The following is a 41,010-nucleotide window of genomic DNA, read 5'->3' on the forward strand; positions in this document are numbered from 1 at the left end:
CATGATGCTCACCGTGTAACGGCAGAGGGCATCGAAGTAAATTTAACACCAAAAGAGTATGAACTACTGTATTTCCTAGCAAAATCTCCAGACAAAGTATTTGACCGTGAACAATTACTTAAAGAAGTTTGGCATTATGATTTCTTTGGGGACCTACGTACAGTTGATACACATGTAAAACGTTTACGTGAAAAGCTCAATCGTGTATCAGAAAACGCTGCGAAAATGATTGTCACAGTTTGGGGCGTTGGTTACAAATTTGAGGTTGTCAATGAATAGAATATGGAATAGTGTTGTCGGGAAGCTATGGGTAACCATATTGCTTCTCGTTTCATTTGTATTATTTGTTTTCACGGTTTTAATGCTTGAATTTCTTCAAAACTATCATATGCAGCAAGCAGAGATTTCACTTCGTCAAACTGCTGCAACAGTCGCGAGTATAGTGGATGATAATGAAACAGCTGAAACGACTTCGGAATTATTAACAGATATTTTACCAGATAGCACGAATGCACTCATTGCAATCAATCATGTCGAAGTATCATTTGCTATGCAAGAGGGCGTCAACAAAAAAGAAATTCAAGATACGATATTAGCCAACAAAACTTTCCATGAAATTTTTCAATCAGATGAACCTGTCATTAAGGAAATGATGATGCCATCCTCAACAGACAAAGATAAAATGGAGTCGTATGTCGTGCTCGGCTTCCCTCTAAATGTGGAAAATGAAGTACACGGTGCAGTCTTTATTTATCAAAGTCCGGATGCACTACATAAAACATCGAAAGAGACGACGAAAATTGTCTTTTTAGCGGCATTTATAGCCTTTGTCTTAACGACATTCTTTGCATTTTTCCTATCTTCACGTATTACTTCGCCATTGCGTAAAATGCGTGAATTGGCCTTTGAAATCTCCAAAGGAAACTTCGAAGCGAAAATGCCTACCACACAAAATGATGAAATTGGTCAGCTCGCCGTTGCTTTTAACCAAATGGGCCGCCAGTTGAAACACAATTTAGAGGTCATCAATCAAGAAAATGAACAATTGTCCAATATCCTGACTTCGATGACGGATGCCGTTATTACGTTTAATCGTGATCGTACAATATTACTGAGCAATCCACCTGCTGAGCGTTTAATGCAAAAATGGTTTATCAATAAGGGTTCACAAAGTGCAAAGCCTATTCCACCTGAATTGTATCATATGCTCGATCATGTACTGATGTTTGAAGATAAGCTTGAAGAGGAAATTGAAATGGATGGGAATTATTACACGTTTACGATTAGCCCGCTCTATAGTGGGGAATTGATACGTGGGGCGGTGGCAGTTATTCGTGATATGACAGAGCAGCATCGTCTAGAAAAGCTGCGATCAGATTTTATTGCCAATGTGTCACATGAGTTACGCACGCCGATTGCGATGCTTCAGGGCTACTCTGAAGCCTTAATGGATGATTTTATTCAAGATCAAGAAGAACGCAATGAAATGACAAAGATTATTTACGATGAATCAAAGCGGATGGGACGTCTAGTTACAGACTTATTGGACCTTGCGCGTATGGAATCTGGACATATGGCGCTCTACAAAGATGAGCTACCCATCAACTCGACATTTGAGCGTATAACGCAAAAATTTGCGCAAGTCGCAAAGGAAAAGCATGTTCAACTAATTTTTGATAGTGAATTTAATGATGATGCCATTATTAGCATAGATGAAGACCGCATTGAGCAAGTGTTAACCAACTTAGTTGATAATGCACTGCGTCATACGGATGAGGGCTCAGTAACAGTGAAAGTGGAGAAGGAGCCAACCTTTGCCAAGATTTCTGTCCAGGATACAGGACATGGTATTCCTCAGGATGACTTACCGTATGTCTTTGAACGTTTCTATAAGGCAGATAAGGCACGTACACGTTCTAAAGGTGGAACAGGACTTGGACTCGCTATTGCTAGAAATATTGTCAAGGCACATTCAGGAACTATTATGGTTGATAGTGTATTAAAAGAAGGTACGACTTTCACGTTTTATTTACCATTCGATTAACTTTTCATTGTGGAATGGGTTAACATCGAAACGGCACATAGATTTGTGCGCAATGGCAGCTACTAATAGTTTATTATAGTGAAAAAACAAAATGGCAATATAGAGATAGATGAAGTGTAACTTCTGTGAAAGTTAGACGACAAATACTATAAGAACGGGGGTGGAGTGCTTTGAATGACTCCGTGTTCCATCGACTATACGATGTATACCATCAAGACGTGTTCCAGTTCCTTATTTATTTAGTGAAAAACCGTACACTTGCTGAAGATTTAGCGCATGAGGTGTACGTTCGTGTGCTGCGCTCATATGACAATTTTGCAGGGAATAGTAGTGAGAAAACATGGCTATTTGCTATTGCAAAAAACGTCGCTATCGACCATTTTAGAAAGCAGGCAGTACGGCAAAAACATTCACTTGATTTTTTTGACTGGGAAACGGAACAGCTACATTCAACCACACCATCACCGGAAGAAATGCTACAGGCCAGTGATGAATTTTTGCAGGTAGAGTCAGCACTTGAAAACTGTACGGGCGATCAAAAAATGGTCATTATTATGCGCTTCTTTCAAGACTTATCCATTGCTGAAACAGCGCAAATATTAGATTGGACAGAAGCAAAGGTAAAAACGACCCAGCATCGTGCTATTAAGTTTTTAAGACAACAGTTACAACCGGTTAGTGAACAGGAGGCGAAACGGCAATGACTCATAAACAGTTTGACGATGACCAACTTGACAATGTATTGAACAATGCCCCTAAGCTTTCTGACCACCGTTCGAAAGACGAAGTGTTGAAACGTTTGCTGGCAGATGCACGCTTGCAGGATAATATCCATCTTCAAGAAGCCGTGCAAGAACCAATTGAGACTCAAATAACAACGCAAGGGCCAAATCAACAGCATGAACCTACACAAGCTGCGAGCAATGATTTGCCCATTAAAAAACGTAAAAATAGAAAAATGCCTATATTTATGAGTGTTGCGGCTGTTTTTGTCCTGACTTTAATAGCGGGGTCCGTGTTTGTTAACAATAATGAATCGACTAATAATCAGGCAACTCCTGATAGTGCAGCTTTTTCTACATTGCAAGCTGACCAAGCTACAAAAGATGTTGAAAGTAACGACAATGTAATGGATTCCAGTATCGTTGCCGAACATACTCGGATGATGTCGCTCCGTACATCCGTTTACGAAGAAGATTTAACAGATGCTGTCGTCTTCCGTATTGGTTTAGCTGGTGGAAAAGCAGCGGAGAGTGTGCCCATGACGTATATTATTCCGAATGAGCGCGTTGCCGCTGATTTTGGCAAGGAAAAGCCAACATCTTTACAAATGTATGAAAAATACGCACCACAAATTGATGAGGAAGCAAACGGCTTTAAAAACTACCATCCTTACAAGGGTGAGTTAAAAGAACAAGGTGATACGCTTGTGCATGTATTACCAGAAAAAAATGATTACGATGTCGCTTCTGCATCGGTAAGTAAATATTTAAGGTCTTTGAAGGATACATTCTCAGATTCTGATTATAAGGAAATTGCTTTTGAAAATGCAGATGGCACGGCATATGAGTTCTCGCAAGCTGGTGAATCGAGTGAGCCAATGACATTGACGCAAAAAGAGCATTATAATTATTATTTATATACGGAAACAAACGGAACGCAATATTTAGCGCCAGACTTCCGTAAAACGTATTCAACTGTAACAGAGGCACTCACGGGGATGCGTCAAAAAAACGATGATGTCTATGTGCCAGCAGTACCAGAAAATGTGACTTACACGGTGAAGGAAGAAGCGGATGGTGTCGTCGTAACTTTTGATGCGCCTCTTGATCTAACGACACTGGATGCACTTCGTGCGACGCAGTTAGTTGAGGCGATGATGCTAACTGCTGCGAGCTTCGATAAAAAATTGCGCTTAGATAATGTTGTACAGGATAGTTGGGAGGGATTTGATTTAACAAAGTACTTACCAATGCCTGTCGGAGCAAATAAACAGTATATGCAGTAATGACTGAACAGCTATCCAAGAATGGGTAGCTGTTTTTTATGCCAAAGGATAAAATATTGAAAACGGTGGGGTGGGAAAACACAAGATGTTAGCCTATCGACAACGCACTGCCTTAATACATACAAACTTAATCGGATTTTTTAAGCAGAAGTATTTACTTTTTGTTAATAATTCATTATAGTAAAGCTGTAAGATAAAATAATATTGATTCATCTTCGGGGCAGGGTGAAAATCCCGACCGGCGGTAATAGAATGGTAAATCGCTATTGTAGCATAAAACTACAGTAGCTCGAATGATTTACTCCAACATTCTTCAGCCCGCGACCTGTGCAAATCTTTTTTTGCATGGCTGACTTGGTGTGAATCCAAGGCCGACAGTTATAGTCTGGATGGGAGAAGATGGAGGTACGATCGTCATTCGATGTTGCGAATTTAGCTATATACGAGCGTTTTTTCAGTGTGGGATTCTGTACAAAGGGCGCAAACGAATAGCTAATAATGGCGTTTTTTAACCTTGCCTATTCTCCCTTATGCTAGTTATGCATAGGGGTTTTTTCGTGAACAGGAATTGATAGCATCGTTGCCTTTCTTCTTGCGAGATCGAATCAGCAAAGAGGAGAGAGCTTTACAATGAAGAAAAATGTAAAACTTCAATCGTTTATTACGATTGGTATGCTGAGTAGTATTTCGTTTTTACTAATGCTTTTTAATTTTCCAATTCCACCATTTCCAGCGTTTCTAGAAGTGGATTTCAGTGATATGCCTGCGCTTATTGCAGCGATCACAATGGGACCGGTAGCGGGTATTTTAGTAGAATTATTTAAAAATGTACTAGATTGGATTTTCTCGGGCACACCAACAGGAGTACCGGTTGGTCATCTTGCAAACTTTGCGACAGGCATTCTATTTATATTGCCAGTAACGTTTATCTTTAATCGTTTTAAAACAGTTACAGGTCTTGTCGGAGGTTTAGTTGCTGGAACAATTGTAATGGCAGTAGGGATGAGTCTTCTAAACTATGCCGTATTTTTACCAATGTATACTTACTTCTTAGGCATGGAGCCAGTCGTTGGAGATTCTCTATATACAATGATTGTAGCAGGAATTTTACCGTTTAACATTGTAAAAGGTATTTTATTAACCGCAATTATGGCATTACTATTTACAACAATGCGTAAATGGATTGAACGTCAACGTCAAATGTATTTACCAAAATAATAGATTCAACCTCGAGTATGTAGATGCTCGAGGTTTTTTTATAGGCTATGTGGGCGTGACGGATAGAAGGGAGAAGCGGCGGATAGAAAGTGAAAAGTGACGGATAAAAGGAGAGAAGTGACGGATAAAAGGGCTAAAGTGGCGGATAAAAAGTCCAAAGTGATGGATAGGGCGCTCAATGTAACAGATAAAATGCTCGAAAAGACGGAAAACAGTGCAAAACAATGGATAATTTGCTGACCGACTTTACATTGTCTAGTCGTAAATCTTAATTTCATGTACAATAAGTGTGAGTTTAGAATGTTGAGGAGTTTGAAGAGATGAGTCAAAAGAACGGACAGTGGTCCAGTAAGTTAGGGTTTATTTTAGCATCGGCAGGGGCGGCAATTGGGCTAGGTGCAATCTGGAAGTTGCCGTATGTCACAGGTCAAAGTGGCGGTGGTGCATTTTTCCTTATTTTTGTGCTATTTACATTGTTAATTGGTTTGCCGATGCTTTTATCGGAATATATATTAGGGCGTGGTACACAGTCAGAGGCTGTAACGGCGTATAAAAAAGTGGTACCAAAGAAGCGAGGCTGGGCATGGATTGGCCGTATGGGTGTGCTTGGTTGTTTTCTGCTATTAACTTTTTATAGTGTAGTAGGGGGCTGGATTTTTATTTATAGCGGCCTTGGTGTGTCGGGGGCAGTTATTGAACCTACACTTAATCCGAGTGAGCTATTTGGGAAGATTATTGGTACGCCTTGGATAACATTGCTCGGTTTAGGGTTGTTTACGCTGGTAAATGTACTGGTCATTTCACTCGGTGTGCAAAATGGAATTGAAAAAGCAAATAAGTGGATGATGCCATTATTATTTGTAATGTTTATTGTACTTGTCGTGCGTGCGTTAACGTTAGATGGGGCGATGGAGGGTGTTAAATTCTTCTTGTGGCCGGACTTTTCACATATTACAGGGAAGGCGCTCCTAGAGGCTTTAGGTCAATCATTCTTTGGCTTAGCCGTCGGATTTTCATGTCTTGTGACGTATAGCTCATATTTGAAAAAGGATGTGAGCCTACCCAATTCAGCGGGGTCTGTTGTTATACTGACTGTGCTCGTGTCATTTTTTGCCGGACTCGCGATTTTTCCTGTTGTTTTTGCCTTCGATTTAGAGCCAGCATCAGGACCAGGATTATTATTTATGGTGTTGCCAACAGCCTTTAGTCAAATGCCGTTCGGTGAAGTATTTTTAGCGATATTTTTATTGCTGTTTTTATTTGCTACGCTAACATCGTCCTTTAGTTTATATGAAATAATCGTTGCGGCATTGATTGAAAAATGGCATATGTCACGTACTTCATTGACGTTGTTACTCGGTGTGGTTGTATTTATAGCTGCAATTCCATCAGCTTTATCTTCGAGTCTTTTAGCAGATGTATCGATTTTTGGAAAAACAATTTTTGATGCGACAGACTTTTTAGTATCGAATTTAATGCTGCCATTAGGCAACTTATTAATTGCGATTTTTATTGCCTATGTGGTTGATAAGGAATTTGTGAAAAAAGAATTACTGATGGGCAGTCAAATGGGACAAGGGTATTTTATGACATACCGCTTGCTAATGCTCATTGTCGTTCCGATTGTCATTGTGGTTGTCATGTTAAACATGCTGTTGCAATATTAAATTAAAAATGCAGAGCGTACTCAATAAGTTGAATACGCCCTGCATTTTTGGTTTGAAAAAGATTAATACTCACTTAGCGATAATTCGCCAGACCAGCCTTCTTTAATGATCTGTTTGGCTTCATCCTCGCTTTGTGCAATCGGAAAGATTTTGTCACATTGAGAAATAGCAAATAAGTTACGAATAAAGTCATCAACGACAATGATGGCAATTCTTTTTTCTTTTATCGATACTTTCTTGGCGAAATTGACAATCATGCCAAAGCCTGTACTATCAACATTCGTTACTTTTTGCATATCGATAATGTATCCATGCATTGTTTCTAATTTTAGAGCCTGAAGATCTTTTTTAATATCCTCGATTAGCCCATATTCCAAATCACCAGTAAAGGTAATGACAATATAATTAGCCTTTGTGTTAATATCCATTGAAATTTTCTTTTGAGCCATACTATAGCGCCTCCATCTTTCTTTTCGTGTTTGGTTTTTTTCTTAAGACTAAAATTTGAATTTATTCACTTCATTCTGTAATTGATTGGCGATTGAAGCTAATTCGTCTGAACTTTGAGTGATTTCTGCAACAGTTGCGTATTGTTCTTCCGATGTTGCTGCAATTTCTTCAGTAGCAGCTGCTGAATCTTCAATAATTCGTGATATATCTTGAACAGCTTGCTGGACCCCTAGAGAATTGTCGTTTACTAGAACGAATGCCGCTTTCATTTGCTCAACGCCTTCTTCGGTTTTTACTACCTTTTCAACAATCTCTTTTAAGGCACTTCCCCCTTTATTAATGATCGTCACTTGCTCCTCTACGGCAAGTAAGTTACTTTCCATTGTACGAACAGTCACAGATGTTTCTGCTTGAATATCATTAATTAAGTTCGTTATCTGACCTGAAGCCAAACCAGACTGCTCTGCTAACTGGCGAACCTCTGATGCTACCACTGCAAAGCCTTTCCCTTGCTCGCCTGCTCGTGCTGCTTCAATAGCTGCATTGAGGGCAAGGAGATTTGTTTGCTCGGCAATGCCTGTGATAACTGTGATAATACCGCCAATTTCTTCTGAGCGCTTTCCGAGCTTTTGAATAGAGTCAGTAGCATAAGAGACTGTTTGTGTCACCGCGCTCAAATGTTTGATGGCATCATTGATAGCCTCGTCCCCTTTACGAGCAATATGTGTAGAATCTACTGCGTTATTTAAAGTTTCCTCGGCCTTTTGTAAACTATGAGCTACTTCATCAATCGTTTTTTGCATCATACTGACTATTCTCTCGGCTTGATCGGATTGTGTAGTGGTACCAACTGCTATTTCATTCATAGTTAAGGCAATTTGGCTAGCTGCCTCACTTGTTTGATGTGATGATTCTGCTAATGAGTGAGAAGAGCTTGCTATTTGGTTGGCGCTACCAGCTACAATTGTTATCATTTCGGTTAAGTGGTTTTTCATATCACTGAAGGATTGTGCTAAATCAGTAATTTCATCTTTTCCTTTAGGATTTAATAATTTAACGTTTAAATTTAAATTGGCAAGGTCTTTGGCATTTGCACTAAGTATATTGATAGGTGTAATAATCTGTCGTTGTAAAAACCAGCTAATACATACAATAATTAAAATAGCAATTCCTAATGAAATTACGACATTACTTAATGCTGATTTAGTAGCAATAGTTATATATGGTGCAGTCGGGACAGCTGTTGCCCATACACCAATAACATCCCCTTTGCTATCTAAAATAGGGTCATAGGCTGCTTGATGCAAGCTTCCTAAAACATTCGCTGAGCCAATAAAACGCTTTTTTTGCCCGAGTACAACGCTAGCTACCTCGTCGGAAACTTTTGTATTGAGAGCTCGTTCCCCAGATTCCACAATATTTGTACTAATTCGGGTATCGTTTTGAAAAATAGAGACGACGTTTCCGTTTGTTAGCTCACCAACTATATCAGCAACTTCAAAATTTTCAACCATGCTGACATCACCTTTGTATAATTGATTGTTGACAATTTTCCATTCTCCAGGTATTTTCGCATCTAAAAATTGATAGCTTAATTGAACATCTGATAAAAGTTTTGTATTGGCACTTTCTAATAGATTTTTTTTCGAGCCATAATAATTAATTCCGGCTAGAAGTGAAGTGAGAAGTAAAATGCAAGTGAATGTGAGCAAGGTCATTTTTTTTCGGATTGTCAATTTCATTAGAATTCCTCCTATTTTACATTACGCATGAATTTTCTTTGAAATACCAACTAAAAATTTTGTTTCTGTTACATTTTCAAACCAAATAGCATCGACCATATTTTTTACAAAAAATAAACCTCGTCCCCGATCTGAAGAGGTGAGATCGTGTAAATCAAATTGAAAGACCTTTTCCCAATCATTCTCAGCGATTCCTTTTGCTTCATCCATGACTGTTACCTTGATATCTTCGTCCGTTTGGGTAACGTGTACTTGAATTTTTTCTTGGGCATATGCGTCGTTCATATTCATGGCTTCGACAGCATTAATCACTAATTCATGCACAACAAATCGTAATTCTTTTTGATAAGGAAGATTATAGACATTCATATAATTTTCCATTACTTGATCAACAAATTGGATAGCCTGCATATTAGGTTTTACATTGAGCGTGAATTCCAACTTCAATCACCTACCTTGTAATGTTATCGTTACTGAAACGACTGTTATATCATCGCTATAGTCATTTTCAAATAAATCGTATTTTTGTGAAAATTTTAGTAGGGCATAGGCATTGTCTTGAGATGCATAGGAATGAAAAAAATCAAAATCTACTAATTGCTCTTCGTTGAGTGTAAGTAAACCATCCGTATAAAGAATAATACGATGCCAACCAGATAAAGGGATCGTTTTTTTGTTGACTTGAATAGTCGGAAAAAGACCTAAGATTGGCGTACTAGCTGGCAGGAACACAGTCTCTCCGTACTTGCCAAATAAAAAACCAGATGGGTGAGCCGCGTTGACATAATGAAGAGTGCCGTTTTTTGTATCAATTAGCATGTAAATAGCCGTCATTAAAAAACGGTCCATATCCTCATCTGAAAATAATTCATATATTTGATGGTTGAGTTCGTGAATAACTGCAACAGGATCGATTAATCTAGGTATGATTCCTCTTAGTAACGATTTAATGGACATAGTGACGAGTGAGGCAGCGATTCCATGTCCCATCGCATCATAGAGGAGTACAGCTGTTAAATCGTCGTTGATGTTAAACCAATAATACATGTCACCACCTAATGTATTAGAAGTAACGTATAGTCCATCTATTTGAATTTGTTTGAGATTTAGCGATGGCGACAGTGCATTCTTTTGGAATTTTTTCGCGATAAATAAATCCTTCTGTATACTACTTTCCTGCTGCTTGCGAAGTTTAGCTTCTCCTCGATATTTTAAGGCAACATGAATTCTTGTCTTGAAATGGGTGAAATCAAATGGCTTCAAAATGAAATCGAATATGCCTGCCTCGAAGACCCTGTCGATGGTAATTGCTTTTTCATATGTAGTGGAGAGAAGAATGGGGGCATCAATCCAACGCTGTAATTCTTCAATTTGCTGACAAATTTCCTCGCAATTTTTAAGTGTTAATTTAGTATCCAAGATGATTAAATCGAGTTCTTCTTTCAATTCGTCTAATAAATAATTTGCTGCCGCTTCTGTTGTTGTAAAGCAATGAATATTTTTGATGTCTAAACGATGAAAATACTTTTGCATTCGCAATACATCATTACTTACGTTTCCGATAATTAATACTGACATGCTTCTTTGCTGTCACCGCCTTATGTATCGTTAGTACTAGCTGCACATGAAAAATATACGGCTTTTTTTGTTAGTAATCCTATAAATGAACGAGCAATTTCGAAATTCTAATTCGCTATAAATTTACCAATAAATAAGATATTATACAAGACTATTGTGATATAAAATATGGAATTTTTAGTGTTAGTTTTAGTAGAAGGGAACTGCATATTCTGCTACTTATTTCTTATATATAGTGACTTTATAAGTTCTTATAATAATCTACTTGCGGATTGTGATTTAAAATAAGGGAAAATTACCAATATTTGAGTAGGAGGTAAGAGTCCTGGCAAGTATGTTTTAATTTTAAAATATCAATAATCTATATATCGAAAATAAAGATGATACTATTCGAAAAAATCTATGTAATAAAACATGACATAGGTATTGCTTTTTAATCAACGGTTAGTGTATTTTATAATTAAGTTATAAATATGATGTAAGGAAAAATGACAATCGGAGTGGTGAAGAATGAAACATTATACAAAAGAAGATATTGTCCGCCTGGTGAAAGAAGAGAATGTGAAATTTATTCGCCTACAATTTACTGATATATTGGGAACAATTAAAAACGTTGAAATACCCGTTAGTCAATTAGAGAAGGCGTTGGACAATAAGGTCATGTTCGATGGCTCCTCAATCGAGGGTTTTGTGCGTATCGAGGAATCAGATATGTATTTACGACCAGATTTAGATACTTTCGTAATTTTTCCTTGGACAGCTGAAAAAGGGAAGGTGGCGCGCTTCATTTGTGACATTGCAAGACCGGATGGAACGCCATTTGAGGGGGACCCGCGCTCCAACCTTAAGCGTGTGCTAAAGGAGATGGAGGAATTAGGTTTTACCTCGTTTAATCTAGGGCCGGAGCCAGAGTTTTTCTTATTTAAGCTCGACGAAAAAGGGCATCCAACACTTGAGTTAAATGATAGTGGAGGTTACTTCGATTTAGCACCGACCGATTTAGGCGAGAATTGCCGCCGTGATATTGTCCTAGAATTAGAGGGGATGGGCTTTGAAATTGAAGCATCCCACCATGAGGTTGCACCTGGACAGCACGAAATTGATTTTAAATACGCAAATGCCATCGAAGCTTGTGACAACATTCAAACTTTTAAACTTGTTGTGAAAACGGTGGCAGCTCAGCATGGTCTACACGCAACTTTCATGCCAAAACCATTATTCGGCGTCAACGGTTCAGGTATGCACTTTAACCTCTCACTTTTTGAGGGGGATAAAAATGCTTTCTTCGATGCAAATGCAAACTTGCAATTAAGCCAAACAGCTCGCAGCTTTATGGCAGGAATTATGAAGCATGTGCATGGCTTCACAGCAGTGACCAATCCATTAGTAAATTCCTATAAGCGTTTAGTGCCTGGCTATGAGGCACCTTGCTATGTGGCATGGTCGGCTCAAAACCGCTCACCACTTATTCGAATACCCGCAGCACGTGGCCTCTCAACACGTATTGAGCTACGTTCCGTCGATCCAGCAGCAAACCCGTACTTAGCGATGGCTGTAATTTTAGCCTCTGGACTCGATGGGATTCGGAAAGGCTTAACACCACCGGACGCAGTGGACCGTAATATTTACAAGATGACTCGTGTGGATCGCGAAATGAATGGCATAGATAGCTTGCCGTCCTCACTGGAATATGCACTAATTGAGCTAGAGATGGATCATATCGTACATGAAGCATTGGGAGACCATATTTTTGAGAAGTTTACAGCAGCAAAAGAAATTGAATGGAATAAATACCGCACACGCGTCCACGACTGGGAACGTGATGAATATATGAAGATGTATTAGGGAGGAAGGAGTGTTGGGGATGCAGGGCTCCGGCACTTCTTTATTATTTGCCCATATGACTTAATTTTCTTGTCCACAAATTGTCCACAAGAATTATTTTTATTTTCAGTTTGATAAGAACAATATTAATAACTTGATAAATGAACAAATTGAAAGAGCATGTTGCGAAAAAAATTGCCCAAACATGTGCTCTCTTACTGTTTCATTATTCATTTAAACGGACTCCTTTTGTTTAATCCGCCCATCTAGGGACCAATTCGTCCATATTCTAAGTACATTTTCAAATGGTCCACGGTTAAATCTTTTTAGATAATAAACGCTAAACACGCATTGTAAGCTATAGAGTGTTATGCCGAATAAAATGCCCGAAAATACACCTATTTTTCCATATAGACCAAGTCCGTATCCGTAAAATACAAATGTACAAATAATGGTTTGCAATAAATAATTCGTCATCGATAGTTTCCCAACGCTTTCAAAGCCATGTAAAAGGAATGGTAATAATCGAGTACTGATTAGTAGGGCTGCTAAGCAGATGTAGCCAATTGACAATAATAGAGAGCCACCAATTAGTAACATGCCAGAAAAAATGCTGTCTATAAAACTGACACTTTTACAGATAAGACCGAGTGGAACAAACAATGCTCCAAGCGCATACCATCTTCGTTCTATTTCCATATTTTCGAAGGCGCGTTTTTTCGCAAGCCCCATGCCGAGTAAAAATAGAGAAATAAACATTAACGGTGCTAATATTTGGATTATACCTACATCAACAGGATCATCGAATCCAGGAGGCATGTCATTTAAACGATAATAATAAACGTCCAAGTAACTCCCATCTGCGTAAACAGCATTGGACTCTTCAATATAAGTATCCATTTTTAGCTGCTCTTTCTTCGATAGCTCCACCACAGGAATGAAAAGTAAATTTATAGTGGAAAACACAAAAAATATCCCGCTCCAAATAAATAATGTCTTTGCTTTACGGTTAATAAAAGGAATTAAGAAAAAGATTATAATGCCATAATACGATAAAATATCACCTTCCCAAAAATACCTTGAGTGGAGCCAACCGATTGCAATTAGCCCGATTGCACGACGTACAATTGACCATCGACTCCTATTTTTCTTCTTACGGATAGACTCTATTAATTTTATAAGAGAATAGCCAAATAAAATGGAGAAAATGGGCATAGAAGAGCCTTCAATGAAGACTTTTACAAAGTACAGGGCCCCTGAATCAAGTGTTGATAAATTTTTTAGCTCATCCTTACCGTACATCCCAAACTGAAAAATAAGTAAATTTGCAAGCAAAATCCCAAGTAAACTAAATCCTCGCATACCATCAATAAAAGAAAACTCTCTTTGTCATCATTTGCTTTTATCTCCTCTGTTGGTAAAATTAAACGTACTATAACTTGTAAATCTTACAGAAAAATAACGAATATCTTATAATAATTAAAAGTGAGTGACGAGAGGCAGAATGCAATATTAGTATTGGAAGATGAACGTGCAATTGCAGATGATTATTTTACGAAATTATTTAATCCGTAAGAACTAGTTGTGCTTAAATTCTTTTATTTTATTAAAAATGATCCTGAAAAAAATAAATAAGATTTTGTTTTCCTACATGGCGTTGCAGTGTACTAATGAACGGACAAGATTTTCAAACAGGTGAATAATAAACCTTTACGGAAAATACCGGAGGCAACGACAGATAGGGAAAAACCCTGTTTTGTTGGAGTCTCTTTTTCTATTTCGTTTAAAAGGGGTGAGGCATTTGCAAACGTAACTGGTACATAATGGGATAGGTAAGAACGAACAAGGGTAAGTATCAAAAAGACGACAGCCAACTAGAACTAAACCTATCGAAATGACTACTATTCAACCTTTACCCGTGCTTTGAAAGGAATGTCTCGGCATCAATCGTGTAGTTTAGTAATCCTTCGAAATCATGCAACGTTGGATCGAGATTGTTATATGTAAATTCATAGCTCATCCCAAGCTTCTCAATGATACAGATAGATGCCAAGTTTTCTGAATGAACGACAGCAATTATTCGGGGTAAAGCGATGACTTTAAAAGCATAGTCCATTAAAGCATACGTTGCTTCAGAAGTAATACCTCGCCCTCGATATGCCTCCGAAATACCATAATAAATTTCGACTTCTGTTTGCTTGACATCATCTGGGCCAAGTCCGCAAAAGCCAATTACGGTTTGGCTTTCTTTTTCAACAATGGCTAGATTAAGTTTATGAATGTGAGTTGGCGTGTTTTTTTGATTACAATTAATGGACCATTGAATTATTCGTTGTACTTCTTCTCGACTAGGGATATCCTCGGGAATGAATTGATAAAAGTTTGGCTCAGAAACGACGGCATATAATGCGTCTACATCTGTTAAGGCATATGGACGAATCACGAGCCTTTCAGTTTCGATATGTAAGTTTAAGAACATTTTAAATCTCCTTTTGTTAGTACCTGACATTGAATTTTCACTAATAATATTCAATGTGGTAATTGTTGTAAAATATAGGTTATCACAGGATATTAAACAAAACTAGCATTTTTAGAAAATTTTTGATTAGTTAATATTTATCAAATACCATTGCTTGTTTCATTATTTAAATACTGATAATAAAAATTCTCTATCTTTAGGGAATGAAAACGTTAACTCGGCTAGTTCTTCTTTTGATTTTCAAGCCACGAACATTCACTACATCAGTTTCTTTTTGTAAATCCTCTCTTTTAATGGTAGCTTCTTCTCCTGTTTCTTCAAATATCTCATGAATTCAGTAATCCTTAAAATTCACATGATCTTCTTTACCACCAGATGGTACGACTCATTTCTTTTCTTCTTCAGCAGTACCTTGCAATATCTTTAATAATTTATCCCGCATTAACGGTCAGTAAGACGGCCAAGTGGAAAGATGAGAACGTTTTAACTTAAATACCTTTATTTTTATCAAGATCAACAGTAGAAACTTCTTTCAATTTTACCAGTCCAAAGTTAGCATAAAATGACAGGATAATAAAATCCAGATACTTTAATCTATAAACAAGGAGTGAGGGCATTGAGTTGGATAGAGTCGATTCAAAAAGCAATTAATTATATGGAAGAAAATTTATTGAATGATTTAACAATGGAGCAAATCGCACAAGAGGTAAATTCTTCAGTCTTTCATTTTCAACGGATATTTTCTATTTTAACGGATATGTCGATTGCAGATTATATTAGACGTAGAAGATTAACTTTAGCTGCACAAGAGTTACTGAATACAGAACACAAAATTATCGATCTCGCCTACAAATATGGCTATGACTCTCCTGAGGCTTTTACAAAAGCGTTTCGCAAGCAACATAACGTAACACCTAGCGAAGCAAGAAAACAGCAAGGACCATTACAATCATACAACCGCCTGATAATTCAGGTGAGCTTGAAGGGAGCAGAACCAATGAAGTACAAAATTGTAGAAAAAGAAAAGTTTCAAGTTGTTGGGGTGAAAAGAACGTATAATTGCCAAAATGGGGAGAATACGCAAGGTATTCCGCTGTTCTGGGACGAAATGAACAACAAAGGTATGGACGATGCATTATTTAAATTGAACAATGGGGAAATAAAAGGGGTGCTCGGTGTTTGTGTACCAGATAAGAACTATAAGGAAAACAGCTTAATGGATTATTGGATTGCGACTGATCATACGGGGGATGTACCAGAAGATCTGTTAACAATGGAAGTACCAGCATCAAAATGGGTAGTTTTTGAAGTACATGGCCCAATGCCAACTGCTATGCAAAATACATGGAAGCAAATTTACTCTGAATGGTTCCCATCTAATCCTTATGAGCCTACAGGTTCGGCAGAGCTCGAAGTGTATACCGATGAAGATCCATCTAGTCCAGATTTATATTCAGAAATTTGGATTCCGATTAAATAAAAAAAGTATTTAAACAAGCTAAGGCTCATCAAAAAGTGAAATGACTTTTGATGAGCCTGTTATTATATATTAAACGTACCGCAACTATCTAAAATGACTGAATCAATCACTTCTTAATAAGGAATAGCTATTGATGTCCTGAAAAATCTCGTCAGACTTTTCGTACTGTCGGAGAGTGCCTTCAAATGTGAAACGGAGCTTTTCTAAAACTTTTATAGAATTCACATTTCCTGGCTCTACTTTCGCTTCAATTCTATTTAATGCTAAAGTCGTGAAAGCATAATTAATCAATGCCATAATTCCCTCAGGCGCATAACCTTTCCCCCAATAGGCTTTAGCAATATCATAGCCAATTTCTGCTCTAGCGTTTGCAAAGTCAATGGAATTAAATCCACAAGAACCAATGATTTCATTCGAAGCGGTTTCAATAATAGTGAAGCGAATTGCTTTATGATCCAATGCTAATTCATTTAGTAATTCAATCATCTCTTTTGCTTGTTGCTCATGTGTAAAATTAGAAATATTCATGAATTTCGTAACGTCTGGGTCAGACCAAATTTTAAATAAAGCCTGTGCGTCCGATGCTTCCATTTTTCTTAATAGTAATCTTTTAGTACTTAGTTGTTCTATCAATACTTTTACCTCCAAATTTTTTATTGAGTTGGATGAAAAATATTGCTATCCGCGCATAATTCAGTCCCTTCCAGTTCGTCTGTATTTATTATACAAAAAATAAAGCTTTAAACAATATAAACATTTCCTTAAACAGGATTCACCCTAAATAAATTAAAAGAACTTATTGCGTAATGCAAAAATATTGTAGAACAACCGAGCGTCTCGGCCCATTTGGTGATGAGGGTTGATTTTTGGTAATAAACATTTTTGAAATAATTCATCACAATACTTTGTTCTACCATGTCGTGAATAACATTCATCATGTAACTTACAGCATGCATCAACTGGATTAGTTGGTTCGCCAGGCCCGGAACATCCAGGTCCGCAGTATCTATAGCCAGGATAACAAAAACCTAGTTTGCTACGTCTGTTCATCATTTTTTCCCTCTTTTCTAAAATGTTCTCGATACTATAAAATATGTAGTTACGGCTTTTGAAAAGGGATTAAAAACTAGTAAAAGCTTAAAAAACTGCAGCATGTGACAAAACTACATGTAAAAATTTGTCTATGCCCTTTGGTAGTGACAAAATCCCTATTTAGCAAAAGGTTTTCTGCTAAAGAAAGCGAACAGAATGAAAACAATCTGATATTTGGAATGAATTTGTAAGTCCAATTAAAAAGCGCCTAAGTCCAGTACAATACCGAACTCAGGCCCAATAAGTTGCCAAGGAAATATCCGTTGCCCAATTTTGACTGAACTTTATTTTTCTTGGCTTAGAGTAATGACAATTTATTTACTAGCTAGTTTTGAACAAATTTTTAGCTTCAATCGTGTAGTTTAGTAAGCTATCGAAATCAGGAATCGTTGGATAAGATTGTTATATGTAAATTCATACATCATCCTGAGTTGTTCTTAAATGAGTAGATGCTAGATTTTGTGAATGATTATCCGAAATAAACCAATGTAGTTGTGACAGTTATTGATGACATTCATCTAAGATAAATGGCCTTGTTTTTTACACTTTTGCTTGATTAAAAATATGACGAACATAATCTGGCGCACTTTGTTCAACTTCTTGATCAGACAATTCATTCTCTGCTCCATAAACAGCAAAAGTGGGAAGAAAAGTCGCTCCAGTATATAGTGCTGTGGCTTTAAATGGTACTGTTATTTCTTCTAATGTAAATTTATATTTTCCTTCTTCGTGGAAATCACGCTTTCTTATTCCTGCTGATATAGCTAAGCCGATTTTTCTTTCAACCAGAGCTTTTCCTGTAGAACCATAAGCCCAACCATAGGATAGTACATCGTCAAGCCATTTCTTTAACAAAGGAGGCGTGCTAAACCATTGTAAAGGGAACTGAAAAATTATGGAGTCATGTTCTTCAACTAACTCTTGTTCTCTTGCAACATTTATATTCCCGTCTGGATATTCTTTGTAAATATCATGAACTGTAATTTCCTTATTGTATTTACTTAATTCTTCCACCCACTTTTTATTGATTCGTGAATTTAATAAATTTGGATGGCTAACAATGACAAGTGTTTTCATGAATAAAACACTCCTTTCAAATTTAAAAAGCATGCGGAATGCTTCGAATAATTATGATGGTATACTATACTTTTACGGTTGTTTAGTACCCACTTTAAAGTAACCTAGTTACTATTAAGTAACAATTTATGAAAGCCTTAGATTTGGAGGATTAAAAAAATGAAAAAATACAATTTTTCGATAGAAGCAACGCTGGACATAATTGGTGGTAAATGGAAAATTGTGATTCTGTGTATTCTAATGATGGATCAAAGAAAAAGAACGAGTGAATTAAAAAGAATGATTCCAAAAATCACACAAAAAATGCTCATTCAACAGCTACGGGAACTAGAAAAAGATCATATTATACATAGAAAAGTTTACAATCAAAGCCCTCCAAAAGTTGAATATTCATTAACAGAATATGGTGAAAGTCTAACCCACGTTATTGATCTAATGTGTGATTGGGGTGCAGTTAATATCAAAAAAAGAATAGAAGAGGGGGAAGAAATACATTTATCATTAGAGGAAAATGATTGAATCATGTATTAACTTCATTTGAAATTAAACAACTTTAAAGAGCCTAACTACAATAACATGTAGCAAGGCTCTTATATTTTTATATCAAAATTAAATAAACGTATTATCACTTCACATCTAAGTTTTCTTTTAGATATTGTATAAAAGGGTGTTCAATTGTTTCATTTTTTCTCGTACAAATAAATAAGCTTTGTTTAATATTTATTCCATCAACATAAATCCGAGCCAACTTTTGATTTTCAATGCTACTTGTCACACTAATAGAAGGGGCAAGCATTATGCCATAACCAGCTTCTACAACCTTGATCGATTCATGTAAGCCTTGCATTTGTAAGCCCATTTTAGGTACAGGACAATCATATGTGTAAAATATAGCTTCAAGTAAATCTAAGGTGGCACTACCTTGTTCTCGATAAATTATTTCTTCTTTTGATAAGGTATTCAGCGGTACAGTTTGGTTCGCCAGTTTATGCAATGGATGCACGACAAAATAAAACTCTATTTCTAAGATTTTTTCAAAGTTTAAATTTTCGTGTCCTAGATTGCTTTGAACCAAAAATCCAAAATCAGCTTGATAATTTAGTATTTTTTCTTCTACATACTTCACATTTCCTAATGAAACAAAAAAATTTACGTTAGGTTTCATCAATTTATATTCTGCAATATACGGAGGCAAAACATAATTAATCGGAATATAGGATGAGGCAATTTGTATTTTTTCTTCTTTTGTTATAAATACTTTTATCTTCTCAGCCATCTGTTCTTCTAAATAAAATAAGCGTTGGCCTTGTTCGTAAATATATTGACCTTCTGTTGTAAGTTGTATACCACGCCCTTTATTTTTGATTAATTTTAGATTTAATTCTTTTTCTAAATTACGTATTTGAATTGTGACAGCAGGTTGACTTAAGAGTAGTTCATTTGCAGCTGCCGTAATACTACCTAGTCTAGCTACATTAGTAAAAATTCGTAAAGCATGTAAGTTCATTAAACACCTCTTTTATAAAAAAAATTTATGAATTAGCTAAAAATATTAAATTGTTTTATATGCATTATATCAGTATTTTTAAGGTAGAGGTGATTTTATGGGCGTTTTATTAAGTGAATGGATTTCATTAAATGGATTGCAACTATTTACTATTGGGGTAATTGCCGCAATCATAGGTGTTATGTTTGGTGCAGCTGGATTTATTTTATTACCTGCCATGTTGTTAGTTGGAGTTCCTATTCACACTACTGTTGCAGTCAATAAATTCGCAACAGGTGTATCTGCTTTATCAAATGTTATAACATTTATATTAAAAAGAAATATATCAATTCAAACTGTTATGCCACTTATTATAATTTCCAGTTTTGGAGGCGTAATGGGCGCATTTTTGGCTACTCGCTTATCAGAGCAATTAATGAATGTTGTCGCTTGTGTCATCCTTATTTTTACCTTTTTCATTGTACTTAAAAGCAATAAATTTCTAGCAGCTAATGAAAAAGAATCAGAAGTACAGCAGACATCCTTAACTATTCCATTTCTCATTAGTATGTATGATGGGGGTTTTGGACCAGGATCAGCTTTGATGAATATAACGTATTATTTGAAAAAGCACTATCTCTATATAAAAGCAGTTGAGTTTACATGAATTATTTCATTTTCAAGTTGTTCAGGAGCATTTGTCTTTTACTACTTTCTAGGCATTATGAATTGGGAAATTGCTATACCTGTAACTGTTGGTTCAATCCTTGGATCGTTTATTGGATTAAAAATTTTACCTTATATAAAAGGTAAATGGATTCAAACACTTTTACCTATTATCTTTTTCTTATTAATTGTACAAGTAGTTTCAGATTTGTTATTCTAATAATTTTTTATAGAATGTAGTGTAAACCTTTACCTACTTACTCTCCTAAAAATCAAAATACATGCAAATAATTCAAATCCTTAAGGTTTATGTAAGCTTTAAATTAAACAGCTGTAAGGGTGGAAAGTTAAGATAATCCTAGAGAAATTAAGTATTTAAGATAAGGAGTTTTAAACAATGAATCCATCCGTTACACAAAAAGAAAGAATCGTTTCCTTGGATATTATTAGAGGATTAGCGTTATTTGGCATATTGTTTATAAATATTGCTGCGTATCAAGTAATAATAGAAGGGGGACCAATGCCTGATTATAGTGGATTTAATGGTATTATTGATAGATTAATCGATATCTTCGTCGAGAAAAAATTCTTTTCCATTTTTTCATTTTTATTTGGAGTGGGATTTTATATTTTCGCTTCTCGTGCGGAAAACCGTGGTGATAAACCGCGATTACGTTTTGCAAGACGTTTATTCGCTCTATTACTTATTGGTATCGTTCACGTTTTTGTTTTTTGGGGGTCAATTCTTGCAATATATGCAGTGATAGGCTTTTTCCTTATACCATTTTATGGCGCAAAAGTTTCAACGATAAGTAAATGGTTGTTTAGCATTATTACTGTCCATGTTATCGCTATACTCATGCAGATTTTTATGCCGAACACAGGCGTATTATTGAATGTTAGTGGTCTATTTGGAAATGATACAGTTGCCATTTTTATTATGTTTTTATCAGGTTTTTTAGTAGCAAAAGCAGGTTGGGTTAGCCACGTAAGTGAATTTTCAAAACAAATAAAATGGATACAACGCGTTACATGCCCATTATTCATTGGTTTCTCCATATGGATTTGGTTTGCAGCACAAGGGAATGACCAAAATCTTCATTTAATTTTAGGGTTAGGGCTAATACCAACAACTTATTTTTATTTAACTAGTTTATTTTTATTGTTAGAAAATAAGAAAATGGCAAAGCTTCTTCAGCCTATCGGTCGTGTTGGCCAAATGGCATTTACAAATTATTGGGCTCAGAGTTTTATCGGTGTAGCAATCATATCATTGATGGGACTTGAAGTTGTTTCACCTAATAACATCGTAATCATTGCAATATTAACTTTCTTAATTCAAATTATCTATAGTGTCATTTGGTTTAAGTTCTTTAAAATGGGTCCATTAGAGAAGGTATGGAGATTTATGACGTATGGTAAAACAATAACGACAAAATAAGTATTCCAAATCCCTAACAGTTTGTGTAATCAGGCTGTTAGGGATTTTAAATTTTATGACATCCGTTTACCCGAGTGTTGCACCGCCTTAATCCCATGAAAGCGTAGTCGCACCATAATTACATAATAGTTCAGACCTAAGTCGGATGACAGGGAATGACTATAAAATGTATATTTTATTTATACTTTTTAGTTAAAAAAGTATAAGGAGCAATCCTAGACAACCATTACGTATAGCTTAATAACTACTACTAATACGTTTAATTACATTAATTTGTAAATGCTATACGTAATGTGTTGGGTGTATATGCGAAAAAGTAATCCATCATATTCTGTATGCAGCATCTTGTACAGCGTGAGTACGATGCTGTTTTTTGATGAGATTTTAGCAATGAACAAGCTATGTCCTTTTGTCAGACTATTGACTGATTTTAGCTGAAGGCTATTGATGTATTTAAAATTCATGAAATCCTGTATTTATTGATTTTCAAGATATGTTTCCTCAACTTCAACCGTGGAGGTGATTTTACATGAAGGAAAAATTACATTTTACTATTTTAAGCAATGATTCAAGTGATGGAGACGGTGGTTACGGAGTAGGCACCCTTGATTTGAATAATGTGACGCCGCTTATTATAGATTGTGAAAACGAATGCGTGTATATTGACTTAGAAGCCTTACATGGGCGCAGTATTATCGAAAAAAAAGTTCGTTTTTCCCCTGATTTAACCCATGCTAGCGACGATTATCATCGATATTGGATTGTTTGGGTCGCTATTCAAATTGCTGAAAATGGCCCTTATTATGCGGGATGTACTGCCAGTGAAGTGCGCGTGTCAAAAGAAGAACGTCGCATTAAACTGGGCTACAAATCGTTGCCAGAGCAAGTGAATTATTTAGATAAGGCACTTAAAGGTAAATTTATTTTGAATCATCTCGATGCAAAGTCGAAAAGATTACTTTATCAGTTTTTAGCTAGCTTTAACGAGCAGTACTGGCAACAATCACCTGAGGAAATAAAACAACAACTTTCTATATTGGGGGATTTATAATGGCTTTTGTTATTACAGAATTATGTAAAGATGAAAAAGCAGCCATCTGTTTAGATGCCTGTCCCGTAAATTGCATTGATTTAACAGATACACAATATGTCATTAACCCTGATTTATGTATTGACTGTGGTGCTTGTGAAGTGGTTTGTCCGGTAGAGGCAATTTTTCACGAGGACGATTTACCCGCTGAGTACCATTCAGCAACCTTACTAGCACTTAATCATTATCGAAACTAAAATGCGATCTGGTTATTGTTGCGATTAACTATTTATGCTAGTTTCTATAGTATTTTTAACATACTGAGTTATTGATGATAGTAGCTATCAGGTATATCCTGCAAATATAAATGATAGGTGGAAAATAAATGAACTATCGAGTTTTATTGTATTACCATTATACAAGTATTCAATCACCAGAGGACTTCGCTGAGGAGCATTTGCAATTATGTGAAAATATGAACTTAAAAGGTCGTATTTTAGTTGCTTCGGAGGGCATCAACGGTACAGTTTCTGGAACAATTGAAGAAACAAATGCTTATATAGAATGGATGGAAAATAAACCATTATTTAAAGGCATTGTTTTTAAAATTGATGAAGTAGATGGTCATGCCTTCAAAAAAATGCATGTGCGTCCAAAACCTGAGCTAGTGAATTTAAATTTAGAGAATGATATTGACCCGCTCGAAATGACAGGTCGTTATGTTGCACCCGCTGATTTTTATGAGCAAATGCAACAAGATGACACAATTGTTATTGATGCTCGAAACACATATGAATTTGATGTTGGTCATTTTGAAGGTGCGATTCGCCCAGAGATTGAAACGTTTCGTGAATTACCCACATGGATTAAAGACAATAAGGAATTATTAGAAGGGAAACGTATTTTAACGTACTGTACAGGTGGTGTACGTTGCGAAAAATTTTCTGGTTGGCTAATTAGTGAAGGTTATGAAGATGTAGGTCAACTACATGGCGGCATTGTAACGTATGGTAAAGATCCAGTTGCAAAAGGCCAGCTTTGGAATGGGCAATGTTACGTATTTGATGAACGCCTAGTTGTTCCGATAAATCAAGTAAGCCCAACTATTGTTGGTAAGGACCATTTTGACGGCACATCTTGTGAACGTTACATTAATTGTGCTAATCCTGAATGTAATAAACAGATTTTGAGTTCACAAGAGAATGAAGCAAAACATTTAGGTGGCTGTACAATAGAATGCACAAAGCATTTACGCAATCGCTATATAAAAATTCACGGCATTTCAAATGAAGTGGCTGCTGAACGAATTGCTATATTGGAGAAATCAATGCGTTAACCTAAACGGAAAAAAGCGTAGTTTTTATAAGAGCAGTTATACAATTGCTGTTCTTACTAACGAAAGTGATTTTCTGTTAATAATTTAGCCTGTTTATCTTCATCTTCATGATAAATTGCCTCTACCGGGCAAACTACTACGCACGCACCACATTCAAAGCATAATTGTTCTATTATACTGAGACCCCTTCAAATTCTAGAAAAAAGGTTCTGTAGCAGATCGTAGCCAGTTAGACGCCGCCGCACAGCGTTGCGAAGCAGGAAGTTAACTGTTTCCTCAGCGGAAAGCGAGTGGCCTTTTTCCTAATGTACAGAAAACAACAAGTCGCTATAGGCTTGTTGTTCTTTTTCATTCATCGTTCCAATCTTTACAGACGTCGATCCATTCCTTATAGGGTGTATATTGTTCTAATTCGTTAATTGTCAGCTCGATAGCGGAGTTACTGCTACCACAAGCAGGAAATACTGTGGTAAAACGTTTGAGCGATTCATCTAAATAAACTGCGATGCCTGCTTTTATGCCGAATGGACAAACGCCGCCAATATCATGTCCTATGCGTTCATTGACCTCTTCTTTTGCCAGCATCTTCGCTTTTGTTCCAAAGAGTGCCTTGTATTTCGTGTTGTCGATTTTAGCATCGCCTGCGGCAACGATAAGAATTGCTCCGTCGTTGACAACAAACGATAACGTTTTTGCAATTCGCTCAGGCTCGCATCCGAGTGCTTGTGCTGCCATTTCAACAGTTGCTGAGCTTTCGCTAAGCTCTTGTATTTTATGTTGTAAATCCCATTGAGCGAAATGTTCACGTACTTTTTCAATTGCCATATGTACATACCTCCTTACAGTACTATATACATTTTAACATAATCTTCAGAAAATGGGGTTGCTTTTCTATGTGAAATCAACTATCGTAAAGATAAAGAGTGTAAATTTACACCTTTATATGAAGGAGGAAAGCACATGAAAATTATGCAAACCTTATTTGTCTTCATCTGTTTATTATTTTTCGCAGGAATTGTCGCTTTTATCACATTATTAAATGGTTTGATGCATTATAAGGGACTTCTCCTTGTTGTACCAATTAGCCTGTTTTTACTGTTTACTTGTCTGATATTTGAATGGTTTACGACAAAGAAGCGTAAGGCATGGTTTGCTGGAATAATTGGAGTGGCGCTTGTCATTGCTTCAATTGCTCCGATTCAATATCATTATAAAATGAAAATTCCAACAGTTGATGCCGAAATCGATGTGTTTGCCTATGAACCCTTTGTATCGCAAAATAAAGTTGTGAAGTCTCAGGGTTCATTACAATTAGAGGAGCCTGTGCCTCGCATAGATGGGGCTACTGCAATGTATCCATTGTATGCTGCTTTTGTGGAAGCGACTTATCCGAAAAAAAGTTACCCGCCTTATGAAAGTGAAGTAATGGTAAATCGTACACCTGTGGCCTATCATCATTTAATTGAAGGGGATGTTGACTTGATTTTTGCAGCAGCTCCATCAGAGTCACAGCAAAAAAGAGCAGAGATGAGGGGACTTACATTGGATATGGTACCCATTGGACGCGAGGCATTTGTCTTTTTTGTGCATCATAAGAATAATGTCGATAATCTAACGCTTGAGCAAGTAAAACGAATTTATGCCGGTGAAATTCCAAATTGGCGAGAGGTCGGAGGGGATAATATTGCTATTCGCGCATTCCAACGTCCTGCGGATAGTGGCAGTCAAACGACACTTGAAAAGATAATGGAGGATACACCCATTATGGAGGCCCCTACAGAGGATGTGGCGTCAGGAATGGGAGATATTATTCATGAAGTTTCGAAATATCGCAATTATAAAAATGCAATCGGCTACACGTTCAGGTATTATTCGACCAACATGGTGGGGAATAAGGAAATAAAATTGCTGTCCATTGATGGTGTTGCTCCCACAAAGGAAAATATTCGCAATGGTACATACCCATTAACTTCGGAATTTTATGCTGTGACAGTGGGAACGGATAATCCAAATGTAACGAGATTTGTCGATTGGATTATTTCTGAAGAAGGGCAGACATTAGTCGACAAAGTTGGCTACGTTCCAGTGGAAAATTTCTAAGTTATTTGCTATACTAAAATGACAATCAGATATAAAAGTTTTCTAGGGTTCCGTAGCATATGCTAGCCTGGTCCGAGAGAAAACCACAAAATTTTTTTTTGTGACACGGAAGGATAAAAGCCTGGGAGATACTGTTTTTAACAGTGTTTCCGTGGGCTTTTTTTGTTTGGCTAAAATGTGGCTATGTTGCCAACGCTAGGGGTGAAAGTTTTATGTTCTGGTTACTTATTAAATGCGTTGGGTAGTGGGGTTTAACGCTCGGGTACAAGGGAGTGCAGCGCAGCGCAGGTATCAGGCGTTCCCGCTCGGGTACAAGGGAGTGCAGCGCAGCGCAGGTATCAGGCGTTACCACTCGGGTACAAGGGAAAACTGCTCGGCTAAAGGTCACCGCGGCCTAGGTACGAATATTTATTACGCAATGCCAACTGTAATTACAAACGAATGGAGAGATACGAAATGAACAAACAATGGTTCAGTGTTATTGTAGCAGCAGTTTTTGAAGTCGGTTGGGTAATTGGCCTAAAGCATGCTGGAAGTGTGTGGGAATGGCTGGGTACTGCTATTGCTATTTTTATTAGCTTTTATTTATTAATAAAGGCGGGCGAAACTTTACCAGTTGGGACGGTATACGCGGTGTTCGTGGGTTTGGGAACAGCTGGGACGGTGTGTGCAGATAGCTTGCTATTTGGGGAACCATGGAAGTTGGCCAAAATCTTATGTATCGTCGTTTTACTAGCTGGAGTCGTAGGCTTAAAGCTATTAACGGGTGAACCAAAAGATAAAGAGGTGAAGGCATAATGGCATGGATTGCATTAGTTGTCGCAGGGCTTTGTGAAATGATGGGTGTTTATATGATTAGTAAGTATAATGACAGCAAGAGTATGAAAAATTTAACGCTACTGATTGTTGCGTTCACGCTTAGCTTTGCTGGGCTAGCTTATGCGATGGAAACTTTACAGATGGGTACAGCATACGCAATATGGACTGGAATTGGAGCTGCTGGTGGCGCACTGTTGGGGATGCTATTTTTCAATGAATCGAAAGATTGGCGTCGGGTTGTCTGTATTGTTCTAGTTTTAGGTGCCGCAATCTCTTTAAAATTGATATCTTAAATAGTGCACAATCGCATTAAAATAGCACTGCCGTTAGCTTATAACGACAGTGCTATTTTTACTGTTTATTTTTCAATATCCTTCGTCCATTCAGCAACTTTGTCTGCATTGTCTTTAACCCAGTCTTTAGCCGCATCTTTTGGATCTTTGCCATCCATAATTTCTAGCATGATACTTTCTAAATCTTCTGATGTCCAGTGGAAGTTATCCAGAACTTTATAGACATCTGGTTTATCTTCTTTCAAACCTTTACGTACGAATGTGTTAATCGTTTCTTCTCCGCCAAAGACACCTTTTGGATCTTCTAAATATTTCAGGTCATATGAGGCAAATTTCCAGTGTGGTGACCAGCCTGTTACGATAATTTCTTCTTTATTATTTATCGCTTTAGAAAGGGCTGTTGTCATGGCACCAGAGGAAGACGTTAATAGATTCCAATCTGCTAGGTTATCATATTCCTCTAACGCTTTTTCAGTTGCAGCAGTAATTCCAGCACCTGGTTCAATACCTGTAATCGTGTGGTCTGCTTCATTTTTTAAATCCTCAATCGAGTTGACATTCATATAACTTGGTACTACTAGACCGATTTTAGCACCTGCAAGGTTTTCTCCAAGCTCATCTAGATTGTCTTTATATTTTTCATATTGAGAACCATGTGTATGTGGTAGCCAAGCAGCAACCAAGCCGTCTGCTTCACCTTTTGAAACAGCTTCCCACATAATAGCGTTATCAAGTGGTGTTAACGTAACATCATAGCCTAAGTCCTGAAGAACCTGACCAACGACATGCGTAGAAGCGATTTCTGTATCCCATTCAACGTAAGCTAAATTTACTTCTTTGGAATCCTTGTCCTTACTAGAATCATCCCCACTACATGCAGCGAGCATTAAGCCAAGTCCTAATGCCATTCCTAATTTAGATAAAGTTTTCAGTTTCATCGAATCTTCCTTTCTTCTTTCATTATTTTCACATTCGGCCAAACATATACAGATTGCGTTTGGATCTCCTTTGGACAAAGTTCTTAATCTTTACCACTGCTTCCCAAACAAGCCGATGATGCAGGCGCGAACGTTCTTACAATTCTTTCTTTTTATTGAAGCTTTGAGTTAAGCGATCGATTATAATCGCGAAAATCACGAGTCCTAGACCTGCAACGAAACCATTCCCAACCTGTGTACGTTGCAGTGCTGTTAATACTTCACGGCCTAGGCCAGGTGCACCAATCATTGAGGCAATAACGACCATCGAAAGTGATAGCATAACAGTTTGGTTAATGCCTGCCATAATGGTTGATTTGGCAAGGGGAATTTCCACTTTGAATAGCTTTTGACTAGACGTACTACCGTAGGAATCAGCAGCTTCAGCTAATTCTTTCGGTACTTGTCGAATCCCTAAATTGGTCATACGTACAGTTGGTGGTAAGGCAAAAATAACAGATGCAAATACACCAGGTACAATACCAATGCCGAAAAATGCTACGGCAGGGATTAAATAAACGAAGCCTGGCATTGTTTGCATGAAATCGAGAATCGGTTTGATAATGTTTTCAGCAACACTTGATTTGGACATTAGGATACCTAATGGAATACCTATCACGATTGAAATGATACTTGAAAACAGCACGAGTGTAGTGGTTTCCATAAGATGTGTCCATAGGCCTTGATTATAAATAAACAACAAGCCTATTAAAGAAAATGTAGCAAGCCCATACTTTTTGCCCGTGACAAAAAATGCAAAAATGACAACAAGTAATATTAGAATAATTGCAGGAATGCCAATTAATAAATCAGTGACCTGACTCATGAGTAGTTTTCCGGTTTTTTGAATCGCACTAAAGAATACAGAAAAATTACTCGTCAACCAGTCCATAGCTGATTCTACCCAAGGGGCAAGCGGTAATGTTGGTATATTGTCTAAAAAATTATTCATGTACTTCGGCCTCCTCATTGAACGAAGAAAGTGCTTCAATGACTACGCCTCGGATGAGAACACCGAGTAAGCGTTCATCTTTCACAACTGCAATTGGAGTAGGTGAATTATAAATCATTCCTAATATATCCTGTAAAAGCATGTCAGGGGGTACTGTTAAAATTTCTGACTGAACAATGGAATGCACAGTTTGTTCATGTCTTTTAGCAGCAGCTAGTGCATCGTCTGCGGTAATAAAGCCCTTCAACTTACGATTTTTATCTACTGCCATTAAGATACTAACAGTCTCTTCGCGCATTCGTTTAAGCGCAACTGTAGGTCCATCTAGGTCGACATTGACATATACAGGTCGAACCATAGCATTTTCAGCAGTTAATACTTTAGAGCGATCGACATCTTCTACGAATGTTCGGACATAGTCATTTGCCGGATTCGTTAGAATTTCTTCACCCGTACCAATTTGAATAATGGAGCCGTCCTTCATAATGGCGATGCGGTCACCAATTCGAAGTGCCTCATTCAAGTCATGGGTGATAAACAAGATTGTCTTTTTCAATGATTGTTGAAGATCAAGTAGCTCATCTTGCATTTCTTTTCGAATAAGAGGATCCAGAGCAGAAAATGCCTCATCCATTAGTAATATTTCAGGATCATTTGCAAGTGCGCGGGCTAAACCAACACGCTGTTGCATTCCCCCAGATAATTGATTTGGATACTGGTCTTTATAGGCAAGTAAGCCGGCGTTTGCAAGAGCTTGTTCCGCTTTTGTTTTACGTTCTTCTTTTGAGATGCCTCTAATTTCAAGACCGTATTCGGTATTTTGTAGTAGTGTACGGTGAGGAAATAAACCGAAGTTTTGGAAAACCATGCTCATTTTATTACGCCGAACGGTTCGTAAAGCATCTTTTCCCATTTTAGAAATGTTTTCTCCATCGATAAAAATATTTCCGCTTGTCGGTTCGATAAGACGATTTAGTAGTCGTATAAGTGTTGATTTACCACTGCCTGATAAACCCATAATGACAAAAATTTCACCTTCATTTACGGTGAAACTAGCATCATAAACACCCACGGTTGCACCTGTTTCTTTTAAAATGTCTGTCTTGCTCTTCTGTTGCTTAACGAGTTCTAATGCTTGAGGTATATGTTTTCCAAAAACCTTAGAAACATGTTCTATTTTTATTTTTTCCATAGAACCACTCCTTTCGTAAATTTATCTCACAATAACAAGCAGTAAGACGCTCACCTTAAGAAGTAAAGTGGGTAGTTATCTTCTGCTTATAAGTATGATAAAACGACACCACATGTATACGTGACCTTCATTCTACCGCTCTTTCCTATACATCATGAGATAAGAGAAACACACTCCCTGTAGGAAGTTTAAATTTATACTATTTGAGGATAATGACATCCAAAAATGAACAAGTAACAACTTAACGTTAACAAAAGGTTGTTACTTTTGTCAAATCGACAAATAAGAAAAAACCCGCTTAAACGCTGTTATATCAGCGCTTAAGCGGGTTTTAATTTGGATATAAAAAGCTCTGCACACGAGCTAAACTTTCGTCATTACCGATAAAGTAAATAATATCTCCATCTTCAAATGAAAGATACGGTCCAGGTGATAGTAATAATTCATTTCCGCGCCGAATACCGACAATTGTGCCAGATGTGTTTTGCCAAAAATTCAATTCTTGCAGCGTTTGGTGAATGCAAGGACTTTCTGCTGTCATTTCAATTTGATAAGGGATAAAAGGATTGACAGAGCGGAAATGTTCAGTTCGACTAATGAGTTGTTTTGTTTTTTCCTGTAAATTCAACAGTTCATTTTGTTGCTTATGAATACTCGTTAACAGCTCATTTTGTAGCTCGTGAACGGATTGGACATCATGAAATTGCCGTACAAATCGCGCTGCTTTTTCATATGATTTAATGAAGACACCACTGCCTTTGGAAGCTTCGACGATTTCCAAATCTTGCAACACCGCAATCGCTCTCCTTGCAGTTTCAGCCGATACATTATACTGACTTGCAAGCGAAGATCTTGCATATATTTTATCGCCTATTTGATATTTTTTTTCTACAATTTTTGAGGCAAGATCCACCGCAATTTGCTGGTATTTTGGCTGCTTTACCTGAACATTTTTTTCTAAGTTCATTCTAAACTTCCTTTCGTCATAACAACTAACCTCAGCTTATTATAGACTAGCCTGCACAGAAAAAATAGCATCTCCATAAGCTATTAGTATATGATTGTAACGTCATCTAACAGTTTACGGTTCATAGCTATTTTTTTCATAGAAATAGAAGCTGTTAATTTGACAGTTTTCAGTTATTATTATAAACTAAGTTACGTTATGTAAGTAATGTAAATACAAGCGCTCAGTTAGCCAATTTGGTTAGCTGTTTACAATAGAAAGTTGGAGAAAAAATGACAATTACTACAAAAGTTATGGATATAGTGAAAGACAAAATGACAATCATAAAGCATTCAGAATCAGAAAATATTTGTCTAGTTGGTCCGGTAAAATTACCAATTAAACAAGGTGGATTTTCCGCAACATTTCAATGGTATAACTGGTTAACAGTTGAGGCGAATCTATCAAAAGAAGAAATAATTGATGGTCTAGCATCTGCAAATTTAGCATTTTTACAGCAATCCTCAGTTCTTGTTTTTGGCGATTTTGCGAATGCAGATGATGCTTTAATCCGAATGCACAGTATTTGCCATACAGGTGATATCTTTGGCAGTCAACGCTGTGATTGTGGTTATCAATTACATGAATCAATGAAAATGATTGCACAGCATGGTTGCGGCGCTATTTTCTATTTAGCAGATCATGAAGGGCGTGGTATCGGGTTATTCTCAAAATCTCTTGCTTATTTATTACAAGAGGAAGGATTAGATACTGTTGAAGCAAATCATGCACTTGGCTTCGCAGATGATACACGTTCTTATGAAGAGGCTATTTCGGTATTAGCTGCACTTCGTTCGAAGCCTGTAACACTTATTACAAATAATCCGAAGAAGCTGGCAGCATTACAGTCACACGGTTTAGCTGCAGAAGGACATGTCCCATTATGGGGTGGTTTAACGGAGACGAATAGCTTTTATTTAAATACTAAAATAGAAAAATCAGGCCATATGCGTGAAACGAAGTAAATGGGGGTTGCGAAGATGATGGCAGATGAAAAATATATGCAATTAGCACTGGATTTAGCAGCGAGTGCGAGAGGCAATACAAATCCGAATCCACTTGTAGGGGCTGTTATTGTAAAAGATGGCGTCATTGTGGGAACTGGTTTACATCGAAAAGCGGGTGAGCCACATGCGGAAGTGCATGCTTTTCGTATGGCCGGTGAACACGCAAAAGGAGCTACACTTTATGTAACGCTTGAGCCATGTTCACATTACGGTAAAACGCCTCCGTGTGCGAACTTAGTGAAAGAATCAGCAGTGAGTCGTGTGGTAGTAGCGATGCAAGATCCAAATCCATCTGTAGCAGGTCGCGGCATAAAATTACTACGTGAGGCAGGTATTGAAGTAGAAGTTGGCGTACTAGAAGACCAATCGCGTCGTTTAAACGAACGTTTCATTCACAATATGCTGACAAAACGCCCGTTTGTCCTTTCAAAATATGCGATGACTTTAGATGGGAAAATTGCTGCACATACTGGCCATTCTAAATGGGTAACAGGTGAAGCTGCGCGCGAGGACGTTCATCATATACGTCATGAGGTAGATGGAATCTTAGTGGGTGTTGGCACAGTTATAGCTGATAATCCTACCTTAACAACGAGACTAAAAAAAGGTTACGGCAAAAATCCGGTACGCATTATTATGGATAGTACGCTTCGAATACCATCGCAGGCCAATGTACTAAATGTAGCAGAAGCAAAAACGATTGTAATATGTAGCGATGATGTGGCGCAAGAAAAAATTACTACATTAGAAGATAAAGGTGTAACCGTCATACCAGTACGTCATGAGCAGGAAGGTCTTGTTATTGACGAAATGCTTGAAAAGCTCTACTTACTGGGAATTACAGATATTTTAGTCGAGGGTGGTAGTGCTGTGAACGCCTCGTTTTTACAAAGTGGTGCCATCAACAAATATGTCATTTACGTTGCGCCAAAGGTTTTAGGTGGTGGTCTATCACTAACGCCAATTGCAGGTCATAGCCCGACATCTATGGATGAGGCATGGGATGTGGAATTTGATTCATTTGACAAAGTAGGCCAAGATTTACGTATTATTGCTTACCCGAAGAAAGGTGAGGAAAAGTGAATTATCAAGCGGATGTTTGTATCGTAGGGGCTGGACCAAGTGGTGCACTGCTTTCGCATTTACTAGCGAAAAAGGGTCTTTCTGTCATACTACTAGAACAAAACGCAGCTCTTGGGCAGGCATATCGCGGCGAGCATTTAAACGAAGAGGGCGAGGCAGTTTTAACAAGTCATCATCTTTTTAAAGCTGTCGAAGCTCTTGGTATATTACGTATGAAAAAGGTAGAGTATTGTGCAAAAGGCAGCGCATTTAAAACGATTTTTCCGGATGCAGCTGTTGGTCATTTAGGCATTCATGTGCCACAATCACATTTACTAAAGGGGATACTGCAAGAAACACAACAATTTCCACACTTCACTTGCATGTTAAAGACGAAAGTGACAAAGCTTCTTTCTGATCAATCGGGGCGTTTTATAGGTGTTGTTGCCACGAGGGATGGAGAAGCAATTGAAATCGTGAGTCAGCTTATCATTGGAGCTGATGGGCGTTATTCTATAATTCGTAAGCAAGCTCACATTGACACGCAGAAGCACAAACACGGCTTTGATTTGCTCTGGGCAAAAATTCCTGCACCACAAGGATGGGAGCCCTCCATTAAAATGACGTTAATAGGAGATAAACAATTGTCACTTTTCACGCAGACAGGAGGCTTTATTCAAATTGGTTGGAACATTGAGCAAGGTAGTTTTCCACAGCTCAGAAAACAAGCATTTACGCCGTTTATCAATCAGCTTACTGAAGCATTTCCTATGTTGGCCGAAACAGTGACGCATCATATTCAATCGTGGCATGATTTTGTCCTGCTTGATGTGTTTAGTAGTCATTGTGACTGCTGGGGAACAGACGGACTTGTGTTATTAGGTGATGCAGTCCACACGATGACACCTACTGGAGCATTTGGTTTAAATAGTGCGCTAAAGGATGCAGATTGTCTTGCATCGATGCTAACAAAAGCGACGATTGCACAATTTAACGTACAAGATTTTCAACAAATGCGAGAGCAAGCCATTGCGAAAGTGCTGGCCACACAAATTGAAAAAGAACAAACTTTTGCATCGAACTTTGTAGATTGGGCCTCTTGAAAGGAAGAAAAAAACATGAAATTTGGTTTTGATATAGACGATACACTCATTGATTTACGAGCACATGCTTTCGCACTTTACAATAAAAAACTAGGGAAAAACATCACCATAGAAACCTTTCAAGCATTGCAAAGAGTTGAAATCCATGAGCCATTTGGGTTAACTGATTCACAAGGTTCAGCAATGTGGAATAGTTCTTTAGAAGAAATTTATTTTACGGATTGCCCAATTTTTGAGCATGCACTTGAAACCCTTCAAGCCTTAAATCAGCAGGGCCATGACATTTATTATATTACGTCACGCCCTAAAGAGTATTGTGCGCAATCACAGGAATGGATGAAAGCACAAGGCTTCCCAATCAAAGAGGGGCATTTTTTCTGCGGTATGCAAGATACAGAGAAAGTCGCTATTATAAAAAATCTCGCTTTAGATGTTTATGTAGACGATAAGCCTGCTGTGCTTGAAACCCTTCAAGATGTAGAGACAAAAGTGATACTAAAAAATCAATCCTACAATGAGCATGTGACATTGCCACGATTGCATTATTGGCATGATTTTGAAGCGCTCATCAAAGTATAAAGGATTGGTGCAACGTTTTTTCGTTGTACCAATCCTTTTTTCGTGTTGTTTCTTATGAAAAATCACTTTTTTCTAAGTGAATATCAGATTTCTACTAATTACGCAAAACGCTCAAGCTGAAAGAGTGATAAGTCGTGTTTGCTTTCTCCGTGTATTGTAAGGTCTGCTAATACTTCACCAACCGCACTACTAAATTTAAAGCCATGTCCTGAAAAACCTGCGGCAATTACAATGTTTTGATGTTCAGGTAAAAAATCAATGATGAAATCCTCATCGGGTGTCATGGAATATTTGCATGTTTTTCCGAATTTAAGTGCGCCATGTTGAGGCATAAAGCGATTGATGAAGTTTTGTAAATCTTCTGTATCCTGTTCGTCGTATGGGCGAAGTGATTCGTTTGGATTAATCGCCTCACCGCCATCATGTCGGCCAAGCTTTAAACCAGCACCGTTAATGCTTGGGAAGCCATAATAAGCACAATCTGCAAATTCGAAACAGTAAGCAGGGAATACATCACTACCATAAAGGGTTTCGTCAGCTTCATACCAAGCAAATGTTTTTCGTGTTGGCGTAACGGGTAAGGAAATATCCATTGTTTGAAGTAACTCTGTTGCCCAAGCACCAGCTGTCACAATCAGCTGTTTCGCTTCATAAACACATTTTTCTGTATGTACATGAACGATATCACCGGCTTCAATTGACTGCACTTTTTCGTTTGGATGATAGGATGCACCAGCCGCTAGAGCTAACTTTTTATAGGCGTTAATGCAAGCCTCCACATGAAGTACACCAGCGGTAGGCTCAAAACAGGCTACAAAGTTTTCCGGTAACGCTAAGCCTGGCCATTTTTCCATTGCTTCAGCAGCTGAATATTGTTGTAATGGTAAATCGTAAAGACGGGCACTTGTTATGACATTTTGAATAAAGGAATGAGTTATTTCACCAACATTCATAACACCTGTTTGTAAAAATAATGTTTCATTTGTTTGTGTTTCTAGTTCACGCCATAGCTCGCCGGCGCGTTTGACAAAAGGTACATAGCTAGCACCTTCACCGTATGCAAAACGAATAATTCTTGTTTCACCATGATGACTACCTTCTTCATGGGGAGGATCAAAGGCATCAATCATTAAGACATTTTTTCCAGCTTTCGCTAAATAATAGCTTGCTGCCATTCCCATGGAACCAGCACCGATAATAATACAATCATAAATCATCTAAATCCCTACCTTTTTGCTCAAGTATAACAAAAAATAGCAGGATAAGACAGAAATTTTGGAAAAATACATTATTTTATCATATAGAATGCATATGAAAAGTCCGCAAATTAAATTGCGGGCTTTTTTCTTTTAAAATAAAAGTATCTATTTGAACCCGTTGCTTTCCGCTACGGCGGACGCTTTTCGCGGGCACGGCTTCAGTCACCTCGTCGCTACGCCTCTGCGGGGTCTTCAGCTCATGCTAATCCCGCAGAAGTCGCCGCCTGCACTCCAATCAACTAGTGGTCGTCTCTAAATGAATGAGGTGATGGATAGGATGACGAAACTTTTAAACATAGGAGCATCTATTTGAACCCGTTGCTTTCCGCTACGGCGGACGCTTTTCGCGGGCACGGCTTCAGTCACCTCGTCGCTACGCCTCTGCGGGGTCTTCAGCTCATGCTAATCCCGCAGAAGTCGCCGCCTGCACTCCAATCAACTCGTGTACGTCTATAAATGAATGAGGTGATGGATAGGATGACGAAACTTTTAAACGTAGGAGCATCTATATGAACCCGTTGCTTTCCGCTACGGCGGACGCTTTTCGCGGGCACGGCTTCAGTGTAACTTCCTATTAGGGCGCATCATGTGGAAGAAACAGATCATTTACGTCATCGAAGTGACATGAAACAAATCTATGCATGTCAAAAAGAAACAATTGAATGTGTATGTGGGGATGAGATAGAAAAGCATGGCTACGTTGGACAACCTTAGGAGGGATTAGAAAATTGTCCATGCGTGTGACGGCTTACTTTTGCTGGATTTGAAGAAGCTAGCTAATTGGACATGGCAAAGTCCAAAACGGCAGAAAATAGTTGCTCGTAGCGTACTACCGTCGTTAATAGGGGCTATTTGTAACGAATATTTCTGATGAAATGACAAAAGGTACTCGGCATGTAATTATTCGGAACACCTTTTGTCATCAATCAGAAGCCCGCAAATTAAATTGCGGGCTTTGTATGTTTAGATAAAGCGAGCAATATCTTCTAATGGCAAACGTGATGAACCGTACGCTGGTGCTGCAGCTTTACCGATAGCAATTAATACGACAGGGAAGATATGTGCTGGTAATTCGAATCTTTCGGCAAATTTCACTTTATCAAATCCACCCATAGTCACTGTATCGTAGCCTTTTTCTTTTGCAATCAGCATGAGTTGCATGGAAATTAGACCTGCATCAAATGTTGCAATGTTTTTTCTAACCTCTAATGGGGCAGATGGGTAAGTTTGAAGTGTATTATTAATCATCAAATTCTTTTGTGCTTCATCCATATGGCCTTCTTCTACATTTTGCGTATAAATCTGTTCAACTTGATTATACATTTCGGCATTACCTAAGACAGCAATTACAGCAGATGAAGTTTCAACTTGTGCTTGATTGTTGGCAATTGTACGAAGCTCAGTTTTTGTGGCGTCGTCTTGAATCACAAGAAATCTCCAAGCTTGCAGATTACTAGAAGAAGGTGCACTTGTAGCTTCTTTTAGGATTTCCTCAAGTTCTACTTGTGGGATTTTGAAAGTGGGGTCATATACACGAACTGATTTTCTTTCTTGCATAATTGTATATAATGGTGAATCCGTTTTAGTTGTCAACATAATTTCCTCCTTAAAACTTACTAATGGTAAGTTGATAGTTAAAATATTACCATTAGTAAGTTAGTTCGTCAAATAAAAAATATTTTTATGTTACAATAGAGGAAAAAGAATTCACAGGCGGGAGGTTATTTTATGACGCAACCGAATTGTTCACATATTTGTAGTAGCTATCATCAGGCGATTGAATTTATAGGGAAACGTTGGATGGGTATGATTATTTATACGTTGTTACGAGGGCCGAAAAGGTATCATGAAATTCACGCTGCTATCCCTGGGATTTCAGATCGCTTGTTAACAGAGCGCTTAAATGAACTTGTAAATGCTGGACTCATCAAGAAAAAATTCATTGATTCCTCCATAAAAAAAGTAGAATATGAACTGACACCCAATGGCTTAGCGTTTCAGGAAGTCATTCAGTCAATTCAAAAATGGATAGATTTATGTGATTTTGAGAAGACAACAAAGAAATTATAACGAAAAAAACTAGCTAGAATTTCTAATCAGTTTCAGCCTGTAGACAAACTCAAAAAATGAGTTAGTTAACAGGCTTTCTTCTTTTACAATAGAAGTATCTATCGCAGTCATAGCTTCAGTCTCCTCGTCACCAACAGAAAGTGAGGCGGTTTTTACTATCTAGAAAGACGGCATTTTTTGAAGGGCTTTTTCGTCAACGATTCTTGATAGTTTAACGTATGTTTCCTCCTGGTGCATTCGGTTTAAAAATTTGTATTTTTAAAATGATTAGTAAGAAAGCAAGCAGTGAAAATAGAATGCCAACCCAAATTAGATTATGTATACCGAAATGGGAGATAGACCAAGCACTGACTGCGGCTCCAAGGGCAATACCAAGATTGGAAAATGACACAAACAAGCTATTGCCGAATTCTGGGGCTTCACTTGCTTCAGTTGTTAACCATACTTGACTGACAATCAGCCCCCCAGAATGCACAGCTCCCCAAATAAATACGATTACAAACATCGGAATGAAATATGAACCCAGATAATAAGTAAATAAGTACACTACTGCAAATAGCAGAGGGTACATGATAACGGTCTTTGTCATACTTTTGTGTAACAAATTTCCAAATAAAAAGTTTCCAAAAATCATGATTGTACCAAAGGCCATCAACATGATACTAATCCATGACCCGTTCATTTTCGTCACTTGACTTAAATATTCAGCAAAATAACTGTACACAGAAAACATTGCTGCAAAGATAAAAATAACCGTCACGATATTTAGCCACAATTGTGGTTTGCGCAATATTCCAAGCTGCTTGCCATAAGATAATTTTTCCGTAACAGGCAAAGAGGGGAGCCAAGCGAGTATGCCAATAAAAGCAATTGCACTAACAACAGCACCAAACAGAAAACCTGCTTCTAATGAAATCTTTTCTGCTAGATAAGAAGTCAATGGTACCCCAAACGCAAATCCGACCGTTATACCAGAAAAAACTTTCGTCACGGCCTTACTACTTTTTTCCGGAGAGACAAGTTTAGCTGCTGTTACAAGGGCAACTGAAAAAAAGACAGGATGAAAAATAGCAGGGATGATACGGAAAACTAACATTACATCGAACCTAGTTGTATAGGCATAAACAACATTGGAAATCGCAAAAAGAAGAACAGCAGTTAACAGAATGACTTTACGGTTAATACTAGAAGCAAGTAAAGTCAGGAATGGACCTGAAATGGCAACGACTAACGAAAATATACTTACAAGCAATCCAGCCTGTGAAGTCGATATATTGAATTTTTCAGTAACTTGTGGTAGTACACCTATAATACCCATTTCTGTGGTAATAATGCCGAACACGCCTAGCGCTAGAATACTAATAAGTAACGGGTTAATTTTTTTCATTTTAATATAATCCTCCATTCATATATATATATATATCTATAATTGTAGATATGTTAAGGCAAAAAAAAGCCTCCCTTCTTTTTATCCCGCATTAACGGTCAGTAAGACGCCTACCTCAAGTGGATAGGCGAGAACGAGTCAACTTGGGGATCGATCAACTGACCGTAAAAGCCCGATTGGTTCAACTAACAATCAGTGGGGATGAAGAAAACCCCCACTGATAGGAGTTTCACTTTATCCCGCATTAACGGTCAGTAAGACGCCCACCTCAAGTGGATAAGCGAGAACGAGTCAACTAGGTGGTCAATCAACTGACCGTAAAAGCCCGATTGGTTCAACTAACAATCAGTAGAGGATGAAGAAAATCCTCACTGATAGGAGTTTCACTTTATCCCGCATTAACGGTCAGTAAGACGCCCACCTCAAGTGGATAAGCGAGAACGAGTCAACTAGGTGGTCAATCAACTGACCGTAAAAGCCCGATTGGTTCAACTAACAATCAGTGGGGATGAAGAAAACCCCCACTGATAGGAGTTTCACTTTATCCCGCATTAACGGTCAGTAAGACGCCCACCTCAAGTGGATA

Annotated in this window: 40 protein-coding genes, 2 pseudogenes and 2 riboswitches (1 of these 44 cut by a window edge); of the genes and pseudogenes, 23 read left to right on the forward strand and 19 right to left on the reverse strand. The window is 37.7% G+C overall.

The features are described from left to right. The 6 genes from H131_RS08340 to H131_RS08365 form a co-directional block, all read left to right on the forward strand. Positions 1-279: the 3' end of a response regulator transcription factor gene (locus H131_RS08340; RefSeq protein WP_010858660.1), read on the forward strand. Its footprint begins 438 nt before the window's first position; the window shows 279 of its 717 coding nt (coding positions 439-717); the start codon falls outside the window, past its left edge; it ends in the stop codon at positions 277-279. Further along, entirely contained in the window at positions 272-2,044 is a 1,773-nt protein-coding gene (locus H131_RS08345) for an ATP-binding protein (RefSeq protein WP_010858661.1), read from the forward strand. Before H131_RS08340 ends, H131_RS08345 begins: the two co-directional genes overlap by 8 nt. Before the next feature lie 170 nt (positions 2,045-2,214). Continuing rightward, on the forward strand, positions 2,215-2,748 hold the full coding sequence (sigX, locus tag H131_RS08350; protein ID WP_010858662.1) for an RNA polymerase sigma factor SigX: 534 nt from the start codon (positions 2,215-2,217) through the stop codon (positions 2,746-2,748). Further along, positions 2,745-4,052 (forward strand): hypothetical protein, encoded by a 1,308-nt coding sequence (locus H131_RS08355; RefSeq protein WP_010858663.1) that lies wholly within the window; start codon positions 2,745-2,747, stop codon positions 4,050-4,052. The genes sigX and H131_RS08355 overlap by 4 nt, the downstream gene beginning before the upstream one ends. Before the next feature lie 207 nt (positions 4,053-4,259). Next, positions 4,260-4,457: riboswitch (FMN riboswitch) on the forward strand. A gap of 225 nt (positions 4,458-4,682) precedes the next feature. Next, positions 4,683-5,270, forward strand: a complete 588-nt coding sequence (locus H131_RS08360; RefSeq protein WP_010858664.1) for an ECF transporter S component — start codon at positions 4,683-4,685, stop codon at positions 5,268-5,270. 320 nt (positions 5,271-5,590) lie between these two features. Further along, the gene (locus H131_RS08365; protein WP_010858665.1) at positions 5,591-6,937 is read left to right on the forward strand and encodes a sodium-dependent transporter; all 1,347 of its coding nucleotides are present in this window, start codon (positions 5,591-5,593) and stop codon (positions 6,935-6,937) included. Between the two features lie 62 nt (positions 6,938-6,999). Here the strand turns inward: H131_RS08365 and H131_RS08370 are convergent, their stop codons facing one another. The 4 genes from H131_RS08370 to H131_RS08385 are packed head-to-tail and all read right to left on the reverse strand — an operon-like array spanning position 7,000 to position 10,662. Beyond that, positions 7,000-7,386: an STAS domain-containing protein gene (locus H131_RS08370; protein WP_010858666.1), complete on the reverse strand. Its 387-nt coding sequence runs from the start codon at positions 7,384-7,386 to the stop codon at positions 7,000-7,002. 48 nt (positions 7,387-7,434) lie between these two features. Then, positions 7,435-9,129 carry a methyl-accepting chemotaxis protein gene (locus H131_RS08375; protein ID WP_010858667.1) on the reverse strand — a complete coding sequence of 565 codons (1,695 nt, stop codon included), beginning with the start codon at positions 9,127-9,129 and terminating at the stop codon, positions 7,435-7,437. 21 nt (positions 9,130-9,150) lie between these two features. Then, entirely contained in the window at positions 9,151-9,576 is a 426-nt protein-coding gene (locus H131_RS08380; RefSeq protein WP_230491831.1) for an ATP-binding protein, read from the reverse strand. Continuing rightward, entirely contained in the window at positions 9,577-10,662 is a 1,086-nt protein-coding gene (locus H131_RS08385) for a SpoIIE family protein phosphatase (protein ID WP_230491832.1), read from the reverse strand. 555 nt (positions 10,663-11,217) lie between these two features. Between H131_RS08385 and glnA the strand changes: the two genes are divergently transcribed. Then, on the forward strand, positions 11,218-12,552 hold the full coding sequence (gene glnA / locus H131_RS08390; RefSeq protein ID WP_010858670.1) for a type I glutamate--ammonia ligase: 1,335 nt from the start codon (positions 11,218-11,220) through the stop codon (positions 12,550-12,552). A gap of 213 nt (positions 12,553-12,765) precedes the next feature. On the opposite strand, the gene H131_RS08395 is transcribed toward glnA, so the two are convergent. Both H131_RS08395 and H131_RS08400 read right to left on the reverse strand, forming a co-directional pair. Next, complete coding sequence (locus H131_RS08395; protein WP_010858671.1) at positions 12,766-13,893, reverse strand: DUF418 domain-containing protein; 1,128 nt, start codon at positions 13,891-13,893, stop codon at positions 12,766-12,768. 550 nt (positions 13,894-14,443) lie between these two features. Beyond that, positions 14,444-15,010 carry a GNAT family N-acetyltransferase gene (locus tag H131_RS08400; RefSeq protein ID WP_010858672.1) on the reverse strand — a complete coding sequence of 189 codons (567 nt, stop codon included), beginning with the start codon at positions 15,008-15,010 and terminating at the stop codon, positions 14,444-14,446. Between the two features lie 616 nt (positions 15,011-15,626). On the opposite strand from H131_RS08400, the gene H131_RS08405 reads away from it, so the two are divergent. Then, entirely contained in the window at positions 15,627-16,490 is an 864-nt protein-coding gene (locus tag H131_RS08405; RefSeq protein WP_010858673.1) for an AraC family transcriptional regulator, read from the forward strand. A gap of 102 nt (positions 16,491-16,592) precedes the next feature. Here H131_RS08405 and H131_RS08410 read toward each other — a convergent pair whose 3' ends face one another. The 3 genes from H131_RS08410 to H131_RS08415 all read right to left on the reverse strand — a co-directional run bounded on the left by H131_RS08410 (position 16,593) and on the right by H131_RS08415 (position 18,659). After that, on the reverse strand, positions 16,593-17,123 hold the full coding sequence (locus tag H131_RS08410; RefSeq protein WP_010858674.1) for a GNAT family N-acetyltransferase: 531 nt from the start codon (positions 17,121-17,123) through the stop codon (positions 16,593-16,595). 153 nt (positions 17,124-17,276) lie between these two features. Beyond that, a complete protein-coding gene (locus H131_RS23530) occupies positions 17,277-17,543 on the reverse strand; it encodes a Parvovirus coat protein VP1-like protein (protein WP_329600434.1) in 267 nt (88 codons plus the stop codon). 579 nt (positions 17,544-18,122) lie between these two features. Further along, the gene (locus H131_RS08415; protein ID WP_010858675.1) at positions 18,123-18,659 is read right to left on the reverse strand and encodes an NAD(P)H-dependent oxidoreductase; all 537 of its coding nucleotides are present in this window, start codon (positions 18,657-18,659) and stop codon (positions 18,123-18,125) included. A 159-nt stretch (positions 18,660-18,818) separates the two neighbouring features. Between H131_RS08415 and H131_RS08420 the strand changes: the two genes are divergently transcribed. Next, entirely contained in the window at positions 18,819-19,178 is a 360-nt protein-coding gene (locus tag H131_RS08420; protein WP_010858676.1) for a winged helix-turn-helix transcriptional regulator, read from the forward strand. A 106-nt stretch (positions 19,179-19,284) separates the two neighbouring features. On the opposite strand, the gene H131_RS08425 is transcribed toward H131_RS08420, so the two are convergent. Further along, entirely contained in the window at positions 19,285-20,166 is an 882-nt protein-coding gene (locus H131_RS08425; protein WP_010858677.1) for a LysR family transcriptional regulator, read from the reverse strand. A 97-nt stretch (positions 20,167-20,263) separates the two neighbouring features. Here H131_RS08425 and H131_RS08430 point away from each other — a divergent pair. From H131_RS08430 to trhO, 5 genes and pseudogenes are all read left to right on the forward strand, one after another. Beyond that, positions 20,264-21,031 (forward strand): annotated as a pseudogene (locus tag H131_RS08430) (sulfite exporter TauE/SafE family protein). 177 nt (positions 21,032-21,208) lie between these two features. Beyond that, positions 21,209-22,252 (forward strand): DUF418 domain-containing protein, encoded by a 1,044-nt coding sequence (locus H131_RS08435; protein ID WP_010858680.1) that lies wholly within the window; start codon positions 21,209-21,211, stop codon positions 22,250-22,252. A gap of 529 nt (positions 22,253-22,781) precedes the next feature. Then, positions 22,782-23,303: a YwhD family protein gene (locus H131_RS08440; protein ID WP_010858681.1), complete on the forward strand. Its 522-nt coding sequence runs from the start codon at positions 22,782-22,784 to the stop codon at positions 23,301-23,303. Beyond that, positions 23,303-23,539 carry an indolepyruvate ferredoxin oxidoreductase subunit alpha gene (locus tag H131_RS08445; RefSeq protein WP_010858682.1) on the forward strand — a complete coding sequence of 79 codons (237 nt, stop codon included), beginning with the start codon at positions 23,303-23,305 and terminating at the stop codon, positions 23,537-23,539. Before H131_RS08440 ends, H131_RS08445 begins: the two co-directional genes overlap by 1 nt. Before the next feature lie 128 nt (positions 23,540-23,667). Next, positions 23,668-24,618: an oxygen-dependent tRNA uridine(34) hydroxylase TrhO gene (gene trhO, locus H131_RS08450; RefSeq protein WP_010858683.1), complete on the forward strand. Its 951-nt coding sequence runs from the start codon at positions 23,668-23,670 to the stop codon at positions 24,616-24,618. 56 nt (positions 24,619-24,674) lie between these two features. Here trhO and H131_RS23535 read toward each other — a convergent pair whose 3' ends face one another. Both H131_RS23535 and H131_RS08455 read right to left on the reverse strand, forming a co-directional pair. Beyond that, positions 24,675-24,794: a 4Fe-4S binding protein gene (locus H131_RS23535; RefSeq protein WP_080647716.1), complete on the reverse strand. Its 120-nt coding sequence runs from the start codon at positions 24,792-24,794 to the stop codon at positions 24,675-24,677. 172 nt (positions 24,795-24,966) lie between these two features. Continuing rightward, positions 24,967-25,443, reverse strand: a complete 477-nt coding sequence (locus H131_RS08455) for a YbaK/EbsC family protein (RefSeq protein ID WP_010858684.1) — start codon at positions 25,441-25,443, stop codon at positions 24,967-24,969. Positions 25,444-25,578: 135 nt separating this feature from the next. Here H131_RS08455 and H131_RS08460 point away from each other — a divergent pair, with 135 nt between their 5' ends. The 3 genes from H131_RS08460 (at position 25,579) to H131_RS08475 (ending at position 27,830) form a co-directional block, all read left to right on the forward strand. Beyond that, positions 25,579-26,718, forward strand: coding sequence for a PstS family phosphate ABC transporter substrate-binding protein (locus tag H131_RS08460; protein WP_010858685.1), 1,140 nt, complete (start codon positions 25,579-25,581; stop codon positions 26,716-26,718). Positions 26,719-26,749: 31 nt separating this feature from the next. Then, positions 26,750-26,848: riboswitch (guanidine-I (ykkC/yxkD leader) on the forward strand. 326 nt (positions 26,849-27,174) lie between these two features. After that, complete coding sequence (locus tag H131_RS08470) at positions 27,175-27,516, forward strand: DMT family transporter (RefSeq protein ID WP_010858687.1); 342 nt, start codon at positions 27,175-27,177, stop codon at positions 27,514-27,516. Continuing rightward, positions 27,516-27,830, forward strand: a complete 315-nt coding sequence (locus H131_RS08475; protein WP_010858688.1) for a DMT family transporter — start codon at positions 27,516-27,518, stop codon at positions 27,828-27,830. The genes H131_RS08470 and H131_RS08475 overlap by 1 nt, the downstream gene beginning before the upstream one ends. Before the next feature lie 65 nt (positions 27,831-27,895). Here the strand turns inward: H131_RS08475 and H131_RS08480 are convergent, their stop codons facing one another. The 4 genes from H131_RS08480 to H131_RS08495 form a co-directional block, all read right to left on the reverse strand. Continuing rightward, positions 27,896-28,768, reverse strand: a complete 873-nt coding sequence (locus tag H131_RS08480) for a glycine betaine ABC transporter substrate-binding protein (RefSeq protein ID WP_010858689.1) — start codon at positions 28,766-28,768, stop codon at positions 27,896-27,898. A gap of 136 nt (positions 28,769-28,904) precedes the next feature. After that, positions 28,905-29,759, reverse strand: coding sequence for an ABC transporter permease (locus tag H131_RS08485; RefSeq protein ID WP_010858690.1), 855 nt, complete (start codon positions 29,757-29,759; stop codon positions 28,905-28,907). After that, entirely contained in the window at positions 29,752-30,951 is a 1,200-nt protein-coding gene (locus H131_RS08490) for a quaternary amine ABC transporter ATP-binding protein (protein ID WP_010858691.1), read from the reverse strand. The genes H131_RS08485 and H131_RS08490 overlap by 8 nt, the downstream gene beginning before the upstream one ends. Before the next feature lie 331 nt (positions 30,952-31,282). Next, complete coding sequence (locus tag H131_RS08495) at positions 31,283-31,918, reverse strand: GntR family transcriptional regulator (RefSeq protein WP_010858692.1); 636 nt, start codon at positions 31,916-31,918, stop codon at positions 31,283-31,285. Between the two features lie 272 nt (positions 31,919-32,190). On the opposite strand from H131_RS08495, the gene H131_RS08500 reads away from it, so the two are divergent. Genes H131_RS08500 through H131_RS08515 form a run of 4 tightly spaced genes read left to right on the forward strand, consistent with a single transcriptional unit; the run spans position 32,191 to position 35,708 of the window. Next, a complete protein-coding gene (locus tag H131_RS08500; RefSeq protein WP_010858693.1) occupies positions 32,191-32,922 on the forward strand; it encodes a GTP cyclohydrolase II in 732 nt (243 codons plus the stop codon). A gap of 15 nt (positions 32,923-32,937) precedes the next feature. Beyond that, positions 32,938-34,047, forward strand: a complete 1,110-nt coding sequence (ribD, locus tag H131_RS08505; protein ID WP_010858694.1) for a bifunctional diaminohydroxyphosphoribosylaminopyrimidine deaminase/5-amino-6-(5-phosphoribosylamino)uracil reductase RibD — start codon at positions 32,938-32,940, stop codon at positions 34,045-34,047. Next, positions 34,044-35,129: an FAD-dependent monooxygenase gene (locus tag H131_RS08510; protein WP_010858695.1), complete on the forward strand. Its 1,086-nt coding sequence runs from the start codon at positions 34,044-34,046 to the stop codon at positions 35,127-35,129. Before ribD ends, H131_RS08510 begins: the two co-directional genes overlap by 4 nt. A 15-nt stretch (positions 35,130-35,144) precedes the next feature. Then, a complete protein-coding gene (locus H131_RS08515) occupies positions 35,145-35,708 on the forward strand; it encodes a 5' nucleotidase, NT5C type (RefSeq protein ID WP_010858696.1) in 564 nt (187 codons plus the stop codon). Between the two features lie 98 nt (positions 35,709-35,806). Here H131_RS08515 and solA read toward each other — a convergent pair whose 3' ends face one another. Continuing rightward, positions 35,807-36,925: an N-methyl-L-tryptophan oxidase gene (gene solA, locus H131_RS08520; RefSeq protein ID WP_010858697.1), complete on the reverse strand. Its 1,119-nt coding sequence runs from the start codon at positions 36,923-36,925 to the stop codon at positions 35,807-35,809. 627 nt (positions 36,926-37,552) lie between these two features. On the opposite strand from solA, the pseudogene H131_RS25290 reads away from it, so the two are divergent. Next, positions 37,553-37,760, forward strand: a pseudogene (locus H131_RS25290) (IS5/IS1182 family transposase); the annotation flags it as partial. Between the two features lie 170 nt (positions 37,761-37,930). On the opposite strand, the gene H131_RS08525 reads toward H131_RS25290, so the two are convergent. Continuing rightward, positions 37,931-38,563 (reverse strand): nitroreductase family protein, encoded by a 633-nt coding sequence (locus H131_RS08525; RefSeq protein ID WP_036130001.1) that lies wholly within the window; start codon positions 38,561-38,563, stop codon positions 37,931-37,933. Positions 38,564-38,695: 132 nt separating this feature from the next. Here H131_RS08525 and H131_RS08530 point away from each other — a divergent pair, with 132 nt between their 5' ends. Next, the gene (locus H131_RS08530) at positions 38,696-39,037 is read left to right on the forward strand and encodes a winged helix-turn-helix transcriptional regulator (RefSeq protein WP_010858700.1); all 342 of its coding nucleotides are present in this window, start codon (positions 38,696-38,698) and stop codon (positions 39,035-39,037) included. A gap of 211 nt (positions 39,038-39,248) precedes the next feature. On the opposite strand, the gene H131_RS08535 is transcribed toward H131_RS08530, so the two are convergent. Continuing rightward, on the reverse strand, positions 39,249-40,424 hold the full coding sequence (locus H131_RS08535) for an MFS transporter (RefSeq protein WP_010858701.1): 1,176 nt from the start codon (positions 40,422-40,424) through the stop codon (positions 39,249-39,251). Between the last annotated feature and the right edge of the window lie 586 nt (positions 40,425-41,010).

The organism is Lysinibacillus sphaericus OT4b.31 (assembly GCF_000392615.1).
GTDB classification, from domain to species: domain Bacteria; phylum Bacillota; class Bacilli; order Bacillales_A; family Planococcaceae; genus Lysinibacillus; species Lysinibacillus sphaericus_B.

Excerpts from the sequence above, each read along its gene's own strand:
- ribD (WP_010858694.1), top strand. The coding sequence starts at position 32,938 with ATGATGGCAGATGAAAAATATATGCAATTAGCACTGGATTTAGCAGCG.
- H131_RS08475 (WP_010858688.1), top strand. The coding sequence starts at position 27,516 with ATGGCATGGATTGCATTAGTTGTCGCAGGGCTTTGTGAAATGATGGGT.
- H131_RS08470 (WP_010858687.1), top strand. The coding sequence starts at position 27,175 with ATGAACAAACAATGGTTCAGTGTTATTGTAGCAGCAGTTTTTGAAGTC.
- H131_RS08455 (WP_010858684.1), bottom strand. The coding sequence starts at position 25,443 with ATGGCAATTGAAAAAGTACGTGAACATTTCGCTCAATGGGATTTACAA.
- H131_RS08435 (WP_010858680.1), top strand. The coding sequence starts at position 21,209 with ATGAATCCATCCGTTACACAAAAAGAAAGAATCGTTTCCTTGGATATT.
- H131_RS08425 (WP_010858677.1), bottom strand. The coding sequence starts at position 20,166 with ATGAACTTACATGCTTTACGAATTTTTACTAATGTAGCTAGACTAGGT.
- H131_RS08530 (WP_010858700.1), top strand. The coding sequence starts at position 38,696 with ATGACGCAACCGAATTGTTCACATATTTGTAGTAGCTATCATCAGGCG.
- H131_RS08345 (WP_010858661.1), top strand. The coding sequence starts at position 272 with ATGAATAGAATATGGAATAGTGTTGTCGGGAAGCTATGGGTAACCATA.
- H131_RS08385 (WP_230491832.1), bottom strand. The coding sequence starts at position 10,662 with ATGCAAAAGTATTTTCATCGTTTAGACATCAAAAATATTCATTGCTTT.
- glnA (WP_010858670.1), top strand. The coding sequence starts at position 11,218 with ATGAAACATTATACAAAAGAAGATATTGTCCGCCTGGTGAAAGAAGAG.
- H131_RS08370 (WP_010858666.1), bottom strand. The coding sequence starts at position 7,386 with ATGGCTCAAAAGAAAATTTCAATGGATATTAACACAAAGGCTAATTAT.
- H131_RS08490 (WP_010858691.1), bottom strand. The coding sequence starts at position 30,951 with ATGGAAAAAATAAAAATAGAACATGTTTCTAAGGTTTTTGGAAAACAT.
- trhO (WP_010858683.1), top strand. The coding sequence starts at position 23,668 with ATGAACTATCGAGTTTTATTGTATTACCATTATACAAGTATTCAATCA.
- H131_RS08460 (WP_010858685.1), top strand. The coding sequence starts at position 25,579 with ATGAAAATTATGCAAACCTTATTTGTCTTCATCTGTTTATTATTTTTC.
- H131_RS08535 (WP_010858701.1), bottom strand. The coding sequence starts at position 40,424 with ATGAAAAAAATTAACCCGTTACTTATTAGTATTCTAGCGCTAGGCGTG.
- H131_RS08500 (WP_010858693.1), top strand. The coding sequence starts at position 32,191 with ATGACAATTACTACAAAAGTTATGGATATAGTGAAAGACAAAATGACA.
- H131_RS08360 (WP_010858664.1), top strand. The coding sequence starts at position 4,683 with ATGAAGAAAAATGTAAAACTTCAATCGTTTATTACGATTGGTATGCTG.
- H131_RS08480 (WP_010858689.1), bottom strand. The coding sequence starts at position 28,768 with ATGAAACTGAAAACTTTATCTAAATTAGGAATGGCATTAGGACTTGGC.
- H131_RS08440 (WP_010858681.1), top strand. The coding sequence starts at position 22,782 with ATGAAGGAAAAATTACATTTTACTATTTTAAGCAATGATTCAAGTGAT.
- H131_RS08355 (WP_010858663.1), top strand. The coding sequence starts at position 2,745 with ATGACTCATAAACAGTTTGACGATGACCAACTTGACAATGTATTGAAC.
- H131_RS08375 (WP_010858667.1), bottom strand. The coding sequence starts at position 9,129 with ATGAAATTGACAATCCGAAAAAAAATGACCTTGCTCACATTCACTTGC.
- H131_RS08515 (WP_010858696.1), top strand. The coding sequence starts at position 35,145 with ATGAAATTTGGTTTTGATATAGACGATACACTCATTGATTTACGAGCA.
- H131_RS08415 (WP_010858675.1), bottom strand. The coding sequence starts at position 18,659 with ATGAAAACACTTGTCATTGTTAGCCATCCAAATTTATTAAATTCACGA.
- H131_RS08485 (WP_010858690.1), bottom strand. The coding sequence starts at position 29,759 with ATGAATAATTTTTTAGACAATATACCAACATTACCGCTTGCCCCTTGG.
- H131_RS08420 (WP_010858676.1), top strand. The coding sequence starts at position 18,819 with ATGAAAAAATACAATTTTTCGATAGAAGCAACGCTGGACATAATTGGT.
- H131_RS08400 (WP_010858672.1), bottom strand. The coding sequence starts at position 15,010 with ATGTTCTTAAACTTACATATCGAAACTGAAAGGCTCGTGATTCGTCCA.
- H131_RS08395 (WP_010858671.1), bottom strand. The coding sequence starts at position 13,893 with ATGCGAGGATTTAGTTTACTTGGGATTTTGCTTGCAAATTTACTTATT.
- H131_RS23530 (WP_329600434.1), bottom strand. The coding sequence starts at position 17,543 with ATGATGAACAGACGTAGCAAACTAGGTTTTTGTTATCCTGGCTATAGA.
- H131_RS08525 (WP_036130001.1), bottom strand. The coding sequence starts at position 38,563 with ATGTTGACAACTAAAACGGATTCACCATTATATACAATTATGCAAGAA.
- H131_RS08445 (WP_010858682.1), top strand. The coding sequence starts at position 23,303 with ATGGCTTTTGTTATTACAGAATTATGTAAAGATGAAAAAGCAGCCATC.
- H131_RS08495 (WP_010858692.1), bottom strand. The coding sequence starts at position 31,918 with ATGAACTTAGAAAAAAATGTTCAGGTAAAGCAGCCAAAATACCAGCAA.
- H131_RS08365 (WP_010858665.1), top strand. The coding sequence starts at position 5,591 with ATGAGTCAAAAGAACGGACAGTGGTCCAGTAAGTTAGGGTTTATTTTA.
- solA (WP_010858697.1), bottom strand. The coding sequence starts at position 36,925 with ATGATTTATGATTGTATTATTATCGGTGCTGGTTCCATGGGAATGGCA.